Below are 57,671 nucleotides of genomic sequence, written 5' to 3'. Positions count from 1 at the left end.
CATACACAGCAGGGAACTCATTAATGGGTTGTCCAAACTGCTGACGCTCCTTGGCGTATGCCACAGCTTCGTTATATGCTTCTTGCGCCACACCAACAGACTGCGCCGCAATGCCCAAACGAGCACCATTCATCAACGCCATGACGTACTTGATAAGCCCTAACCTTGTAGAACCACACAGTTCGGCTTTGGCATTCTTGTACACCAACTCGCAAGTTGGCGAGCCATGTATTCCCAATTTGTTTTCAATATGGCGCACATCTACGCCTCCGTCTCGCTTATCATAGATGAACATTGACAAGCCACGACCGTCTTTTGTTCCCTCTTCCGAGCGTGCCAACACGAGATGAATATCCGAGTCACCATTGGTAATAAAGCGTTTTACACCATTGAGCCTCCAACAATCATTCTTCTCATCGAACGTCGCTTTCAACATCACCCGCTGAAGATCCGAACCAGCATCGGGTTCTGTTAAGTCCATTGACATAGTTGCGCCCTCACAGACACGAGGAATGAATCGTTCTCTTTGCTCATCTGTTCCAAACTCATACAAGGTATCAATACACGACTGTAAGGACCAGACTGTTTGAAAACCGCCATCAGCTGCGGCTATCATTTCCGACAACATTGAAAAGGTGATATTAGGCAAGTTCAATCCACCATATCTACGTGGCATTGACAAACCCCACAGTCCTGCCTGACGAGTAGCTTTTATATTCTCTATCGTCTTACTGGCATACTTCATGCGCCCATTCTCCAAGTGTGGTCCTTCCAAGTCGACCGCTTCCGAGTTGGGTTCTATGATATTAGCAGCCACATCGCCTGTGATTTCTAAGATGCGTTTGTAGTTCTCAATGGCATCTTCATAATTTACTGGAGCATCTTCAAAATGCTCTTGATCTTCATAGTTGCGCTCTTTGAGCTCAACAATGCGCTTCATCAACGGATGTTCTAAATGAAACGCTATCTCCGGATGGTCGGTATAGTAATTTGACATAGTTTGATAATCAGCCTCTCCCCTTACCCCTCCCCAAAAGGGAGGGTGTGAGGGAGAGGCTGTTCTTAATTATTTGCTGTTTTCTTTATAATATTTCATCATCTTGGGTACTACTTCCTCCACAGAACCCGTGATCACATAGTCGGCTATCTTATTGATAGGCGCGTCTGGATCGGTGTTGATAGAGATAATGATTCCTGCATCTTGCATACCTGAGATATGCTGAATTTGCCCTGAGATGCCACAAGCAATATAAACTTTGGGATGCACCGTAACACCAGTTTGTCCCACCTGTCTGTCTGTATCTATCCAGCCAGCATCCACAGCAGCACGACTCGCTCCAACCTCGGCATGCAACACGTCTGCCAATTCAAACAAGAGATTGAATCCCTCTTTGCTTCCTACGCCATATCCTCCTGCTACTACGATGGGAGCACCCTTGAGGTTATGCTTCGGTTCTTCGACATGTCGCTCGATTACTCGTACAGCATAAGCGGCAGGAGACACATATTCTGTCACCACGGGGTAAACCACTTCACCTCTCGCCTTACCATCATAGAGTGCTTTTTGCATTACCCCCGAACGAACAGTAGCCATTTGTGGCCGATGATCTGGGTTGACAATCGTTGCTACGATGTTTCCTCCAAAAGCGGGGCGAATTTGATACAGCAAGTTTTTATATACTCGTTTGGCTTTGCGGTCTTCGTAATCACCAATCTCAAGTTCTGTACAGTCGGCTGTCAATCCACTGGTCAACGAGGAGGATACGCGTGGTCCAAGGTCTCGACCTATCACGGTAGCGCCCATTAAACAAATCTGTGGTTGCTCGTTTTCAAACAGTTTTACCATGATATCGGTATGAGGTGCTGAGGTATAAGGTGATAATCCTTCGCCCTCAAACACAAATAATTTATCGACACCGTAAGGCAAAATTTGCGATTCTACATTACCTTTAATTCCAGTACCTATCGCCATGGCATGCAACTCTACACCTAACTGAGTAGCCAGCTTGCGCCCCTTGGTGAGCAATTCTTGAGATACTTCGGCAACAGTTGTACCTTCTATCTCACAATATACAAATACGTTGTTCATATACATTTAAGTTTATAAGTTTTTGAGTTTATGAGTTTTTAAGTTCTCTAAGTACAAAAAACCTTAGCAAGAGGCAATTTTGTTTTTTAACTTAAAAACTAAAAAACTGACAAACTAAAAACTTATCCAATAATCTTTTCGTCAATCAACTCTTTCATCAACGCTTCTACATCCTTATCTGCTGCCGTAAGCGTCTTGCTCTCCTTTGCCTGAAACACAATATTTTGTACTGCTTTCACCTTCGTAGGCGAACCAGAGAGACCGCATTGTGCTGGGTCACCGTCCACATCTGCCACAGACCATTGGGTAAGCGTTAAATAGGGACGCTTTTCATACAGCGCACTCCATGCTTCATCGCCTTTACGCTCTAACGGACAAGTGGCGTACTTGTACTTCATGACCAGTTTTGCATGACAAGGACGACAAGGAGCCGCACTGCCATTCACCGTCACTACGACAGGTAAAGGGGCCTCAACCGTTTCTACCCCACCATCTATTTGGCGTCGAATGGTAGCCACTCCGTCCTCCACTTTAATGATTTCTTCTGCGTAAGTAACCTGATGAAGCCCTAACTTTTGTGCCACCTGCGGCCCTACTTGCGCCGTGTCGCCATCAATCGCTTGTCGACCTCCAATCACTAAGTCTACATCACCTATTTTCTTAATGGCAGTGGCAAGCGCATAAGAAGTGGCTAATGTGTCAGCACCTGCAAACAAACGGTCGGTCAACAACCAACCCGTATCTGCACCACGGTACAATCCCTGACGTATAATTTCACCTGCTCGAGGAGGTCCCATCGTCAGCACACCCACCGTAGAGCCTGGATTTTGTTCTTTTAGGCGCAGTGCCTGTTCCAAGGCATTCAGATCTTCGGGGTTAAAAATGGCTGGCAGAGCGGCACGATTTACTGTTCCTGCTTCTGTCATAGCATCCTTTCCCACGTTTCTTGTGTCTGGTACTTGCTTGGCAAGTACGACAATTTTCAACTTCATAGATATTATTTTATGTGATAAATTTTATTGATAAATACACCCTCGAAAAGGTAATAGCTCGTCACAAAAATACGAACTTTTTAAGTGTCCGCAAAATAAATGATTACTTAATTGCACAAATAAGAAAGAAATGCGCATTTCTTCACAAAGATAAGCCAAAAGAATAGTCGCTACAACTCATCCCAACAACACACTAAAACAGTCTATTTTGTAGTGGAGAACAGCCTGTTTTCCTCATCAAAACAGTTTGTTTTGGTGTCCTAATGATATGAGTTCCTTGCTCAATGACATACCTATAAACAACACGTTACTGCCACCAAGCGCATGCCATCAAATACATTTTTACCTCTACCCCACGAAAAGAGCAAACGAAAAATGTTTTATCACGCATTTTTTCCATTATTACTTTTTTATATATATCTTTGCAGTAAATGTGCATTAACGCAACAAGCGCAGCAAACATACCAAAGATTTGTCGCAGCGTTTTTGCATCAAATTTAGACACGATTCCGTCTCTAAAGAACCTAAGGAATTATTTGAAAGCGACACTTTATTAATGATATGATAGACAGAGTTACGGTTGAACGAATTAAGGATGCTGCAAATATTGTAGATGTTGTTGGCGAATTTGTCACTCTCCGCAAGAGTGGTGCCAACTACAAAGGTCTATGCCCATTCCATAACGAAAAGACACCTTCGTTTTTCGTATCGCCAGCCCGTGGCACCTGTCACTGTTTTGGTTGTGGAAAAGGAGGAAATTCTGTTAGTTTCATCATGGAACACGAACAGATGACTTATCCCGAAGCCTTGCGGTGGTTAGCTCGTAAATATCATATCGAGATACAAGAACGTGAAATGAGCGATGAAGAGCGGCGAGAACAAAGCGAACGCGAATCCATGTTCATTGTCAACGAATGGGCTGCCAGCTATTTCAGTGACTTGTTGCATCATCATCCTGACGGTCAAGCCATCGGGATGCAATATTTTAGAAATCGTGGCTTCAGAGATGACATCATTCAAAAGTTTCAGTTGGGTTACGACCTACCCAACCGACTTGCTTTGGCGCAAGCTGCTCTTGGCAAGGGATATCAAAAAGAATTCTTGATAAAGACAGGAATTTGCTATCAAAACGATCGTGGCGATCTTATCGATAGGTACGCTGGTCGGGTTATCTTTCCTTGGATAGGACTCAATGGAAAAGTAGTGGGCTTTGGTGGTCGTGTGCTTGATGCACGCACCAAAGGGGTAAACCAGAAATACGTCAACTCTCCAGCTTCAGAGATTTACCAGAAAGACCGTGAGCTGTACGGAATCTATCAAGCCAAAAAAGCCATTGCCAAAGAAGACTGGGTGTACATGGTAGAGGGATATACTGATGTTATCTCCATGCACCAATGCGGCATTGAGAACGTGGTAGCCAACTCGGGAACAGCACTCAGCCTGCATCAAATACACATCTTGCATCGCTTCACATCGAATATCACCCTGCTCTACGACGGTGATGCTGCAGGTATCCATGCCGCCTTTCGAGGAATGGACATGCTGCTGAGCGAAGGAATGAACATCAAAATACTGTTGCTGCCCGATGGAGAAGACCCTGATGGCTTTGCTCGGAAACATACAGCAGAAGACTTGAAGACTTATATCGAACAACACCAAACAGACTTTATACAGTTTAAGACCGATTTATTGGTGAAAAATGAGACCGATCCCTATAAGCGATCGGAAGGAATCAACTCTATTATTAAAAGCATTGCAGTGGTTCCCAATCAGGTTTTAAGAGATACCTATGCGCAAGACTGTGCCAGACGCATTGGTATGAAAGAAGAGACGCTGATTAATACCATGAACCGATACATCAGAAATTACAGGGAAGAAATGTCCAAAGAGGAAAGGCGACAAATAGAAGCACTCAACACTTCCACGCCAACGCCTCAACTACCAACGGCTCAGCCCATGGAGCAAGCATCACAAGTGGAAAAAATGTTGGTACAACTCATCATCAGAAAAGGCGAGCAATTGGTTTTGGAGCAAGTAGAAGATGAGAATCATCAACTCTTCGACCTAACGGTTGCCCAATTCATTGACTACTCTCTGCGGGAAGATAATTTGCATTTTGACCACGAAATTTCAAATCGAATATTGACCGAAGCTGTAGAACATAGCGGTGAGGAGGGTTTTGTAGCCGAATCGTATTTCATTCATCATGAAGATATTGAAGTCAGCAAACTGGCTACAGAAATGAGTACAGACCGCTATCAGCTGATAGCAGAAGAGAAACCAACATCTGATATGAAGTACATGGACGAGGCACAATTGGCAACAGAAGCCCAAGAGGCGCTACGCAACCATACGATACATCTGCTAATGGACTTCCGCATGGATTATGTGGAACAGCATCTGAAAGACTTGATGCAACAGATTGGACAGGTCTCCAATGACCCGGAACGACTACAAGAATTAGTAGCAGAATACAAGGACATGCAACAAATTCGTAATGCGCTGGCAAAGAAATTAGGTAGCCACATCATTGTGTAAGCGATGTATGTATTATAAGCAACCTTGTTGTGGGGCATCTTTCAATTTTGGAAAAAGGATAAATACTCCAATACCAATTTAGAAATATCACTAAAATAATGAACTTAAGACCTATCAATCTATTTTATCTTCAAATGAACAAATCATGATTTACGTTCATTGGATTATCCTTGCCATTTATATTGTCATCGTGTTGGGAACTATCATCACGATTTTATTAGACAATAGACAACCATCCAAAACAATGGCATGGTTGTTAGTCTTGATATTTGTCCCCATTGTTGGCATTATTTTATATTTCTTCTTTGGTCAAAACACACGAAAAGAACGTTCCATGAGCCAGCGCAGCATGGATGAACTAACCAAACGTTCGATGTTGGAGTTTGTCGTTCAGAAAGATTTGAAACTTCCTACACACTACCAACCACTGATACAGCTCTTCACAAATCAAAACACAGCCCTCCCTTTCAAAGACAATGAGGTGGATATCTTTGTCGAAGGAGCCGACTTTTTCTTAGCTTTGCTTAAAGCTATTGGGCAGGCAAAAGACCATATCCACATCGAATCCTATATCATTGAAGACGACGCATTGACAAATCTCATTGCAGATGCACTGATAGACAAAGCCGCAGAGGGCGTGGAAGTGCGCATGATTTATGACTATGTGGGCTGTTGGAAAGTACCGTCACGATATTTTGAACGCCTTCGGGCTGGTGGAGTTGACGTTCGATCGTTTATGCCCGTTCACTTTCCTGCTTTCACTGGGAAGGTAAACTATCGCAACCACCGTAAGTTAGCGGTGATTGACGGTAAGATAGGATTTATTGGAGGAATGAACATTGCGATGCGATATATGCGTGGCAGTAAATCTCAACCTTGGCGAGACACCCACCTTCGTATTCGAGGAGGGGCTGTTTATGGCATTCAGCGGGCTTTCTTGGTAGACTGGTATTTTGTTAATCGCACCCTTATTAGTAGTCAGAAGTATTATCCCCCACTGGACACTTCTATCTCCAACAACTGTATCGCACAAGTAGTTACCAGCAGTCCTATCTCTCCTTGGCCCGAAATTATGCAAGGTTATGTACGCATTTTGCTACAAGCCCAACACTACGTGTATATGGAAACGCCTTATTTCTTGCCCACGGAGCCAGTGCTTTTTGCCCTAAGAACAGCAGCTGTGGCTGGTGTTGACGTGCGGCTCATGCTTCCCAAGCACAGTGATGTAAAGATTGTGGAATGGGCAAGTAGGTCGTATATTTCCACTATGATAGAAGCAGGAGTAAAAGTGTACCTGTACACCGAAGGCTTCAATCACTCCAAGTTGTTAGTGGCAGATGACAATTTGTGTACTTGTGGGTCGACAAACATCGATTTTCGTAGTTTCGAAAACAATCTTGAAGCAAATATTTTCTTTTATGATCAGTCATTAGCTTTACGCATGAAGGAGGTATTTTTCAAGGATCAGGAGGCTTGCGTACTGATAGAAAAGCTGAGTGATCTTACCCATCGTCCCTTCATCAACCGCCTGTGGGAATCGATAGTACGCCTGTTATCACCACTACTATAAAGCAAAGGGCTTCATGAGGTAGCCACATCGCCCAACTTTTTCTTTTGGACGGTTCAGCCTGTCCGTTTTGTTTTTATATCAATGAAAGGCTATCTGCCATTTACAGTTGATAGTTTTGAAAATCAGCAATAGGCATCAACTGGTATGAAAAGCTGGAACAGCCCTACCCTGTGTGGCATGAACGGATGTCAAGCGGCTTTAACTTTCCTGCTATTTTTTCCCATTCAGCCCGTGATAGTTTCCTACCTCTCAACGTTCTTACGGTGGGAAAGTCAGAAAAATACGAATCGGACGATGTGTACCAACAGTATTTCTTGACAGCAGGTATTCGACTTAGACTTTGAGCAAGAGTTCCAAAATAATGAGGATGCACTACAGACAAGTAACAACCACGACTATCTACCTCCGTAAAAAGTATTAGATACGACCGTTTCTTGTTTGTTTTGGCAGCAGGAATCATCGCTTTACATCTGGAACTCACATGTATCTCCCATCCATATGTCTGATTCAGTTTGTGCATTATCTGACAGAAAACCTTACCATGGGGTGACGTATCGCAAATTCCTTTGTAGGAGATATAATAATGTATCATCTCGTGCAGAAGCACATTCTGATATTGTCGTTCTGTTTGGACGTAATAATTGCTGACTCTAATCACGTAATCATAGGTCGTGATGCCACGCCAAGTGAGCTTTCGCTTACACGACATACTCCCCAACTGCGTTCGAGATGAAGACACCTGCAAACGTGGTAGCGGTAATATATCTTCAAAATAAGAATGATTGAAGGTGTGAAACCATTTCTCTAACCAAAGCTCATCTATCATTGTTACTTACAATTTATAAAAACATCAACATATCTATTAAACGTTGTTTTCAAAGGTTTGAGACTTTGGCCAATTCACCAAGTACAACTTTTCTGTAGCCCTTGTAAAGGCAGTGTAGAGCCAATGCAAATAATCTGGCGACAACATCTCATCCGTCATATATCCTTGATCCACGTAAACATGAGCCCATTGTCCGCCTTGTGCCTTATGGCAGGTAATGGCATAAGCGTACTTTACTTGAACGGCATTAAGAAAAATATCTTCACGAAGCTTCTTGAGACGGTCTTGTTTTCGAGGTATATCCGCATAGTCTGTCAGCACTTCATTAAACAAACGTTCATTTTGTTCGCGTGACAAGGCAGGGGCTTCCGTATGAAGACTATCCAAGATAATGGTTGCCTCAAGCTCATAGTCATTATAGTCAGGAAACTGTAACCACACATCTGCAAATCGGAAACCATACAACTCACGAATGTTTCGCACACGTTGCACCATAGCACGGTCTCCATTAGCCAAAAAGGTCATGCTTGTCGTGTCCTGTTCTTCATTGTTTGCTGGTGGCTGCACCCAATGATAGTTATTACGCACAATCATCAACATGTCGCCTGTTGACAATTCTTCCTCACTCCCCAAGATGGTTTGGCGTATTCCTTGATTGTAAATGTGCGCCCGCTTGTTACTCCGTGTAATAACCATAGTCTCATCAACGCCTACTTCCGAATAACTTGAGTTGAGCGTTTCGATGATCTCGTTGCCGGGAACAACCACAATATCAGCAAACGTATTGAAATGAATTTGGGGTAATTGTGTTAATTCATCTCGCATGATATGGGTTCTAATAAGCGTAGCGTTGTACAATATCCCACTTTCTTCGCTTTGACGGAGCACATTATCTAAATGGCACTCGTACACTTTTAGTCCATATCCTTCCATAAAATTGGACGATAGCGCAGGCGATTGTTCTTCCCCAATGGGTGATAATTGGGCAGCATCTCCCATTAAAATCATTCGACAATTGCGTCCGCTGTACACGAATTGCACCAAATCATCGAGCAAACAACCACTTCCAAACGATGATTCCATTTGACCTTGGTTTGCAATCATCGAACTTTCGTCTACCATAAACAACGTATCACTGTACCGATTAAAATTGAGATTGAACACACCACCATCACTGTCGAAAGATTTCTGTCTGTAGATTTGCCGATGAATGGTATAAGCAGGTTGACCGCTATGAACAGAGAAAACTTTGGCAGCACGTCCAGTAGGAGCCAACAGCATTACTTTTTGCTCTAATTTCACCATGGTTCGAGCGATAGCACTTGCTAAAGAAGTCTTTCCAGTACCAGCACTTCCACAAAAAATCATTACCACATGCGGGTCTTCATCCATCATAAAATGAGCAAATTGTGTCAACACATGTGTTTGTTCAGTGGTGGGCTGAAGTTCAAATTGTTGGATTATCTGGAAAATGAGTTCGTCTATAAGCATGATTTCAAACAGTGAAAATATGAGAATTTAACCGATTTATCTCTTTATTGGAAAGTATTTTGTACTTTTGCAAGGATGAACACCACATGTGATGTAAAAAAGATGCAGGCAATGTAACTTACAACTCACGCTGTTTGAATTGAGAGGCATCGCAGCTTCTGCAAAGATACAACAAAAGGCTGACCTATGAAAGTCAAAATTAAGCATAATTATTTACTGACCTGCTGTGTAGGAGTCCTTGCTCTTATCTGTGTCTTGAGCATTTACAGTCCTATTGCTTTCAGCAACCAACAGACTGAAAGAGAAACCAGCGTAAAGCACTATTTAGTGCAAATAAGACTGGCAGAAGAAAAGTACCGTGCGAAGACAGGCAGTTATACCGCTTCATTCGACTCTCTGATACAGTACGGATATTTGGCAGACTCACTACAATTTATTCCATTTACAAATCGTCAAAAGTTTGAATTGGAAACATCGATGCAGCTCTCTCCATCAGGGAAACAAATACCACTGATGGAATGTAGAGCCAAATATACAGACTTTTTACAAGGTCTCAACAAGTCATTTGTTCAGGAACTAATAGAGAATGAACTTTCTGCTGGACGTTATCCAGGATTAAAGATAGGCGACCTTCAAACACCAAATAACAATGCAGGAAACTGGGAATAACACACTTATATCAAAAGCACGATTGGTTTTCAGAATCAGTCCACAATCGCTAAGTTTTTCAGTCGTTGACAATGCTGAAGAAAGTCAGTTGGCATTCGAGCCATACGTCATTAGAAGTGGAATATCATTGGCAGCTAATTTGCGTGAAGCCTTCATTGAGAGTGACCTTCTTAACCGAGGTTATCAACGAGCACAAGTGATGATTGATGCGCCAGTGATGCTTGTTCCCACCGAAGAGTTTCGTCAAGAAGAGATGGAATGTATGTACCAACACACTTTTACAGGTCGTGAAGACGAGGCTGTGTTGCACGCCGTACTACCCAATCTCAATGCTGTAGCTGTTTTCTCCGTGAACAAAGACTTGAAAATGGTCATGACCGATCATTTCAATGATGTGAGATTTTTTCCCGTGTCCCAACCCGTTTGGAGTTATCTTCACAAGCGTAGCTTCACAGGTTCGCATCAAAAACTTTATGCATACTTTCACGATAAGAAGGTTGACATCTTTTGTTTCAAGCAAAATAGAATTAAGTTTTACAACACGTTCCATGTTCCGAATGCCAATGACTCCATCTATTTCATTTTATATACATGGAAGATATTAGCGTTGGACTGCGAGAAAGATGAACTACATCTTGTTGGGGATATTCCCGAACGAGAGAAGTTGAGCGAATCCTTACGACGATATCTACAAAAAGTGTATTACGTGAACCCCGTTGCTGAATTTAATCGTGCGCCAATCACCATGATTAAAGGGATTTCATTTGACTTAATCACCCTATTTCTAAAAGGATAATAATGCGTATCATCACAGGAAAATATAAAGGAAGACACTTTGAGATTCCTCGCACTTTCAAAGCTCGTCCAACCACAGACTTTGCTAAAGAGAGTATTTTTAACGTGCTAAATCGGTACATTGACTTAGAGGGAAAAACAGCACTTGACCTGTTTGCTGGTACTGGCAGCATCTCTTTGGAATTACTCTCTCGTGGTTGCACACAAGTTGTGAGTGTAGAAGCTGACCGTGACCATGCAAAATTTATTCAACAGTGTATGGAGAAATTGGGTACACAACAAGACGTTTTGATTAGAACCGATGTCTTTCGCTTCATCAAGAGCTGTCACCAGACATTCGATTTCATTTTTGCGGACCCACCTTATGCACTGCCTGAGCTTAAAGAAATACCAAAACTGGTTTTACAACATGGACTGTTAAAAGAAAATGGCGTCTTCGTTTTCGAACATGGGAAAAAGGATGAGTTTACCAATTTGCCAGAGTTTGTAGAACATCGTCATTATGGCAGCGTCAATTTTTCTATCTTTCAATGCGTGCAAAATGTTGAAGGAAAAGAAAATAATCATGAGATTCAACCATGATAACCGCTCCATTCTCCCAGTATCATGACCGTTGTCAATTACTTAAAGTACATTAATCTTATGATGAGTTGGCATTTTACTGCACAAACCAAGCAATGTTTGGCGCTCTTTGTCTTGATGTTCTTCTTTGTAGATGTATCTGCAAATCAGATAGATACTTTGCAAGAAAAGAGCAAAGTCATTCATCGCATAGAATTAGACGTTGTCCCTTCCACCATACTTCACACCAACGCCTATTTGAAAGGGGATAATATAGAAAAGCGAACCATGAACCACGCTTTCACCACCCGATTGAAGTATGCGTTTCAGCCTCCAACAACAAGTCAGCAAGCACAGATGTACAAAGGTGTGTACCAAGGTATCGGGGTGGCTTATCATAATTTCAATCCGCAATTAGGAAATCCACTTTCTGTTTTTATTTTTCAGGGTGCTAAAGTTAAACAACTGACAAACGCCTTATCGTTAAACTATGAATGGAACTTTGGTCTCACGACTGGCTGGCATCCTTACCATGAAACAGACAATCCTGAAAATCGAGTCATTGGCTCAAAAATTACCGCCTATCTGAACGCAGATCTTTATTTGAAATGGCAATTATCTAAACAATTCGACCTTAATGCAGGACTCTCTTTGAGTCACTTCTCGAATGGAAACACCACCATACCTAACGGTGGCTTAAATATTGCAGGCGGTAGAATCAGTTTAGCCTATTATATTCACCGCCCAACTGAAGAGACAGCCATCCTCTTACCACGCCCTACCTTCCAAAGACATATCTCCTATGACTTCATGTTGTACGGAGCATGGCGCAAAAAAGGGTTGATGCTGGGAGATAAAGCGGTTGCTCTTCCCAAAACATATCAAGTGGGAGGCTTCTCTTTCACACCACTATATCATCTAAATCCATGGTTGAATGTAGGAATTTCGCTCGATGGGGTGTATGACAGCAGTGCAAATTTATATATAGAAGATTATATCGTTGAGGCTGGTCAGCCAGCTAATGATTTTGAACACTTGGCGCAACCAACATTTACAAAGCAAATCGCTTTAGGACTTTCAGGGAGAGCCGAATTTGTAATGCCGTATTTCACCATTCAAGCAGGTATCGGTAGAAATATTATCAATGCGAAAGGCGAACTAAATGGATGGTATCAAGTTCTTGCCCTCAAGACTAACATCACGAACAGACTGTTTCTAAACATCGGGTACAGTCTTTACAACTTCCAAACTCCTAATCATTTAATGCTCGGTCTTGGCTATCACTTCCAGAAAAAGAAAAGATAACATTGATTTTTGAAGTATCCATCAACACAGAACTCAAACAACTACAAGCAAAATCTTCTATTAAGAAGGCAATTCACAAGAAGAGTTAGACTAAGCCATTCATCGTACCAATAAAAATGAGGTGTGTTCTTTTCTGGAACACACCTCATTTTTATCATATCAACTTTAATGGTTACAAACCTCTTGCCTTGAGCAATGCTTTTGCGTCTGGAGCTTTCAGTCCTGTAAAGTCACTAAACATCTGCAACAAGTCGCCAGTGTTACCTCTGCTCAACACCTTGTCACGGAAAGCTTGACCTACTTCTGGCTTCAACGCCCCATGCGACTCAAAGTAATCTGCAATATTAGCTGCTAAGACTTCAGACCACAGATAACTATAGTAGCCAGCTGCATAGCCGCCACCCCATACATGGTTGAAGTAGGACGTTGAATAACGAGGAGGTATCTGCGGATTCAACAAACCTATATCAGTTAAAGCCTTTGTTTCAAACGCCAAAGCCTTGTCGGCAGTTGGAATCTGATTGGAAGCTAACTGATGCCATGCCAAATCCAAACTGGTTGCTGCTAAGTTTTCTCCTAATGCGTATGCCGAATGGAAAGTAATAGAGTTGAGCATCTTCTCTTTCAGCTCTTTTGGCATAGGCTGTTGAGTTTTATAATGTTTTGCGTAGTTGGCAAAAACCTCTGGAACCACCGCAAAAAACTCATTAAATTGTGAAGGCATCTCCACAAAGTCACGTGTCACAGCAGTACCACTCAGCGTGTTATACTCACAGTTGGATAACATTCCATGTAAGGCATGTCCAAACTCATGGAACATTGTCGTTACTTCGTCCCAGCTAAGCAAGGTTGGTTTCCCTTCGGGAGCTTTAGCAAAATTACACACATTATATATAATAGGTAACTGATTTCTCAATTTACTCTGTTTTGCAAATGAACTCATCCATGCTCCTCCTCGCTTGGTTGGACGGCGGAAGTAGTCAACATAGAAAAGGGCAAGTTGCTTTCCATCTTTGTCAAGCACATCAAAAACCTTCATGTCCTTGTGATAGGTAGGCAAATCTGTACGCTCTTTGAAAGAGATGCCGTAGACGCGATGAGCGGCATAGAACACCCCATTTACTAATACGCTATCGATGTTAAAGTAAGGTTTCACCTCATCTTCCGAGAAGTTAAACTTCTCTTTCTTCATCTTAGCAGAGTAAAAGAATCTATCGTAAGGCTGCAATTGAAAATCGGTACCTTGTGTCTTGCGCGCATATTCCTCTATCGCTTTCGTCTCTTCATCTGCCTTTGGCGTATAAGCACTAATCAGTTGTTTTAAGAACGCATCTACTTGAGCCGTATTCTTCGCCATGGTATTGTCTAAAGAATAGGCTGCATAGTTCTTATAACCCATTAGTTCAGCCTTCTCAGCACGCAACTTTGCAATTTCGACAACTAACGGCAGCGTATTAAAGTCGTTCGTACCGTCCGCACGATGGATAGATGCGTTATACACCTTTTCGCGTAATGCGCGATTTTCAAGATTGGTCAAGATAGGCTGTTGCGTAGTGTTGGTGATCACAATACAATAAGGAGATTTCTTATCACGACTTTCTGCATCTTTTTTGCACTGTGCAATGTCGGCTTCACTCAATCCTGCTAAGTCTTCCTTCTTATCTACCCAGACTGCTGCCTCATTGGTAGACTTGGGCAACATATTTCCAAAATCTTGCTGAAGTTTTGCGATACGGTTGTTGATTTCCTCCATTCGCTTCTTCTTATCTGCTGGCAGGAGAGCTCCCGAACGTACAAAACCTTTGTAGGTTTCTTCTAAAAGCTTTTTATCTTCACCCTTCAGCTGGTTGTATTCGTGATCGTACACATATTTAACGCGCTCAAAGAAGGGCTGGTTGAATGAGACTTCATTTTCAAAAGCTGTCAACAATGGGATTGCTTCGTCTTCCGCTTTTTCTATTTCGGGCGTTTTGTCAGCACTTGTCAAAGCGAAGAAGATACTCGTCACACGATCTAAAAGAACACCGCTCTTTTCGTATGCCAAGATAGTGTTCTCAAATGTGGCACTGTCCTTATTCTCCACAATGCTTTTAATTGCTTTGCGCTGCTCTTCAATACCAGCCTTCATGGCAGGTAAGTAGTGTTCTGCCTTAATCTTACTAAAGTCTGGAGCACCAAAAGGTAGTGTGCTCTCAGTCATCAATGGGTTGTTTTCCAAATCGGCTCCTTTCTTGTCGTTACAGCTCATCAACGTGCCAACGCACACAGCTGCACATAACATTCCAATTCTTAATATTGATTTCTTAAAATGGTGATGCATAATTGATATTATTAGTTGTAAAAAAATGCTTGTAAATGTCTCGAAAAATCATGAGCATAGCATGACTCGTCTGCAAGTCTTATGAATGGTAAATATACGTATAATATTCGAAAATAAATCTTTCTTTTTTATATTTTTCAAACTATTAAGTACTTTTTACAGGAAAAGTTGTAAAAGTAATCACCAAAAACATGATACAACGGCTCATCAATGAAATTAGGTTTGCCATTTCAGCCCTTATACTAACATATTTTTTGGATGCCCACACCATTTACGCATCATCTGATTTTTGCACCTATTACATATCCTCCCTATCATTGAGAGAGAAAAGACCACCAGCAAAGCAAGTAGTCCATGACAACGAGGCTAATGATGAAACATCCAGACAGCATTGTTTCATAAGAAAAAACTATCAACGTTATCACGAAAAAACAGAAGAAAAAAAATTCGAAAAATACGGACAAATGCCCTTTCAAAACTCAAATATTTTCCACGACAACGTCCATCGCCTCCAAATACGCGAGAAATGAGCAAGGAAAGCAAACATCTGAATATCAGAAACTTATAGAAATCCTACTTAAAAATCGCACGAAGAAAGACACTAAAAGCATTACTTAGTCGTATTAAGTCATGGAGATAAGCCGCTTGTTACATTAACTTTGCCACACTAACTGTTTGTTTCAAGCCGATTAAGTCAATGGATCAAGCCACTTATAGCATGATAGTAACGCAGAAAAGGACTATTTTTCGTCAAATTCACCCGTTGAAGTGCCTTTTCAAAGGACTAAAATTTTCTATTTCAAAGATTTTGAGAAGGCGTTTTTTATGATATTATATTTACATTTTCTTAAATTCATCGAGCCTTTTTATGCCATAAAAAGTAACTGTCGAACATTACAATTAGCAAGTTGTTTTGAGCAGGTTAAAAGTACGCCATAGGCACAAAATTAGGGAAAAGTACAAACTGAACAAATAAAATGAGTGCAAGCAGCCCAAGTGTCCGTGGCAAGAAGAGAAGATGAGTGTAGAAAAAATAAAGGTGTTCACAACATTGTTGCAACACCTCTGACGATAAATTTTATGACTTGGTAGCGGGAACCGGGATTGAACCGGTGACCTCATGATTATGAATCATGCGCTCTAACCAGCTGAGCTATCCCGCCATGTCTTTTCAATTCGGCTGCAAAGATAATACAATCTTTTTAATCTCACAAAAAAAATAAGTTTTTATTTTATCCCAAATTATTTTAGTATATTTGTACCAAGTGAACTTTTTATCTATAAAGCAACGAAAAATGTCAAAACAACAAGTCCTAATTGAGAGAGAACTGCAGTCCAATTCAAAAGACAGAATATGGAGCATCATCAGTGATACCGACAAGCTGTCACGCTGGATAGCCGATGAGATACAGGAAGAAGGCAAAAAGCTACACTTCATTTGGGGAGACTTACAGAGCAGCCATGATAGCAGGATGGCGACTATTGCCAAGAAAGTGAAATATCACTATATCCGTTTGAAGTGGACAGACGAAGAAGATCCCAATGCTTTCTTGGAACTTCGCATGGAGAAAAGTAGCATTTCCGACAATTATGTCTTGTTCATTACCGACTTTGCGGAGCCTGACGACATTGATACCATGGAAGACTTATGGGCTGATAATCTGGACAGATTACATCAATTCAGTGGGCTTTAGGGCGCAGAGGTCTTGCACAAGCCCTCATGGAGATTTACTTTCTAACACCTCATAGACAAGGGAGATGAAAGAAATGAAGGGCGATTACGGAATATAAAAAATTACAAATAGAGCCTTTTCTTGTTTTTTTGTACTAATTTTGCATTTTGTATGTACACTCGTACAAAATGAGAAGTCTACATGTTTCGAATTAAGAAATTAGATATATTTACAGCCAAGCAGTTTGGATTATTGTTCGCTGGCACATTTTTCATCTGTCAATTTGTGCTGATGATGCAATTCCTATGGCGTTACGTCGATGATCTGATCGGCAAAGGATTGTCCATGGAAATCATGGCACAATTCTTTTGGTACATGGGACTCTTCCTTGTTCCTCAAGCCTTACCGCTTGCCGTACTATTATCCTCACTCATCACCTTTGGAAACTTAGGAGAGAACAGCGAATTGACAGCCATCAAATCGTCGGGCATCTCGATGTTCAGAACATTTCAGCCACTCATCTTTCTTACTATCTTTATCAGTTTCAGTTCCTTCTACTTTCAGAATTATATAGGACCTAAAGCCAATATGAAGCTCGCCCAACTCATACTATCTATGAAACAGAAGAGTCCGGAGTTGGAAATTCCAGAAGGTATCTTTTACGATGGCATTCCTAACAGCAACCTGTACGTACAAAAGAAAGATGTAGAAACAGGCAAGCTCTACGGCATCATGATTTATAGAATGACAGGAAGCTATGAGGACCAAGCCATTATACTGGCAGATTCTGGCATGCTCCAATCTACAGCCGACAAGAAACATTTGCTATTAAGCCTTTGGAGTGGCGAATGGTTCGAAAACATGCAATCGCAAGAATTAGGAGGCAGTGCTGCCATACCTTACCGCAGAGAGACTTTTGCCAGCAAAAAGATTGTTCTTGACTACGACGGAGGGTTCAATTTGACGGATGTTGCCGCTCTCTCTGGAGATGCACGCTCGAAAAGTCTTACGCAACTCGTTGCTGGTATCGATTCTCTGAACGGCGTTTACGACAGTGTTGGGCGGAGCATTTATAAAGAAACTCAACGCATGTTTTACTACATTCCTTCTATTGATAAACGAGACTCCGTAAAAGCAGTTCGAGCAGGATTAGCGAAAACATTTGTATTCGACACCATATATAATAAGCTTTCTAACGACCAAAAGATTAGTGTAATGAATATGGCACTGAGTAATATTCAGTCCGAAATCAGCGAGTTGAACTTCCAAAGCATGATTACCAGTGACGGAGATAAGATGCTGCGAGAACATCGCATAGAAATGATTGGTAAGTTTACGTTGGCACTAACGTGTCTCATCTTCTTCTTCATCGGTGCTCCCTTGGGTGCTATTATCAGAAAAGGAGGATTAGGTTTTCCTATCATCATCTCCGTGTTGGTCTTTATCATATATTATATTTTTGAAAACACAGGATATCGAATGGCTCGAAGTGGTATATGGACTGTGAATTTTGGCAAAGGATTGGCACCAGCGGTACTCATTCCTTTAGCAGCCTTCGTTACCTACAAAGCGAACAACGACTCCATGGCACTGAATATTGATACATGGAAGAGTGTGCTAAGGAAAGCCTTCGGAATTAAAACCAAACGTCACATCACCGGTAAGGAAGTAATTATTCATGACCCCGACTATACAGCAGCAAGGAATCAACTGCAAATGATGACTCAGGCTATTGAAAACTATGTGAACCAACACAAGCTGCGAACAGCGCCAAATGTGCAAAAGGTGTTCTTTAAGTATGAACCCGATCATGAGATTGAACACTTGAGCGAATTGTTGGAGAACATTATAGAGGATTTGAGTAATACCCGAGACAAGTATATACTGAATGAACTGAACAACTATCCCATATTGATGACAAGAGCTCACACACGTCCCTTTGACCATCAATGGCTCAATGTCATGTCAGCAGTAATCGTACCATTGGGATTGTTCTTCTATCTAAGAATGTGGCGATTCAGACTTACCCTCATGCGAGACTTAAAACAGATAGTACAAACAAACAATCGCATGATAGACAGCATTGACAGAATGTTAGAAAAGAAATAATTTATCATAATATATACGCGATATGGAAAACTTCAAATTAGCTACGATAGAAGAAGCTATCAAAGATTTTAAGGAAGGCAAATTCGTCATAGTTGTTGACGATGAAGATAGAGAAAACGAAGGTGATCTCATTATGGCAGCAGAGATGATTACTCCAGAGAAGGTGAACTTCATGCTGAAGAATGCCAGAGGCGTGCTATGTGCGCCCATTACGCTCTCCCGCTGTGAAGAGTTAGACCTGCCGAGACAAGTTGTTAACAACACTTCTGTGCTGGGCACCCCATTTACTGTTACCATTGACAAACTGGAAGGATGCACAACAGGAGTGTCGGCACATGATAGAGCTGCCACCATTAAAGCACTGGCAGACCCGAAATCAACTCCACAAACTTTTGGACGTCCTGGACATATCAACCCTCTCTATGCACAAGACAACGGTGTACTGAGACGAAGTGGACATACCGAAGCAACCGTAGACCTGTGCAGGTTGGCCGGACTTTACCCCGCCGGGGCCCTGATGGAAATCATGAACGAAGATGGCTCCATGGCACGCATGCCCGAATTGCAGAAGTTGGGCACGGAGTGGGGAGTGAAAATCATCACCATCGCTGAGCTCATCGCCTACAGACTGGAAAAGGAATCAATCATCGAAGTGGGCGTCGAAGTAGACATGCCCACCCGATACGGACATTTTCACCTCATACCTTTCAGGCAACAAAGCAACGGTTTGGAGCACATGGCCTTGGTGAAAGGCAAGTGGGAACGGGACGAACCAGTGCTGGTTCGCGTGCATTCGTCTTGTGCAACGGGCGACATCCTGGGAAGTTTGCGTTGTGACTGCGGACAGCAGCTGCACAAGTCGATGGAACTGGTTGAGAAAGAGGGGAAAGGTGTTGTTATCTACATGCAGCAAGAAGGCAGAGGCATCGGCCTTATGAATAAGATGGCAGCCTATAAGTTGCAAGAAGAGGGCTACGATACCGTGGATGCCAACATACATTTGGGTTTCAAACCCGATGAGAGGGACTATGGCTGCGGCGCACAAATGCTGCGTCATTTGGGCGTACGCAAGATGCGACTGCTGACCAACAATCCCGTAAAGCGAGTAGGACTGGAAGCCTACGGACTGGAAATTACAGAAATTGTACCTATCGAAACTACACCTAATAAATATAATGAACACTATCTGAAAACAAAACAAGACAGGATGGGACACAAATTGCACATTAAATAGTGTGAAAATATTACAATTGTAAAACAATAAATGAAATAATGTCACTTTTATTTCAGATAAAAGAATAAAAATATTACTTTTGCATACATCAACTTAATAAAAAGCAAAATAATATGGCAAAGTTATCAGAACGTCTCAACCGTTTAGCACCATCCGCAACACTCGCAATGTCACAAAAGAGTAGTGAGATGAAAGCGCAAGGGATTGACGTGATTAACCTGAGTGTTGGAGAACCAGACTTCAACACGCCCGACCATATTAAAACAGCTGCCAAAGAAGCAATTGACGAAAACTATTCGAAATACTCACCTGTTCCCGGATACCCAGATTTACGCAAGGCTATTGTAGACAAGTTACATCGGGAGAATCAACTGGACTATGAAGTTGCTGAGATATTGGTGTCCAACGGTGCCAAGCAGAGTGTATGCAATACGTTTATGGCACTTGTTGACGAGGGAGATGAAGTAATTATACCTGCACCCTACTGGGTAAGCTATCCACAGATGGTCAAATTAGCGGGAGGAAATCCTATCATTGTGAATACTGGTTTTGCCCAAGAGTTTAAAATCTCGCCCACACAATTAGAGGCAGCAATCACTCCTAAGACGAAGGTGATAATCCTTTGCTCTCCCTGTAATCCAACAGGAAGTGTCTATTCTCAATCTGAACTCGAAGGTTTGGCACATGTAATTCTAAAGCATGAAGATTTGTATGTGATTGCTGACGAAATATATGAGCATATTAATTATGTGGGAAAACATGAGAGTATTGCGCAATTCCCAGGAATGAAAGAGCGCACCATCATTGTCAATGGAATTTCGAAAGCTTACGCTATGACTGGGTGGAGGATTGGATATATTGCAGCACCTGAATGGATTGTCAAGGGATGTAATAAATTGCAAGGCCAATACACCAGTGGACCCTGTTCCATTAGTCAAAGAGCAGCAATCGCTGCTTATACACAGAGTCAAGCTTGTGTAGAAGAAATGCGACAAGCCTTTCAACGAAGAAGAGACCTCATTGTAAAATTAGCAAAGGATATTCATGGATTGGAAGTCATCGAACCAAAGGGAGCTTTCTATCTCTTCCCCAAATGCAACTATTTCTTTGGCAAATCTACAGATGGCTATTACATCAAAAATTCAACAGATTTATCGATGTACCTATTAGAAAAAGCGCATGTTGCAACCGTAGGTGGAGATGCGTTTGGAGAGCCCAACTGCTTGAGAATGAGCTATGCAACAAGCGACGAGAATATTCAAGAAGCTTTTCGAAGAATAAAAAATGCGCTTGAGCAGCTACAATAAAACGACAAAGCTCTGCATTAAAAAGCGCTATCATCAAAAAAGAATACTCGTTAAAACTTCTTAATTCATCAAGAATTTATATATAATTTATATATCTTTGCGTTGTTGATTAAGAACAAAGTCCACAAGAAAATTCAAATCATCATGGACTTCCAGAAAAACAAAAGAACTATAACAACTTAAATTATTAATAACCAAAAATTAAAATTTCAAATTATGGCAACAACAAAAGCAGCCCCTCAGAAGAAGTCACAAGGATTTCAGGGCGTTAGACATGCGTTTATTATCATCATTTTAGCCTTCATTGTAGGATGGGGTTTCTACAACTTTATCCTTGGTGACCCTGCCAACTTCGCTAACGGTGACCGTGAAGGACACCCATTGAACATGTTGGGTACAGTTTACAAAGGAGGATGGGTTGTGCCTATTATCTTTGGTCTATTGTGTACCGTTATCGCAATGTCTGTTGAGCGTTTACTTGCTATCAGTGCTTGCTCTGGTAAAGGAAGTGTTACTAAATTTACAGAAAACGTAAAAGCAGCTCTTAGAAACGGTGACATCGCTAAAGCAGAAGAACTTTGCCACAAGCAAAAAGGTTCAGTAGCTAATGTAGTATTGGCAGACTTGAAATCTTACAGAGAGATGGAAAACTCTTCTATCAAACTAAAAGAGAAAATCAATACTATCCAGAACTCACACGATGAGGCAACAGCATTGGAAATGCCAACCATGACAATGAACTTGCCTATCATTGCAACTGTCGTAACATTAGGTACTTTGACTGCTTTGTTCGGAACTGTGCTTGGTATGATTCGTTCGTTCGCAGCCTTGGCTGCTGGTGGTGGTGCTGACTCTATGGCGCTTTCTACTGGTATTTCAGAGGCATTGGTAAATACAGCATCTGGTATTGCTACATCTTGGGTATCTGTTGTTTCTTACAACTACTTTACCAACAAGATTGATAAGTTAACATTTGCAATGGACGAGATTGGTTATACAATAGCTCACACATTCGAAGAAAAGCATCCAGAAGCTTAATTTTTGCTAACCCTTTAAAAATTATTCAGTTATGGGTAAGTTAAAAGTTAAGAAACATGACGTCTGGATTGACATGACTCCTATGTCAGACGTGATGGTACTCTTGCTGACGTTCTTTATGTTGACTTCAACATTCGTTAAGAACGAGCCAGTGAAAGTAAATCAGCCATCGTCTGTCTCTGAGATCAAGGTTCCAGAAAACGACGTGCTAAACATCGTTGTCGATAAAGCTGGCAAAGTGTTTATGAGTATGGATAATCAGAACGACCTGTTGAGTCTTATTCAAGGAATGAACGAGACGAGTAGTATCGGACTGACAAATCAAGAAATGATGAAGTTCCAAGCAGACCCTATGTGGGGTGTGCCATTGAATAGCTTAAAAGGCTACTTAGGTCTTCCTAATGAGAAGATGACCGAAGTAATCACGGGTGCTGAAGCTGGTGTTCCTCTTGATTCTATTGATGGAGGTAAGAGTGAATTCCAACTTTGGGTAACCGAAGCCCTGAATGTGAATGAGGATATCAAAATTGCAATTAAGGCAGATGCCGATACTCCTTATGCCAAAATAAAGAAGCTAATGTCAGAACTTCAAGACATGAACCAGAATCGTTATTATCTCATCACTTCATTAAAGACTGGGGAGGATAAATAAGTATGGCAAAATCAAAAGATACAAGTAAACAGAAGAAGATTAATGTCCGCGTAGACTTCACACCTATGGTGGACATGATGATGCTTCTTATTACGTTCTTCATGCTCTGTACTTCTTTGGCCAAACCACAAACCATGGAGCTGAGTATGCCAAGTAACGATAAGAACATGACAGAGCAAGACAAGTCGGTTACCAAGGCTTCTTACACTATCACTATCTATGTAGCTGGAAACGACAAAATCTACTACGTGGCAGGGTTACCGAAATACGACGATCCATCAACTCTTAAAGAAACAACATGGGGTAAAGATGGTATTCGTAAAGTATTGATACAGCACACGACAGAAGATAATACGCAACCAGTTTTGGATGTGATGAAAGCAAAGGCTGAACTTGACTTGAAGAAAGATCAAATGCCCGATTCTGTATATAGCAAAGAATTATCTCAGATAAAAAGAGGTGAAATCAATGGTCAGAAAATTCAGACCATGACAATCATCATTAAAGCAACAGATAAAGCAAGTTATAAGAATGTAGTAGATGCGCTCGACGAGATGCAGATTTGCAGCATTGGTAAGTATGTCCTCGATAAGATTTCAAAAGACGACGAAAAGTTGTTGAAAGCGAAAGGTGTCGAATAAGAGGATATCGTATTAACCATTAAAAAAGAGTAACAATGTCAAAAATAGATTTGATTTCTGGTGATTGGACCGACATCGTTTTTGCCGGACGCAACCAGTCTTACGGTGCCTATCAGCTAAGAAAAGGCACAGGTAAGAGAAATGTTATCTCTATCATTGCTGTAGTCGTATTAGTTTTGCTTTGCCAAGTTGGACTTACCATTAAAAAGGCCGCAGACGCAGAAGCAAGAAGGAGAGCTGCAATGACAGAGGTTGTAGAACTTTCTAAGCTTGACCAGCCAAAGAAAAAGGCTGAAGTAAAGCAAACCAAGAAAGTTGAAGTAGAACCTGAAAAGGTTGTTGAGCGAGTAAAAAGTTCTATCAAGTTTACTGCACCTGTTATCAAGAAAGATAACGAAGTAAAACCTGAAGAAGAATTGAAAACTCAAGACGATTTGATGAATACCAAAACTGCCATCGGTGCCATTGATGTAAAAGGTAACGATGACAAGGGCGGTGAAGTATTGAAACTGAAAGAAGCAGTGGCTCAACCAGAGCCTAAACCAGAAGTAGAAAATAAGGTCTTCGATGTAGTAGAACAGATGCCATCATTCCCTGGTGGTCCATCTGCACTGATGAAGTACTTGAGCGAAAACGTTAAATACCCTGTAGTAGCACAAGAGAATGGTGTTCAGGGACGTGTCGTTGTGTCTTTCGTTGTAGAGAGAGACGGACATATCACAGACGTGAAAGTAGTTCGTTCTGTAGACCCCTCATTGGATAAAGAGGCTGCTCGTGTAGTAAGAAGCATGCCTGCTTGGATTCCTGGTAAGCAAAATGGTTCAGCTGTACGCGTGAAATATAACGTACCTGTTTCGTTCAAATTACAATAACATGAAGAGAAATATATCTTACATACTTGTAGGATTAACACTAATCACCTGTCTTTTGGCTTCTTGTAAAAATAAGAAGCCAAAAGATGGGAGAACAGATACTTATTCGTCAGGAGCAATCACTTTTGCTTCTGACGAAAGTTTTAGTCCAGTAATAGAAGAGGAACGCGAGCTCTTTGAATATACTTACCCAGATGCCAAGCTGACTCCCATCTATACAAATGAGTCAGAAGCCATCAACAAACTACTGAAAGGAGAGGTTTGGATGGCGATTACCTCGCGTGATTTTAAGAAAGAGGAACTTGAAAGTCTAAAAGCAAGAAAACAATTTCCTCGCTCAGTTAGGTTCGCATACGACGGACTTGCATTAATTCAGAACATCAGCAACACTGATTCTTGTATCAGTGTTGACAACATAAAGGATATCCTTAACGGAAAAATTACACGTTGGAATCAAATCTATCCGAAATCCAAAATAGGAGAAATCACTGTAGTATTTGATAATCCAAACTCTTCAGCAGTCCACTTCGTAGAAGATTCAATTCTGGGAGGAAAACCAATTCTAAACAAGAATGTTGCAGCAGTAAAGAAGACAACTGAAGTAATTAAGTATGTAGAAGAAAACAAAGGTGCTATCGGAATTATTGGAAGCAATTGGTTAAACGACAAACGTGACACTACCAATTTGACATTCAAGAAAGAAATCCGACCAATGGCGGTGTCTTCTGTTCCAATCGCAAACGTACAGAACAGTTGGAAACCATACCAATATTATATATTCAATGGGAGTTACCCTTTGGCACGAACTTTGTATATATTACTTAACGACACCCACATGGGATTACCCACAGGTTTTTCTAACTTCATTATATCACAAGACAAAGGACAAAAGATTATTTTAAAAACAGGCTTGTTGCCTGCGTACGGAAATTTGACCGTAAGAAATGTTCGTGTATCCAATGAATGATTACAACAGATTTCTGAGAATTAAAAAACAAATCCATAAAGAAAAAGAGTATGAAGAGAATTAAATATTTATTGGCAGGAGCTCTACTCATGAGTATGTCGGCTCCAGTGATAGCACAAAGTGAAGACCAAGTTGCCATTAAACAAGCAACGGAGATTATCAAATCAACAAAGAACGATGTTGAAAAGGCATTAAAACCTATCTATAAGGCAAACAAAAAGAATCCTGCTGTGCTTGTTGGAATAGGAAGGGCATTCTTAGAACAGAAGAATACTGAAATGGCTATGAAATATGCCAACCTTGCTATGGAACGTGATAAGAAATATGCACCAGCTTACATCTTGGCAGGTGACGTTGAAGTAATGAAAGATGATGGCGGAGCTGCAGCAGGTTGGTACCAACAGGCTAAATACTTTGATCCAAAAAATCCAGATGCATATTTCAAATATGCAAATATTCTCCGAGGTAGGAGTCCAGAGGAAGCAGTATCGAATTTGAATGATTTGCGCACTCAACGACCTGACATTGCTGTTGATGCATTGGCTGCAAGAATTTACTACAATTCAAATATGCTGGATAAGAGCATGCAATATTACGAAAAAGTAGATAAGTCAAAACTCGAAAATGTAGACATTACAAATTATGCCATGGCAGGCTATCTCTCTCAAAAACGTCAGAAGAGTTTGGATATGGCTTTATATGGACTGAGTAAAAATCCTCGTTACGCTGCATGGAACAGAATTGCATTCTACAATTACACGGACGAAGGTCAAATTCAAGATGCACTTAAATATGCCGACCGACTATTCAATGCTTCTGATAGTGCGGTAATCTCTGGATATGATTACACCTACTATGGTCAAGCATACTTGGGTGATAAGCAATACGAGAACGCTATTAAGATGTTCGAGAAGGCATTAATTGCAAATAAAGAGAATGCCGAACTTGTAAATAATAACAAGAAAGGGCTCTCTGATGCTTACCTTGGTAAAGGCGACTTTGCTAATGCCATCAAATATTATGAAGATTATTTAGTGAATGTCCAGAAGCCTTCTGCTACTGACTTAGCTGGGTTAGGTTCTATCTATACGACCATGGCAGCCAGCCAAAAAGGAGAAGAACAAAAAGCTACTTATCTCAAAGCTGATGAGGTGTATAAACAATTAGGTGAAAAATTTCCTGCAAACATCGATTTTGCTAACTTCATGCGTGCACGTGTTAACTCCAACTTGGACCCTGAAACAAAACAAGGATTAGCCAAGCCTTTCTATGAGGCATTAGCCAAGTCGTTAAGTGAGAAGGCAAGTCGTGATGATGTGGATAACACTAGATTGATTGAAGCTTATAGATATTTAGGATATTACTATCTGTTACAAGGAAATAAAGCTACAGCTGACTCATATTGGAAAAAGGTTCTTGAACTTGATCCTAACAATGAGGTCGCAAAACAAGCTTTAGGAATGAAGTAAAAGAGAAATAACAAACCAAATAACGAGGGTGTGTCAAATATAAACGGACACACCCTCGTTATTTTTTTATACGTATGTGCCAACCTGGCAGAATATTGCGTATGTATCAAGATAAACTTATGATTGAACAACGAGCTATGGTATTCTCCGTTCTGAATTTATCAACAGTGACCAACATAAAACGAGACACTCAATCATTTCAAAGTGTCTCGTTACAAATCATTCTGTTATTGTTAGGATATCATATCGAAATGAACCTCCTAACACCAGACGTTTACCGTTCTTATAAATGCTGTTCTTTACTCAGGTAGAGAGATTGCCTCATTTGGGCAAACTTCTGCACATGTACCACACTCGGTGCAAGTGTCAGGATTGATAGAATAAATTTCACCTTCAGAGATTGCTCCTACTGGGCATTCATCAATACATGTACCGCATGCAATGCAGTCATTTCCAATTACGTAAGCCATAATGTTGTTTTTTTGTAAATTAATGTTTTTGTATAAAATAGTACTTATCGAAATAACAGCAATTCCTCGCCGTGACTCGATTTTCTTATCATCAAATTATATACGTTGTAGTTTTCTACATTTGAATAATGCAAAGGTACAGTAATTATTTCAAATACTTATCAATTACTATTATTTTTTATCATTTATCTTTTATTCCCCATCAACGAATTTCTCGTGTAAGTACAAAGTTTTTCACATAGTAAGGTCTTTGACGATGACCGTTGAAGCTGTTGAAAGGATGTCTCAAAATAGGCACATCCTCTTACCTCAATGCACATAATGTTTACAGAGGAGATAAACTAAAAAAACATGTTGCACAACGAAAGATACAAAATGCTTGCGATACAGAATCTTCTACTTCCTATTTTTGTCAATATAGATGACAATAAAACCGCAATTGAAAAGTTGCGAAATAGAAAAAGACAAGAATGAAAAAAGCAGTCAAAACGGCATTTTTGGACGAAAAAAGTGCTGTTGGCTCGCTGAAGCATTGAGTTAAGGCAACTATTACATGTGAATAACACCCTTACTAAGTTACTATTGAGGCACTAAAGTATTGTTTCAACACCATTTTTTGATGGTTTTTGGAGACTAAAAAGGGGAAAAAACGAGGTTTTGTGCGTACGATTACGCATAATCACTTAACAAACAACGAGTTGTAAAACTATCGCATAACTCGCGTATTTGCGACCGAAAGTAAAGTTGGTTGCAAATATTCGAATTATGAGCGTGTACTTGTTAAATATTTTGACAATAATTACACCCCCATTTCATTGAAGTTATTACCACAAAGAGCGTGGTATAGATAGAAACCGCAAGGCTCATTCATTAAACAAAAGGTCGCTTGTTGCCAAAAACAAGGATGCTCTTTTGTTTCAACTACAAATTGAACAAAAACAGCAAATCCGATGGTTGGAAGCTATAAACGCAGGCGTTCACCAAATAAAGCTAATTTGTCAAGAACACACAATGCGTTGATGTCGGCTGGTTTGTTTCACGCGTAGAGCGTTGGCGTTCGTTGTCTTGTTGAATTCATTTGCATCACTCAATTTGTTTATTGTTCAACAACATTGCCCATAAATGAAAGAGCCGTGTCCACTAAAGAACTTGTGCCAATTAGCAATATCACGGTAGATTTTACGTTATTCCAACATGAAGAAGACAGTGCTTTGTACAATTCTATTTTTTGCCTCATGGGTTCAGTGCCTTGCACAGATAGACCGTGTCGTTCAAAATCGTCCCTACGCAGATTTACGCCCACTGCACTTTGGCGTATTATTGGGTACTCATGTACAAGATGTTGAATTAAATAATGTAGGTATTCAACAACTCACACACGAAGACGGGAGTGTGTCAGAACGTCTCATTACCGTTGACCAAGATAGATGGGATGCAGGACTCACGGTGGGAGTACTCGCAGAAATGAGGCTCAGTAAGCACTTCCAGTTTCGCATTGCTCCTGCCATGTACTTCGGAAATCGGCACTTAACTTTCCGCGACTATGGCATGTTGGATAAAGAAGGAAAGCCAACGGAGCAGCGACAAGACATGAAAACCGCTTACATCTCCTCCGCTTTGGATGTTATCTTCGCTGCGCCGAGATTTAATAACCATCGACCTTATTTAATTACAGGGGTGAACCCTATGATTAACCTCAATGGGAAAAACGACCAGTTTGTAGCCTTGAAACGTTACGATGTATTTGCAGAGATAGGCGTGGGGTGTGATTTCTATCTTCAATACTTTAAGTTAAGACCAGAACTTAAATTTATGTTTGGACTCACCAACAGCTATGACAAGAACCATGTCAAAGGTATTAAAGATAAGAACATGATACCTTACACCAACGCTACCAATGAAGCACGCTCCAAGATGATAGTCTTGACGTTCTATTTTGAATAAAGATGAACACACCAACAAATAGGGTGAGTTCCATAAATTAGTCTCGTCAAGCCCTAAAACGTATGCTACGATGGTAATTTATAAAACTCACCCAGAGTGAAAGTTCTTTAGGCTGGTTCTATAAATTACCACCGCACATAGTCATCAAATGTTTATGAAATACGTTTTGTTATCTTTTGGCTTCTTTTTGGTTCAAAATGTAAGCTCGTTCAGTCGTGTAGCTCGCTACACTCCTTCACTCTCTTGCATTTTGATCGCAAAAATAAGCTCAAAATCTAACAAAGCTAATTTATAGAGCCAGCCTTTATTTCTATGCCAAATGTTTTGTCATTTTTTCTTGAATTGCAATAGCAACTTTCCTACATAAATGGCATGTTTCCCATTTTGATCAACAGGTATCTCTTTTCCATCCAAATTCTTAACATATCTTAGAGATTGGAAATATGTATGAGAGTGTCCACCTAACAGCAGGTCAATGCCCCGAGTATGTGCAATTATACGTTGTTCGCTCATCCCCTTTTTCAACCAACCCATGTGCGATAAACAAATCACTAAATCACACTTATATTTATTTTTTAAGAGAGAAGCCATTTGCTGCCCTACTTTGATAGGGTCTAAATACTTCACTCCCTCACATTTCTTCAAATCTACAAGTCCTTCCATCTCTGGCGAGAGTCCAAACACACCTATCTTAATCCCTTTGCGCTTCAGTATAACATACGGCTTTACCAAACCTTCACAAACAGTTCCCGTAAAATCATAATTGCTACATACGACAGGATAATTTAATTGTTTGATAAGACGAGCCAGGTTGTCCATTCCAAAATCAAACTCATGATTGCCAAGCACACCTGCATCATACCCCATTTCATTCATCAACTTTACCTCGACCTCTCCTTGATATAAGGTATAATAAGGCGAGCCCTGACTGAAATCGCCACTATCGAAAAGTAACAGCTGAGGGTCTTTCTTCCTTTCCTCTTTCAGCATCCCAATTCTTCGAATAAATCCCCCTCGCCCTGCAAGCATGGTATCTGCTAAGTTCGGGTTTAATGGATATATACAACTGTGGGTGTCGTTTGTGTGGAGAATAGTAAGACTCTTATTTTGAGCCACAAGTGTTGTCCCTAAACATAAGAGTACACTAACTAATATATAACGATAATTCTTCATTTCTAACTTTGGTAATTCTGGTTCAACTTACTCAACAACAATTCTTCCTTCAATAGCAGCATCAACCTCAAGCCCCTGTGCGTTGGCTTGTTGAAAATAATCCATAATTATAAATCGCACATTGTTTTGCTTATCTTGAGGCGACAACACCTGCGTTTTCTTCTTAAAGGCAACAAGTTTGTCATTTCCCTGCGCCAAGTAATCAAGAGTTGCTATACGGTACAAACGCTGTGGTTCAATGGGTTTTCCGTGAACTAAAGCCGACTTCAACTGTCCGTCTTTCGTAATTCTTAGTTCTACTCCATGACTCACACCTTCGCCACCAACCGAGGCAATTTGCTTAAAAAGCTCAAGCACTTGTTCTCCTGTCAGCGTTAAGAAGCAAAGTTTGTTCTCAAAGGGTGCCACATCGACCACATCACCCTTCGTCACATCCCCTTTCACCAACGCTGCACGGATACCTCCCATATTATATACAGCGAAATCAGGAGTCTCATGAAATGCTCTTCCGCCCCAAACCAAGATGTCCGACAGCAGATTAGAAAGCGTACTTTCAGGTCTACCCACAGACATGTCACGCTTAACTCGCCCAACAACAGGACTCATCAAACTATCTACCTCGTGTTTGTAGGGCCGCATCAAGGCGTCTACTTTCTCATTACGAATGCCATCATACCGATGATCTACGAGTATTCGAGTTCGCTGAACGTTCGTCAACTGATAGTGCGATGCACACGATGTTGCCATCAACGATATGAAAGCAAGCTCAAACAGCAATTTTGTTTTTCTCATTTCAATTCTTATTTACCAATATTTATAACCCACAAATGCACAAGACTCATTACTCTTAGTCGTTTTTATCTCGCCACTACTGAGTAGTTACCAAGCACATCATTACATCTGAGGCTGAAAACGATTTAATGATAATGCAAAGATAGATTTTTTTGTAAGATTTCAAAAATAGTTTGAAGACAATATTCTCTATGTGAAAGCGATTTCTTCTCATCAAGGTAATTTTATAGGTTCCTCTTTACACCGTTCTTAAGTCTAAGGGTAATTGTACTACAACAATTCCGTTGCGAACGACATCTCAGATGATGAACAAAGCTTGGAGGCTTTGTCCCAATTACGAATCCACAGCTGTAATGTATTTAACTACGTTGTGTGCGTTTGCAAAATCGCGTCATTCGACAGATTTGCTGTTGAAACAAAAGAAAAAAGAATAAACTTATATTATTTCAAAAAAATGTTGTAACTTTGCACCGCTTTTCGGCATAACCTCTGGAAGTAGAAGAGTTGCTGTCCATGTTGTGTTGGAACGACAAACAATATTTAATGACCAAATTAAAAATGGATTTAATTAAAGTTGCTGAAGAAGCATTTGCAACCGACAAAAAGTTCCCTGAATTCAAAGCAGGTGATACTATTACTGTCGCTTACAAAATCGTCGAGGGTACCAAAGAGCGTATCCAGCTCTATCGCGGTGTCGTAATAAAGATTTCAGGACATGGTGATAAGAAGCGCTTTACTGTACGCAAAATGTCTGGAACAGTAGGTGTAGAGCGTATTTTCCCTATTGAGTCGCCCAGCATTGACTCGATAGAAGTGAACAAGCGTGGTAAAGTACGTCGCGCTAAGTTGTACTACTTACGTGGTCTTACTGGTAAGAAAGCACGTATCCAGGAAAGAAGAACTGTCTCCAACAAATAAGATTCAGGTCAAAAGTATTTTTAAGATAAAAGAGGTCGCAATAGTTGTTGCGACCTTTTTTATTTCACTTCGTCATCATCGTCGTAGTTGAGGTCTGCACTATTCTCACCATGCAAAGCGGCTTTTAAATCTTTCCAATTTTGAAAGCCCGCAAGGAGAGCTAATTTATCCAAAGTAGCTACAGACAGTTTCTCTTTTCTTTGTAGACAATCCCACAGTTTCTGAACACCACTCAAATTTGCACACAAACCATGTTTCGCCAATACATGTACGATTTTCTCATCTTCTGTCAACAGATTACCTGCTGTTTCTCCGACCTTTGCCTCCATTTCTTCTAACAGACGCTTTATATCTTGCAACATTTTGTGAATCAATTAATTCATAACAACCATGTATATTAACCTCATCCATAAGTTCATTGGAAGACAGAAACTTGAGCTTTCTACCTTTCTCGTCTATCGAACAATGAGCAAGCAAAATTACTAAAAAGATTGAACAAACAACCCTTTCTTAAGGAAAAACAATGAGCGTCATTTCTTTTCAATATAACGAATGCGAATCTTACAATGTACTCTTGATGTCGTCATCCAGCAATGGATGCGCTTAAAACGATAAGAATAAATCTCGAACCGAAAGTCTCTGAAACTTTTTAAGAAAGCTAAAAATCAGCAAGTAACGTAACAGAACAGTTTATTTTTTTATATCTTTGTAAACCATTAGAACATTTTCCGATATGAAAGAATTAGCATTAAAGTACGGTTGCAATCCCAATCAGAAGCCTTCACGCATTTATATGGAAGAGGAGGAATTACCAATAGAAGTATTAAATGGCCGCCCAGGCTATATCAACTTTCTTGACGCACTCAATAGTTGGCAATTAGTAAAAGAGCTGAAGGCTGCAACAAGTCTTCCTGCTGCTGCCTCATTCAAGCACGTCTCACCAGCTGGGGCTGCCATTGGACTACCACTAAGCGACACCTTAAAAAAGATTTATTTTGTCGACGATGTAGACTTTGAACTCTCACCCCTTGCCTGTGCTTATGCAAGAGCCCGAGGAGCAGACCGCATGTGTTCGTATGGCGATTTTGTTGCATTAAGCGACACCTGCGATGCAGCAACGGCATTGCTTATCAAACGTGAAGTGAGCGATGGCGTCATTGCACCTGATTTTACACCTGAAGCATTGGAGATTTTGAGAGAAAAGCGCAAGGGGACTTACAATGTCATTAAGATAGACCCAAACTATCAGCCGAATCCTATTGAACACAAACAGGTTTTTGGCATTACCTTTGAACAAGGGCGCAATGAAGTTAAACTTAATGACGATCGATTATTTGAAAACATCCCCACAGAACAGCAATCCTTGCCAGAAAATGCCAAGCGAGATCTTACCATAGCACTTATCACTCTCAAATATACCCAGAGCAACAGTGTTTGTTATGTCAAAGATGGACAGGCAATTGGAATAGGAGCTGGACAACAGAGTAGAATTCATTGCACCCGCTTGGCAGGTGACAAAGCAGACACGTGGTGGCTTCGCCAATGTCCCAAGGTCATGAACTTGCCATTCAAGGAGCATATCCGTCGTGCAGATAGAGACAACGCCATTGACTTATACATTGGCAACGAGGCGGATGACCTCTTGAAAGACGGAGCATGGGAAGCTATCTTTACGAAAAAACCAGAGCCCTTGACCCAAGAGGAAAAGAAAGAATGGCTTTGCCAAAACACACAAGTGGCATTAGGAAGTGATGCATTCTTCCCCTTTGGAGATAATATTGAACGAGCTCACAAAAGTGGTGTACAATACATAGCACAAGCTGGAGGTTCTGTGAGAGACGACCATGTTATTGAGACTTGCAACAAATATGGCATCACAATGGCATTTACAGGGGTGAGATTATTCCACCATTAATTCATCAAACACAGTGGCATAAGTATCTTCGTATGAAGAACATCTAACAAGAAAGCAAGTACCACTGTCATCAATTTACATGTGTATGGACGATTTTGACGATATATTAGAAAACGGGATAGTCTTTCGCAAGCCTCCTAAAGAGAAAAAAGAGGACGGAAAGATTAAGACCAAAGCCAAGAAAAAGAAGTATATTACAGGAGCACATGGCAGTGGCTCTGCTCGCCAAAAAGCGAAATACCGCACACAGCGAGCCAATAGACATAAAGGGAAAGCGTGATATAAGGATATCGCACTTACTTCGGAGCGTAAGTCTTATTACGCTTCGAAGTAATTTTTCCTAATTTAGTCAAGGTCAAGGTTACATCTTGTAAACTTCGCTTTGCATGGTCGAACAGTATATTTGGATTGTAACGCCGCCCTCTGTATTTTACTTCAAAATGCAAATGTGCAGTTGTTGCACGTCCTGTTCGCCCTGTCAATCCAATCACATCCCCAGCCTTCACTTTCTGACCCACCTTTACAAAGTTTTTAGATTGATGACTGTAAAGGGTTTCAAAGCCATATTTATGTTTTATTTTGATACAGTTTCCATACCCATAATGTGGCCCTGACAGCGTTACTACTCCATCAAAGGCTGCCACTATCTTATCTTTCGGCTTTGTCTTCAAATCTACTCCGCCATGTCCTCGTCTGCCTCCGTAAGGACTTATCACCTTTGCACCAGGAAGAGGATAAGCCCATTGACCTGTTTTCCTCACTTCAGACAAGTTCAGTTGAAAAGAATTACTGTTTTTAAAAGGATTTTCTGGGTCAACTCCTGCACGCTGTTGCTCCTCCGTCACCACTTTCACATCAATGTGATGCCCCACTTTCTTAAACTGTAGCAATTGTGAATATAATTGATGACTCGCAGGACTGAGAATAATCGTTGGGTTGATACGGGCACCATTCACCATGATTGAAAAGCGCAAAAACGAGCGTCCTGCACGCTCTCCAATAATTGCAATGGTCTGTCCTGCACGCACATGTTCACCCACTTTCACCAAATTCTGCACTTGATGACTATAAACGGTTTCCAATCCATTCTTATGTCGAATCACTAATACGGGTATTTGAGCTGCATTTCGCTTGGACAAGCGCACAGCACCATCAAACATCGCCTTCACCGCATCTCCCTTCGAGGTTCTGATTTCCAGTTCTTGCTGCGGCAAAAGGATACTCTTTCCCACAGGAAGTGGAAAACAATAATCTGTTGAAGACAACTTTTTAAAATCAATATAGAATTGATCAGATTTGTCAAAGAGATGAGGTGTAGCAATACTCACCTGCTGTCGTTCTGCAGGAGTGAACTGTTCTGTATCGGAAGCAAAAGCCGACAAGCTCATGACTGAAGCTACACTCAATATTAATTTTCGTAAAGGAAATTTCATTTCATTACCGTTTTGGAGAGACATAGACAGATGTTATCGTATTTCGGAATCACCTTTCTTTATGCTCATTCATTTAACAGAATACCATTGTAAATTCGCCCAGACGCCACTCCCAGCCGTCTTGCAGAAAAATATTGGTCTATCTGGTCGTACGTACAAATGTCTGTCTGCAAAATATGGTGCGCCTTTACCCCCTCCTCTATGAGTTGCAGACGATTGCATTCAGGCAAATCGAGGTGCCACTTCGTCTTCTTCACACTGATAGACGAAAGGGGAAAACCTGCTTTTGCAAATCTTTCAAACACTTCATCACCAACCTCAAAATTCTTTAAGGATATTCCGGGTCCTATACAAGCATACACATCAGCTGCCGAGGTGTCATAAACCTGCCGCATCATGGAAAAAGTGTGCTGCACAATTCGCTGCACGGTGCCTCGCCAACCAGCATGAATGGCAGCAATAGCATGTTGCTTCGTATCATATAAAAGCACAGGAATGCAATCGGCAGTAGACACACCAATGCAAACTTGTGGTACAGAAGTGATGAGCGCATCCACACCTTCTAACAATAAATGCTGCGTAGATGGTGACAAAGAAAAGAAATCCTTTTCGATAACCCTTGTCTTGACACCGTGAACTTGATGTGGCAACAAAAGACGGTCGGCACTTAACTGGAGTTCGGCACAAAGAGCTGCTCGATTAGACTGTATGGCTTTCGGTTCATCTCCACTATAAGGATTGATGTTAAACGAACTGTAACAACCCTTACTGACGCCTCCGCTCCGTGTGGTAGAAAAAACTTTAACTTGCTTATGCAATGGAAAATAAGAGAGCTGAGGTGTGGGCAAATCTGTTTGCTGCGCATCAGACATCTTCGTACTCATAATCTTCCAAGTCTTCGATGTCTTGATTGTCATTGTCGTCTATTGGAGTTATTTCCTCCACCTCACCTTCGGCAATGAGTTCCGAAGCCATTTTATCCATCTCTTTGTCCCGATGAATCAAATTGTCTTCTGCAATAATTCCCTGCAGTTTATTACTCTCGCTATTAAGTTCTTTCCACAAAACATCCTTCAGTTCATCCAATCCCTGACCTGTCACAGCAGAAATAAACACAACGGGCAAATCAGTAGGAAGAGTGTCGTGCAGCATTTCGATCAGTTCTTGGTCTAACAAGTCACATTTTGTCACTGCTAAGACACGGTGTTTGTCCATCATATCAGGGTTGAAGGTACGCAGTTCATTGAGCAATATTTCATACTCCTTCTTAATATCATCAGTATCACCAGGTACCATAAACAGTAACAAGGAGTTGCGCTCAATATGTCTCAAAAAACGCAAGCCTAATCCCTTCCCCTCACTCGCACCTTCTATGATGCCTGGAATATCTGCCATGACAAACGAATGATGATCACGATATTCCACAATGCCCAAAGATGGTTCAAGGGTAGTAAACGGATAATTGGCTATCTTAGGCCGTGCACTCGACAAAGAGGAAACCAAGGTAGACTTACCTGCATTGGGAAAACCAACCAATCCCACATCTGCCAGCAATTTAAGTTCTAAGATAACGGTCATCTCTTGCATGGGCTCGCCAGGCTGTGCATAGCGTGGAGCCTGATTGGTGGCTGTCCTAAACTGGAAATTTCCAAGTCCTCCTCGCCCACCTTTCAACAATAATACCTCCTGTCCATGCTCGGTCACATCGCAAATAAACTTACCATTTTCGGCATTATACACCACCGTACCACAAGGGACATCAATATATATATCCTTTCCATCAGTACCATGACACTTGTCTTTACCTCCATTTCCACCATGTTCAGCAAAGATATGTCGGTCGTACCGTAGATGTAGAAGCGTCCAGTAATTGTGGTTACCACGAAGATAGATACTTCCTCCCTTACCTCCGTCACCACCATCGGGGCCGCCATTGTAGTTGTATTTGACATGACGAAGGTGCATAGACCCTCTACCGCCTTTTCCCGAACGACAATAAATCTTTACGTAATCAACAAAATTAGACTCCATGAAAACATGATTAAGGGTAAGACAACAAAACATGAAATATGACTATCCTTCAAATTCCTCAGTTCTTTGAACTTGAATGATAGTCATATTAAAAGTTAATTATAAAGCTTCAACGACAGCACAAATATCTGCTGTGATTCTATCCAACTCGCCCAAGCCGTCAATGTGGTGATGTATCGCTTCTTGCTTGTACCATTCTATGAGCGGAGCTGTTTGTGCATGATAAACGCCTAAACGCTTTTTAATCGTTTCTTCATTATCATCACTGCGACCACTCTGTTGCCCACGCAACAATAATCGCTTCATCAATTCATCTTCTGGCACATCCAGTTCTATCATAGCAGCTACATGATGCCCACGTTTTGCCAACATTTCTTTCAATGCCTCAGCTTGTGGAATCGTTCGGGGAAATCCATCGAAGATAACTCCCTTATGATTTTTACCAAAGCTATCATAAACGCTGGCGAGGATATCAATCATCAATTCATCAGGAATCAGCTGGCCCTTGTCAATAAATCCCTTGGCTGTATTTCCCAAATCCGTACCATTCTTGATTTCGCTACGCAACACATCTCCAGTAGAAATATGTTCCAAACCAAATTTTTCAATGAGCTTATCGCTCTGTGTGCCCTTTCCTGAACCAGGAGCACCAAAGATTACTATATTTTTCATTCTTCTACTATTGTATAAATATCTCGTAAATTTCTTCCTAACTGGTCATAGTCCAAACCATACCCCACAATAAAATCATTAGGTATCTCCATAGCTACGTACTTAATATTAAGTGGTACTTTGAGTTTACCTGGCTTCAACAACAAAGTTCAAATATCTAACGAGGCAGGACTACGTGTACCCAATTTTTCTATCATACGCTTCATCGTAGCACCAGTGTCTACAATATCCTCCACAATAATGACTGCACGATTTGTAATATCTTCATTAAGACCTATCACCTCTTTGATTTCACCCGTGGAAGCAATACCTTGGTAAGAAGCCAGCTTCACAAAAGAAATCTCACATGGTATGGTGATATAGCGCATCAAATCGGCTGCAAAGATGAAAGATCCATTTAACACCGCCAGCAAAAGCGGATTTTTTCCTTCAAAATCGCGGCTAATTTGGTTGGCAACCTCTTTTACACGGCGTAACAAGTCGGCCTCTGGAATGAACGTCTTAAACGTCTTATCTTTAATCGTAACTTCACTCATGGATGGTATGATTTATATTTAGAAAGCACAAAGTTACTAAAAATATCATGAAGTTGCGAAGCTCATAGGCATTAATTAGTATAATTTAAAATCTATCTATAGTCTACAAAATATTGATTTCCATACCCTTTTGACACACTCAAAATCTTTTGTCAAACAGCAAGCATAGAGAGAGATTCGATCTTCCTATCTACCCCCTCTTCAGTAAGAATAGCCATCAACATTTTTAACCCAAAGAATTACCCGCTTGAAATAATGGATGAAGGGACTTATCTTTTTGCCATTAATGCTTTTAACCAATAGGATAGAGAAACAGAGACCCTTTTTCTTGTTTACCCTCTATTGCAAACGGTGTAAATGTTGTGCTGGGTTTCCCAATATGAGGATTTCCATAACAAGAAAAATGATAAAGGGCATTTTTTGTAGAAATTAACTAAAAATAGGAAATACCAAGTACACCTATTTATATTAATTTTGTATTTTTGCAGTAATGAAGATATTAACAAGTGCTCAAATTCAAGAGCTTGACGATTATACCATTGCGCACGAGTCCATTAAAAGCATTGATTTGATGGAGCGTTCGGCACAGGCATTGAGCCGCGCCATCATGAATAGCTGGACGACAACATCGCCCATGGTAGTCTTTGCTGGTCCTGGAAACAATGGGGGTGACGCATTGGCTGTAGCTCGGATATTGGCAGAGAACGGATATTCCATTGATGTTTATTTGTTTAATATTAGTAACAAACTATCCGAGAATTGTGCTATCAACAGGGATCGATTGAAAAATCACCCAAAAATTACCCATTTCACGGAAGTTACGCTCAATTTTGAACCTCCTGCTTTGGAAGCCGATACCGTTGTCATTGACGGATTGTTTGGAGCAGGACTTAACAAACCACTCACAGGAGGCTTTGCATCACTGGTAAAATATATCAACCAATCGCCTTGCAAGGTGGTAAGCATTGACATGCCTTCAGGACTCTTACCCGAAAACAATGCTTTTAATGTTCGGACAAATATCGTGAAAGCGGATGTAACGTTCACACTTCAGCACAAAAAGTTGTCCATGATGATGGCGGACATGCAACCCTATATTGGACAAGTAAAAGTGTTGGACATCCAACTTTCAGAAGCTTTTACCCAGCAAATAGATGCCAAATACAACATTGTGGAAGAACATGAAGTGGTTGAAAAGTTGCTAACACGTTCTGAATTTGTACACAAAGGCGACATGGGGCATGCACTATTAGTGGCTGGCAGTTACGGTATGGCAGGTGCTGCAACACTCGCCACTCAAGCTTGTCTGCGAGTAGGCATTGGAAAAGTGACCACTCACATTCCTAAGCATCTTCTTAATATCCTCCAAATTTCAGTTCCAGAAGCCATTGTGAGTGTAGACCCTGAAAAAGAATACTTCACCGAACCCGTAGACACAGACCCTTTTGATGCCTTAGGTATAGGTTCTGGATTGGGACAACACGAGAACTCCGCCATCGCCATGATTGCACAAGTAAGGCGTGCACAGTGTCCTATTGTTGTTGATGCCGATGCTCTGAACATGTTAGGTACGCATCGAGCATGGATGCAGCAATTGCCCAAGAACATTATTCTTACCCCTCATCCCAAAGAGTTTGACCGACTGATTGGAAATACAAGTGCTGACAGTTACGAAAGACTCGCAAAAGCCTGCGAATTGGCAGGACGGTTGCACGGATTCGTGCTGCTAAAAGGGCATTATACCGCACTGTGCCAGCCTAATGGGAAAGTGTTCTTTAACTCAACTGGCAATGGAGGCATGGCAACTGCTGGCTGTGGAGATGTCTTAACGGGCATTATCACAGGACTATTGGCACGCGGATACCGTCATGCTGACGCATGCATCGTAGGTATGTATCTTCACGGATTAGCGGGCGATTTGGCAGCACAAGAAATGGGAAAAGAGAGTATGATTGCGGGCGATATTATTCGCTGGTTACCACAGGCATTCAAGAAATTACAGGCATTGCATTGAGGTTTGACACACATCCCTCATGAAACATGATTTGAAATATGAAAAAAACATTTTTATCCACCTTATTTTTAGCATTGAATATCATTGCGCTTTGGGCACAAATTCCTACAGAAGGCGTAACCTACTTCCTACCCAAAACAGCTTTGCGTTTTTCCGTTCTGGTAGAGAAAACAACATTTACACCTGGAAAGTACGCACGCTTTTCAGAAAGATACCTCAAAACACCTGTGAAAGATACGCCCACCACGACCTACAGAATTGTTGGTACTAAAATGAATACCTATGCCGTACCCGACTCTTCGAAGCAGTTTACTGCAACGATTGATAAGAAGCATAGCATCATCAGCGTGAGCAGAGACCAAAATGGAGTCATCATGGCGGTGAACAGTGAGCCAATGCCTGTGGAGAAAGTCACATCTTTTCAGTCAGCACCCAAACCAGTAGCTATTGACCCAGCTAAATACATGACCGCTGAAATATTGGCTGCTGGCAGCAATGCCAAGACGGCAGAACTCATTGCACAAGAGATATACGATATCAGAGACAGCAAAAATCAACTCTCAAGGGGCGAGGCAGACTTCATGCCCAAAGATGGCGAACAACTAAGAATCATGCTGGACAACCTCAATACGCAAGAAAAAGCCATGTTGCAGTTTTTCCAAGGCACCACAATTACCGACACTCTCGAAACTATTGTGGACTATGTCCCTGTCAAAGGAACCGAACACGACTTGCTGTTCCGCTTTTCCAAGCATTTGGGAATGGTGGACAAAGACGATTTGGGAGGTACACCTTATTATTTAAGTATCAAAGATGAAGAAATCATCCCCGTACTTTCGCTGCCCGATGAAAATGCAAAAAAAGACAAGAACAATGTGGGTATCAATGTGAACTTGCCAGGAAAAATCAATATCACACTGTCGAAAGAGGAACAGCCCTTGTCATCTTTCGACACCTACGCTGCACAATTCGGTCGCATAGAGAACATTAGCGGAAGACTATGGGGGAAGAAATTCACCACACATTTGGTTCTAAACCCAGTAACTGGCAATGTAGAAAATATCAAAATAGAAGCCTTAGACTAAATCAACAGTGAAAGACGAGTTAAACATTAAAAAATGTTGTATCACTTGGGTATAACAAATTAAAATGTTAACTTTGCAATAACTATCAAAGGTATTAGTAAACCAACTTTATAAAAATAAAAAAATATGGTAGATTACAAATCATTAGGCCTCGTAAACACACGCGAGATGTTTAAGAGAGCCATCAATGGCGGTTACGCTATTCCAGCTTTCAACTTTAATAACATGGAACAGTTGCAAGCTATTATCAAGGCTTCTTCTGACCAAAAGTCTCCTGTTATCTTACAGGTATCTAAGGGCGCACGTCAATATGCCAACCAAACATTGCTTCGCTACATGGCACAAGGTGCTGTAGAGTACGCCAAAGAATTAGGTTGCAAACATCCTGAAATCGCCCTCCACTTGGATCACGGTGATTCTTTCGAGACCTGCAAAAGCTGCGTTGACTATGGTTTCTCTTCTGTGATGATTGATGGTTCATCACTTCCTTACGAGGAGAACATTGCATTGACCAAGAAAGTCGTAGAATACGCTCATCAGTTTGATGTCACCGTAGAAGGCGAACTTGGCGTTTTGGCAGGTGTAGAAGATGACGTAGTAGCAGAAGAATCTCATTACACCAAGCCTGAAGAGGTTATCGACTTTGTTAGTCGTACAGGCGTTGACTCGCTGGCTATCTCTATTGGTACCTCACACGGTGCATACAAGTTTAAGCCAGAGCAGTGTACACGTGACACGAAGACAGGCTTGTTGGTACCACCTCCTTTGGCTTTCGACGTATTGGACGAAATTATGGAGAAACTTCCTGGATTCCCAATCGTACTTCACGGTTCTTCTTCTGTACCACAGGAGTATGTGAAGATTATCAACGAAAATGGCGGAAAACTGCCTGATGCCGTTGGTATCCCAGAGGAGCAGTTGCGCAAAGCTGCGAAGAGTGCCGTTTGCAAGATTAACATTGACTCAGACTCTCGTCTTGCTTTCACCGCTGCCGTACGTAAGGTACTTAACGAAAAGCCAGGAGAATTTGATCCACGCAAATACTGTGGACCAGCTCGCGACTTGATGACAGAGCTTTACACACACAAGATTGTGAATGTTTTAGGCTCTAATAACAAGTTAGCTCAACTCGACTAATTGTCATTAGAGATGAAAGGATGACCTTCCATTGTGAGCATTGTCAAGCATGGAATCGTCTTTTCATTAGGTAGTACGATAGCACTTACCTCTATTGAGTTAAATACATCGTACAGCATTAGATAAAAGCGGGATCAACTTTGTTTGATACCCGCTTTCTTTTCAAATCCATGTAAGCACTCTACTATAAAAGAGGAAATATATTACCATAATACGAATGATGATTTGATAGTATTCTAAATATGGTACGTCTTATTTTTCTATCCGATTTTACAGAAGCCTACGCCCACCATTTACTGCAGGGAATTCTAACCTATGCCAAACAAAAAGACCAAGAAGCATGGGTTGTTTGTCGCATGCCCCCCTCGTATAAAGAAACCTATGGCATCAAAGGCGTTGTTGAATGGGCAAAGAAATGGGAAGCAAATGCTATTATCGGACGCTTCAACCATGATGACGACATCGATTTGTTCCCCAGAAATGGAATCATTGCTATAGCTCAAGACTTTAAGCGAAGATTTAATAACATTCCAAATATCACCAGCAACTATCACGATACAGGAAAGTTGGCTGCCCAGTTTTTTATAGAAAAAGGCTACAAGCATTTTGCATTTTACGGTTACAAAGATACAGTATGGTCTGACGAACGATGTGAAGGATTCTACGAAGGCATTAAAGAAGCTGGATACAGCAAAAACTTTTATACGTATACCAATCAACAATTAGAAACGCTTTGGTATTACGACACTACCCCATTATTAAATTGGTTAAACCAACTCCCACAACAAACAGCTGTCTTTTGCTGTGACGACAACCAGGGAAATAAAATCACTGAAATTTGTAAAAGCAACAGCATCCAAATTCCAGAACATCTTGCCGTATTAGGAGTAGACAATGATACGACCCTTTGCGAACTGTCCGACCCTCCCCTCTCAAGTATTCATTTAGATATTGAAGCTGGTGGTTATGAAACTGCAGAACTCATCATGAATCTCATAAAACAAAAGGATTTCCAGCCACAGGATGTAATCATCAAGGCTATCTCCATCATCAATAGAGCATCAACCAACAGCTTTGCAACCAATGACATGTACATCAATGAAGCGTTGGAATTTATTCACAGCAACTTAGATAAAGCCCTGAATGTAACCGACTTGGTTAAAAAGCTGCCGCTATCAAGAAGATTGCTCGAGATGAGATTTAAGAAGGTGACAGGAAGATCGGTTTATAATTATATCATCTATAACAGAATAGAAGAGTTTGCGCGAAAAATTCATGAAACAGACAAACCCATCAATGAAATCGCCACAGAGATGGAGTTTTACAACTACAGTAACTTGGTACAACAATTTAAGCAAATCAAAGGTTGTACACCTACTGAATTTCGCAAAAGAAACAAAGCATACGACTTGTAACAAGTTACATTTCATTGCATAAACACTCATGACGGACTATTATTTGCACAACTATTGCACAACGAACAACACAAAAAAAAGACAAAAACATAGTTTGTTCAGAGGTGTAGGATTGTTGTACTTTCAGTAAAGACATACACAACACTTTGTCCTTTTATTTTACCAAAAAACGGTCATTGAAAATCTTCAAAATAGAAAATTTTAATAGGCAAATCATGAACAAAAGTACGCTGATTTGAACAAAAAAAACGTTTTTTCAAGTTAAAACATTGACCTTACGCTCTTGGAAACACTCTTTAAGGGTGTTATTCACATGCTTCAGCAATATTAAAGCATGCAAATTGGAGGCTTATCTCAATGCTTTAGTCGCAAAGAAAAGGTAAAAATGGGAATGAAAAGAGGTGTCGCAAGCATAATATCCTTAACATCAACGAATTATGAACCTCGCTCATTTTTCGCGTATTTGCGACCAACTTTGACGTTGGTTGTTTTCACGCGAGTTATGAGAGGCACTTTGTAAAGAAAATTCAGCATCTATTACCCTCCTTTACAGCGTGCCACCAATGTTACATATACTGCCTTTTGGAGGCTTTTCATTGTAAAAATATCATCCTTCAATGAATGAATCGTACGCTATTTGACGTATTTGCGCATTTTCAATATTAAAATACGCAAATACGTATCTATGCTCAATAAAAAAGTATTAAATTTGTAATATTGAACCAAAGGTCTTAAAATCTAATAAGAAGTTTTCAATAATAAAAGAGAAATACAAGCAACTCATTTATTACGAATAGATTACAAAACTATGAAAAGAACAAGAACCGTATCTATTTTTACCCACTTATGCTAAAAATATAAGCTACGCTAATTATCTTTGCATGGCAAAAAGAGAAATCTAAATCAATTATACTATCACTATTAATTTCAACTGCATGAAGAAGTTTATTTTTTCAGTAGGCAACAAAAACAAGCTGTTCAAAGTCACCGCTTTAACAGCCTTGACATTGTGTGTGCCTGCAATGGCATCTGCATATAATGCAAATGCAAACAAGGTAGAGATGAGTCAGCAGAAAGCTGACCACATTACAGGTACCGTAACCGATACTAATGGAGAACCAGTTATTGGTGCTACCATTAAAATTGTAGGTAGTAGCAACGGTACTGTCACAGACGTAAATGGTAAATTTACACTCAGCGTTGCAAGAAATGCTGAACTGCAGATTTCATCTATTGGGTATGTTACTAAAAAAGTAACAGTAGTTAGCAATAACTTAAATGTTGTTTTGGCAGAAGATCGTGCCTCCCTTGATGAGGTGGTTGTATTAGGCTACGGTGCTGGTCAACGCAAACAAGACCTTTCTGCCTCTGTAGGTGTGATTAATAATGCGGATAAACTATCCGTTCGTCCAGTCAGCTCTACGGAGGGTATGCTGCAAGGTCAGTTAGCAGGTGTTACTATTACAGCCAATGGAGGTGACCCTACTTCTGCACCAAACATTGTCATTCGCGGACAAGGCTCCATGAATGGCGACAATGTGCTGTGGGTTGTAGACGGCATCCCAGGCGCTCCTATTCCTTCTATGAATGACATAGAGTCAATTGTTGTACTGAAAGATGCTGCATCAGCAGCCATCTATGGTGCACAATCGGGAGCTGGAGGCTGTGTGTTGGTAACAACCAAGAAAGCCAAAGAAGGAAAAGTGAGCTTGAGTTATGACGGTTTATATGGTTTCAGACAAGCTACCAACCTGCCCAAAGCACTCACTGCAGAAGAGCAAATCAAGCTGGCTAATATCTCGTATAAGGCAGCAGGACTGGATACTCCTATTGGCTGGGATACAAAAGTGAATCCTTATATCGCCACCAATCGTACAGACTGGATGGACGAAGTATTTAGAAATGCTTTCTACCAAAGACACAACGTGGTTATCAACACAGGTACCTCCTCGGCAAGAAGTCGGTTGAGTTATGCCTATGACGGTGATGACGGTGTATTGATTGGCACATTCAACAAGAGACACACCATACATTATAACGGTCAGTTCGACATTAACAAATGGATAACCATTACAGAGGATTTCACTTGGCGCAACTCGCAAATGCGCGGAGCCAACACTGCAAACCCAGAAGGTGGTGTCATTATGAACGCATTACACATGCCTTCGAGTGCCAGTGTTTACAATCCAGACGGAACCTATGGCGGCGTTTCAGAGCCTGGTAACGGTTACACCGACATCCATGGTGATGCCATCAACCCAGTGCGCATACTATGTGCCAGCAATGCTTATGACAAAACGAGTGATATGTGGTCAACCACCTCACTACAGCTCCATGACATTGTTCCAGGATTGAAGTTTACCAGTAGATTTTCATTCAACATTGAAAACAACTTCCACAAGGAGTTCAACCCTATGCGTCCTGAATCTGGAAAGCCACAACTCTTTAACGAGATGAACGAATCGGCTTACAGATATAAAAAATGGATGACAGAAAATACACTGACTTACGATAATTCCTTTGGGAAACACAACCTGGGGCTTTTGTTATCTACAACAGCTAACAAGTTGGTACAACGAGGTGTTAGTGTGTATGCACGTGGTTTCTCGGACGAAACTCCTGCTCTTCAATATTTGGCATACGCTGGAACAACTACACCAGACGACTATCTCATTGGTCCAGATGCCAACGTAGCTTGCATTGCACGTGCTTCTTACTCATACGACGATCGCTATTTCCTAACGGCATCATGGCGTAGAGACTACGCAGGTCGTCTGCCTAAGGATAATAACTATGGCGACTTCCCTGCTTTTACAGGTGCATGGAAAATCTCAAATGAAAGCTGGTTCGCTAAAAATAAAAATCTAAACTTACTGAAACTTCGTGCTTCTTGGGGACGTGTTGGTAATCTTGGCTCCATTGGCTATGGTTACAAAGCTGCCCAACTGTCATCATCCGTATGGTCAGAAGGTGCACAGTATGGCGTTACAAGTAACACCTTATGGGGAACCCTCATATATAATGGTACAGCATTGAATCCATCGTTGACTTGGGAAACATCCGAGCAGTGGGATTTAGGTTTGGATGCAACCATGTTCAATAACAGACTATCTTTAGGATTTGACTATTTCAACAAGCGCACCTACAATCTTATACAACAACAATCTGTAGGTTGGCCCTCGACAATTGGACTTGATGCCATGCTTGTTAACTTAGGAGAAGTTAAGAACGAAGGTGTGGAAGTGCAAGCTGCATGGAACGATCAAGTGAATAAAGATTTCTCTTATTATATCAATGGTAACTTTGCATGGCTGAAAAACCGTGTTACCGACACTGGTACTTATGATGAGAAAGGTAATCCAGGCATCTGGGTAGGTGACGTTTACGGACATAATGACTTCAAAAACCTGACGAATCTTTTCCAGACAACACAAGGACGAGCTCTTAACTCGTTCCACCTCATTAAGACAGACGGTATTTTCCAAAGTGATGAAGAAGCTGCAGCATACGTTGACAAAGATGGTAAACGGATACAACCCAATGCTAAGGCTGGTGATTTGAAGTTTGTTGATGCCAACAACGATGGAAAGATCGACGACAAAGACCGGCAATATTGTGGTAGTTCTATGCCAAAGACGACCTATGCACTCACAGCAGGATTTAATTGGAAAGGACTATCTGTAAGTGCTATGTTCCAAGGTGTGTCTGGCGCTCAGGCGCTCTTTGTAGGAAAGCACCTTACACTGAGCGACACAGAGGGTAACTTCAACCGCTGGAACAAGATATTGGATGCGTGGTCTCCTGAAAACAGGGGAAGCGATATTCCACGTATTTCGAAGAACGATCCTAACGGTAACTTCACTACTTCTTCAGACTGGTACTTGGAAGATGCATCCTACTTGCGCTTAAAGAACCTAACCATAGGATACGACTTTACAGACTTTATCCAGAAATGGGGACACCTGAACGATCGTAAAAGCTCGCTCTACGTATATTTCAGCGCAGAGAATGTCTTCACCATCACCAAGTATTCGGGCATGGACCCAGAGGTGGGTGGCTTTGACACGATGAAATATCCTCTGTCAAGAGTACTTTCATTAGGTGTAAAGATTACTTATTAAAACCAAACAGCTAAGAATTTATCATTATGAAAAAATATATTTCAATTATCACTGTTGTAGCTGCTGTGACTTTTACATCGTGCAGCGACTTTCTTGACGTACAGCCAGAGGGAAAGCCAACAACAGAAAACTATTTTGCCAATGACCAACAAGCCATTGATGCCATTGACATGTTGTACGGAAGGTTGCACCAAGAGAATGTTTTTGGTCGTGAATTCTTCTGGGAACAAGGCGGTGGTCAGGATGTTGTATGGGGACGCACACGAGGCTATGGCACGTTAGCAACCTTGAAATACAGCGGTGACGAAAGTCCATTAAGAGACACTTTCGAGCAATTTTATAACCAAATGGCAAGAGCCAACTGGGTCATTGTAAAGTTACTAAACAAGGAAAAACAAACCAAATTGACTCCAGTAGAGAGCCGCTCGTTAGGTGAAGCTTTGTTTGTACGTGGAATGTGCCACTTCTATATCGCATACCGCTATGGTACTGATAAACAGGGTGTGCCATTTGTACGCTACGAAAATTTTGAAAAAGGCTATGACAACAGCATTCCAAAGCAGAGTGCAACGGTCATGGACGATTACAAGATGATTATTGAAGACATGGACAAAGCCATTCAATATCTTCCTACCGTTGATCAATACGATGACAACAATAAGGGTCGTGCACACCAAGCTGCTTGTGTAGCATACAAGGCAAAAACGTACGCATATTGGGCTTGCTGGGACAAGTCACAGTGGAAACATGTTGTTGCTTGTGTAGATGAACTGGAAAATAAATATGGACGCGGTCTTGCTTCTACCTATGATGAGGTGTTTACCTCTGACATGAGCAGATTCTATGGGAAAGAATATCTATGGGGTGTGCCTGGCTATGGCGGTCAAACACCTGGTGGAATTGAATTTACAGGCGTTGTTTTGGAAAACAAAGCATGGGGTGTCTATAACGGATGGGGACAAAACAAGCCCTCATACGAGATCTACGAAGAGCTGATGAAAGACGGCAAAGACAACATACGCTTGAAACGTACTCTGTTAGAGTACAACCAAGAGTTCAAATTCTTTGGAGAAACCAGAAAATTCTTTTCTGCATCTGACGTAGAATCAGGCTTCATGTGCAACAAGTACATGCAAGCATTCGAACCAGAAGACTGTGTAGAGAAAGGAATGGTTAGTGGCAACGGTAACTGGCCCACTACTCGCATCATGTTCCCGTTAATTCGTATGGCAGAAATGTATCTGTTCCGTGCAGAAGCCAACATCATGATGGGCAACGCAGCTGCTGCCGCCAAGGATATTAATAAGGTGCGCAATCGCTCAAACCTCGCTTCACTCGACCACAATCCTACAATGATGGATATCTATCACGAACGAAGATGCGAACTTACCTTCGAGTTTTACGATGCTCTCTATGACTTAAAACGCTGGCACAAGAGCTGTCCAGAGCTCAAAGACGTTACAGCCAAAGCATTGACAAGTCAACCTCGTGTTCGTAAGTACAAGGATCGTTCTAATCCTGAATCATCCTTTGAGATTGTACCTTATGCAGATAATCAGGATAGGATTACTACTTACGACGACCACCTCATTGTGTTCCCATATCCAAGTAAGGCGATCACTGAATCGAATGGGCAATTAAAGCAAAATGAGGGATACAACTAATTCTATCCATCGTTAATATAGAAGATAGTCTATCCTTTCCACAAAAAAGGATAGACTATTTTTATAAATATTTTGTACTTTTGTAATTCTAAGAATTTATATTTAATGAAACGTCAAATTCTGCTATTAGTAGCACTATTAGTAAACACTTACTCGGGCTTGTTTGCACAAAATACCAACATGCAAACATACACCATGGGGCACCTATACAAGGTAGAAAAGCTCAAGGCTCCCAAAGGTAAGAAAGTAAAAAATGTTATCTTAATGATAGGCGACGGCATGTCGCTGATGGATGTCTATGCCGCTTGGGTGTGCAATCGAGGACGTTTATGGCTCGATAATGCACAATACATTGGACTGTCGGCTACTCATTGCACCGATAAGCTCATCACCGACTCGGGCGCAGGTGGCACAGCATTGGCAACAGGACACAAAACAAAATACCATGCCGTAGGGGTTGACCCAGAAGGGAAACCGCTTACAACAATCATAGATCTTGCAAAACGAAAAGGCAAAAATGCGGGAATTGCAGTGACATGCCGCTTGTGGGATGCCACGCCTGCCGACTTCTGCTGCCATAACATCAACAGGGACAACGAACAAGAAATCGTAGCCGACTATCCAACCAGTGGTGTTGACTTTGCTTTTGGTGGTGGAGCCAAGTATTTCACGAACAGGAAAGACGGTCGCAACATCTTCGAAGAGCTGAAAAATCAAGGCTACTACATTGCCAAGACGTGGGAGGAATTAGAAAAATGGGAAAGCGGAAAGGTATTCTGCGTGCCTTACGAGGTGGATACTCCCCTGCCTGATGAGCGTGGCGACTTGCTTGCTCGCGCTACCATGAAAGGCATCAGCTTGATGAATCAAAACAAGAACGGATTTTTCATGATGGTTGAAGGGTCACAATTAGACGACTATGGACATTTTAATCAACTGGATATGCTCATGAAAGAACTACACGACTTTGACCGTACCATCGGGGAAGTCATGAAATGGGCTGCCAAAGATGGTGAAACGTTAGTTGTCGTAACTGCTGACCATGAAACGGGAGGTCTTACTTTGCACGGGGGTGACTTAGCAACTGGACGCATTGAAGCAAAATTTGCCAGCACCGGTCACACTGGCGTTATGGTTCCCGTATACGCTTTCGGCCCCGGTGCGGAAGAATTTACTGGATTCATGGACAATACGGAAATCTTCTGGAAGATTAAAAAACTGATGCGACTATAATTGTAGCTTGCTCTATTCGTCTCAAAAGTCGGTCAATACTCGAAATTACACTTACCAGTCACACAAGATACAAGTAAAAACGACTGGTATGAACTATAAAGAAATCCTATCGCAAGATAACTTATCAAAGCTTACATCATCAATTATGCTGAAAAAACTTAATCAACTTCTTCTCTTCCTCAGTATCATGTTGCCACTGAACATGATGGCACAAAACCTAATATCGTCGGGGTCACCTCTGTACAAACTTCCTTACAAGAACACCTACATCATGGAAACGTTGGTAGCAGAGAACAGTTTTCGTACGGCTAAGGTTGAGAAGACCCAACCGGGAACCTTTGCACAAGCCAAAAAAGTGTTGCCATCTCCCTATTGGGAAGGGCACAACAAGGAAATAGAGATGTACTGGAAGGCTTGGGAGATAGGGATTAAAAACATCTGTCAGCCGTTAGATGACTCTGGATTTGTAACCAGTTATATCGCTCCAGCCTACAACGGAAACATCTTTATGTGGGACAATGCCTTTATCACAATGTTCTGTCGATATGGTAAAAACTTCTTCCCATTTCAGAAAAGCTTAGATAACTTTTATGCCAAGCAACATCCCGACGGCTTTATTTGTAGAGAGATACGTGCCGATGGTAGCGATTGTTTCGGCCGATACGACCCTACCAGCACGGGTCCCAATATTTTGCCATGGTCCGAATGGCTGTATTATACGCAGTTTGGCGATGACAATAGGCTCAACAAGGTCTTCCCTGTATTGGCGGCATACTACAAATGGTTAAAGCTAAACCGTACTTGGCGCAATGGTACTTATTGGTCGAGTGGCTGGGGAACGGGCATGGATAATATGCCACGAGTACAAGACGGATACAACACCATCTACAGTCATGGGCACATGATATGGTTAGATGCCTGCTTGCAACAAATTATGGTGGCTAAGATTTTGTTGAAAATGGGCTTCTACTTGGAACGTTGGCAAGAGATAGAAACCTTCGAAGATGACATAAAGCACCTTTCACAATACATTAACGACAACATGTGGAGCGACAAAGATGGCTTTCTCTATGACCAATACGCATACAACAGCCTTAGCACTACACAAGGTATCTATGCCTATTGGGCGCTACATACCGACGTGTTGTCCAAAGATCGGTTGGACAAGCTGGTTGCTCACTTGACCGATACCACGAAGTTTAACCGTCCGCATCGCATCCCTTCCCTCTCACGTAGTCATCCTAAATACAAAGCTAATGGGCGTTATTGGGTTGGAGGCGTATGGCCAGGCACCAATTACATGATTATCTCCGGGCTCGTAGACAAAGGATACCGGCAGTTGGCATGGGATATTACCATGAATCATTATAACAACGTACTGGAGGTGTACAAGAAGACGGGTACTTTCTTTGAGTATTATGCACCTGAAAGTAATAATCCTGGCTTCATGGCTCGCAAGGACTTTGTGGGTTGGACGGGGCTTCCTCCCATTGCCGAACTCATCGAATACATCTTTGGCATTCGAGCTAATCATGAACAAAACACCATTACCCTGGATGTTAACCTGTTAGATGCTTATGGCATTGATAAGTATCCCTATGGTCAGGATGGACTTATTTCCTTCAAAGTAGAAAAACGCAACTCCAAAGAGGAAAAGCCTAAGGTCACGATTCAAACAAACGTTCCCTTTAAAGTCATCTTACTTTGGAGTGACAAAAAAATAGAACAACAGGTTGGTATTGGTAAACATTCCCTTTAACACTTTTATTGATATAAAAACCAAGCATGTATCAAACAATGAAAACACGTATAGCCATCGACCTTGGTGGCACCAATCTTAGAGCTGCGAGAGTGAGAAATGGGCAAATTGAAGCCTCCTTGCAAGAGCCATGCCTTGCCAACGGAACTCAAAATGAAGTGTTAGAGCAAATCGCACAAATGATAACACGGCTCAATCAGTCATCAGTTGAACGCATAGGCATAGCAGTACCCTCCATTGTAGATTACAAGAAAGGCATTGTTTACCACGTACAAAACATACCTTCGTGGACAGAGGTACATCTAAAGGATATTCTTGAACAACGCTTTAACATGGAAACAAGGGTAGACAATGACGTGAATTGCTTTGTTGCTGCTGAGAATGTGCTGGGAGAGGGGCAACCTTTCAGAGATTTTGTAGGCATCACTCTTGGAACAGGTATCGGTGCTGGCATCGTTATCAACAATGAGGTGTACCGAGGAGTTCATACAGGCGCTGGCGAAATCGGCTGTATTCCTTATTTGGATAGCATCTACGAAGACTACACCAGCAGTCAGTTGTTCAACAAATGGCACACAACGGGGCAGCAAGAAGCCTTGAAAGCTGCACAAGGAGACCAAGCAGCACTCGAAAAATGGCAAGAATTAGGCTTCCATTTAGGAAAGTTATTGCAAGTAATTCTGTACGCATACAACCCTGAAGCCATCATCATCGGAGGCGGAATCTCTTTGTCACACCCTCTCTTTGAGCAATCAATGTATGAGTCAATGCACGAAAAATTCTTTTTCCCGAAAGAAGCCGAAGGCGTTCAAATCATCTTTTCTAAGCTCAAAGACAGTAATATTTTAGGCGCTGCCCAATTATAAAATTTATTCATTTATCCATTCTTACAAATAATGAAAAAGTCACTTTTCTTGTCATTGCTACTGACATTCCTAACCACCTTTAACGCATGGAGTCAACACTCATTCCGTTTCCATGACGGAAAGTTTAGGATAGCTCAATTTACAGACATTCACTGGGATGCGAAATCTGCTAATTGCAAGCAAACTTCAGCAATCATTCAGAAGGTCATACAAACTGAAAAGCCCGACATCGCCATTCTTACAGGCGACATTGTAACCGAACAACCTGCCGCAGAAGGTTGGAAATCAATCATCCAAATCTTTGAATATTCACATCTGCCCTTTGTAGTTGTAATGGGAAATCATGATGCCGAGGTGATGAGTAAAAAAGAAATATACCAACAGCTTACAGCCTCTCCCTATTACGCAGGATGTATCGGGGCAGCCAACATCACGGGGTATGGCAACTGTTCTATTCCTATTTATTCTTCAAATAAGAGCAGCGACCAACCAGCAGCCTTGATTTATTGCATTGACTCCAACGACTATCAGCCAATCAAAGAGTATGGTGCATACGATTGGATACACTTTGACCAGATACAATGGTATCGGACAGAAAGTAAGAAATATACCCAAGCCAACAGTAATAAGCCACTCCCAGCACTTGCTTTCTTCCATATACCGCTGGTAGAGTTCAAGCATGTAGTGGCTCGCAACGACTACTTGGGGGGCTATGGCGACGGTGAGGTCTGTTCATCCAATATCAATTCGGGCATGTTTGCTTCCTTCATTGACATGAAAGATGTAATGGGCGTGTTTTGTGGACACGACCACGACAACGATTTCATCGGCATGGAATACGACATTGCCTTAGGTTATGGTCGTGTGAGTGGTCTTGATGCGTATGGAAAAGTAGACCGTGGTGGTAGAATCATCGAGCTATACGAAGGTCAGCGCAAATTTGACACATGGGTACGGACAGCCAACAAGAAAGAGGACACTTTCTACTATCCGTCTGCACTTACTTCGAAAGATGAACGAACTATGAATTATCTGCCAGCAAAACCAGTCAAGCCATCTAAGCAGGGGGTAGCATACACGTATTTTGAAGGTAAGATTAAGCACACCAAAGACATTCACACTTTGAAAAAGGTAGAGAGTGGAACAATGAAAAACTTCTCTATCAGCAACGCAAAGCAAAACGATCACTTTGCTTATATCTTCCGAGCATACATCCAAATAAAAAAACGTGGCGTATATCGCTTCTACACCTATTCGGACGACGGTAGCAAGTTATTGATTGACAACCAATTGGTTGTAGACAATGATGGTGGACACAGTGCACGAAGAGCTGAAGGAAAAGTGGCGCTCGAGCCAGGCTTTCATGAAATTGAGGTTCGATACTTTGAAGACTATATGGGACAAACTTTAGACGTAGGCTATTCAGCAAAAAACGTTACAGAACAAAGCATACCGAGCGAACTCTTATATTTGCCACAGTAACTGGAAAAACTGAGCGATGAGAAAACCATCCAAGCCATTCAGGAGAACCCCTACATGCAGTACCTGCTTGGGCTTGAGAAGTTTACGGAAAAGCCGGTATTCGTTCCAGAGTTGTTCGTCCTTGTCCGCAAGCGACTCGATCATGACTTCTTCAACATGCTGACCCTGATGCTGGCGGAAACGGACGGGAGCAAGCCGAAGAAGGAACACACCGACGAGGACGGCAACGATCACGGCGGTACGATGAAGATTGACGCCACATGCTGCGACGTCGAGGTACGCTATCCAACGGATTCCAACCTGTTGGAGGACGGCAGCAGGCTGATAGACCGCCTGCTTGACAAGTTCTGCGCACGCCACAAGGTGAAGAAGCCCCGGACCCACCGCACGGAAGCCCGCCAGGCCTTCATCGGACTGATTAAGAAGAAACGCAAGGGGAAGAAACTCATTGACAAGACAAAACTAATCCAGATACGATGCCTGCAGGCAGACTTTCAGCTGTTTCTTGATTTCCCGGGCAAACAGTCAAGTACACTTCTTGCTTGATTCAGCCGCCATGACTACAGGTGTCTTCAGGCAACTTTCAAGATGTATGAACAGCAAAAATGATGTTCGAGCAGAATGTCCGCAAATGTGCGACCGCATCATCAGCATCTACCAACCTCATCTCCGTCCCATTGTCAGGGGCAAGGCGAAGACCACGGTTGAGTTCGAGGCGAATATCGGTGCCAGCATCGTGAGCGGTTACACCTATGTGGGTCATGTCAGCTGAGATGCCTATAACGAATCATCCGACCTCGGCATGCAGCTGGAACTCTACAAAAAGCGTTTTGGCATGCTGCCTAAGGAGATACAGGCCGACAAGCTCTATCTGGGGAAAGAGAATAGGAAGCACATCAAGTCCTGCCATTTCAATTGCTACAACCGTCCACTGGGCAGACCTCCAAAGGAAGAGAACGACACACACGCAGAGGATAAGAAGAGAGCCATCGGCGAGCGAAATGAGATAGAAGGCACGTTTGGAACAACCAAGAGAGTTTACCGAGCCGACGACATCCGAGCGAAACTTGACCAAACGGCTGACACTTGGACAGGAGCTTGCTTCTTCGCTAAGAACATCATGAAGTTTCTAAGGGGACTTCTTTGTCTCATTTTCGAAAAATCGGGCTTGAAGACCTTCCAAAAGAGAATTATGAGCATTTTTGACAGCATGGAGGCTGTATTACCCACACCACAAGGCTGTATGAAAGAAATAAATTAGCAGACCCTAATTAGGAAACAAACAAAAGAAATAGAATATTGGCTGCAAAAAAATCTTGAACTCAAGCCTGGTTTTGTTTATGAACTCAGGCCTATAGAACCTGGATATTATAAGAATTTTCATGGCAGTCCGGTATACATGGCACCTGATGACGTGTGGAAATATGGAGAGACAACAGTCGGAGAACAAAGGTATTCAGATGAATTTTATAAGAGAGAGAAATTAAAAATGTTTCCTATCTTCTACGGGAATACAATAGAAATTAAAATTCAGGAGAAGATTATGATATATGGCTATGTTTTCAGATATGGCCACCTCCCTCCTGGAAATAAAATTTTCAGATAAATAATAATAACATTATGGAAGTGACATTAGCACAAACATTCTCTGTTGAATTTGACAAGACGACAAAAGATAGAGAATTTACAGAATTAGATCACAAAATGATTGACTATTTTAAAAATAGGAATTATGGAGATGACGTTTGTACGTATCTGATCGGAATCACCTGTGTACATCCTAAGTATGATGCCTTCTTTCCTTTGAAAAGACCTTTGTATGTACAAGATAGAATGATATGTTTAGATTCCGCATTGGGCAAAACGCATATATATAAAACACTTACATTTAAG

48 protein-coding genes, 1 tRNA gene and 1 pseudogene (1 of these 50 only partly in view) are annotated in these 57,671 nt (G+C 41.4%); 34 read left to right on the top strand and 16 right to left on the bottom strand.

Going from position 1 to position 57,671, the window contains the following annotated elements:
• The 3 genes from BN35_RS03065 to BN35_RS03055 all read right to left on the bottom strand — a co-directional run.
• Positions 1–997: the 5' portion of an acyl-CoA dehydrogenase family protein gene (locus BN35_RS03065; protein ID WP_025071967.1), read on the bottom strand. The gene continues 731 nt to the left of window position 1, outside the view; 997 of the gene's 1,728 nt are visible here — the first part of the coding sequence; the start codon lies at positions 995–997; its stop codon lies beyond the left edge, outside the window.
• A gap of 69 nt (positions 998–1,066) precedes the next feature.
• The gene (locus BN35_RS03060) at positions 1,067–2,089 is read right to left on the bottom strand and encodes an electron transfer flavoprotein subunit alpha/FixB family protein (RefSeq protein ID WP_025071966.1); all 1,023 of its coding nucleotides are present in this window, start codon (positions 2,087–2,089) and stop codon (positions 1,067–1,069) included.
• A gap of 122 nt (positions 2,090–2,211) precedes the next feature.
• Positions 2,212–3,081, bottom strand: coding sequence for an electron transfer flavoprotein subunit beta/FixA family protein (locus BN35_RS03055; protein ID WP_008122874.1), 870 nt, complete (start codon positions 3,079–3,081; stop codon positions 2,212–2,214).
• A gap of 561 nt (positions 3,082–3,642) precedes the next feature.
• On the opposite strand from BN35_RS03055, the gene dnaG reads away from it, so the two are divergent.
• On the top strand, positions 3,643–5,619 hold the full coding sequence (dnaG, locus tag BN35_RS03050) for a DNA primase (protein WP_025071965.1): 1,977 nt from the start codon (positions 3,643–3,645) through the stop codon (positions 5,617–5,619).
• Positions 5,620–5,764: 145 nt separating this feature from the next.
• Positions 5,765–7,189, top strand: a complete 1,425-nt coding sequence (gene cls / locus BN35_RS03045; RefSeq protein ID WP_025071964.1) for a cardiolipin synthase — start codon at positions 5,765–5,767, stop codon at positions 7,187–7,189.
• Between the two features lie 163 nt (positions 7,190–7,352).
• Here the strand turns inward: cls and BN35_RS03040 are convergent, their stop codons facing one another.
• Complete coding sequence (locus tag BN35_RS03040) at positions 7,353–8,015, bottom strand: SprT-like domain-containing protein (RefSeq protein ID WP_028900949.1); 663 nt, start codon at positions 8,013–8,015, stop codon at positions 7,353–7,355.
• A 36-nt stretch (positions 8,016–8,051) separates the two neighbouring features.
• Positions 8,052–9,506: an ATP-dependent DNA helicase gene (locus BN35_RS03035; protein ID WP_028900948.1), complete on the bottom strand. Its 1,455-nt coding sequence runs from the start codon at positions 9,504–9,506 to the stop codon at positions 8,052–8,054.
• Positions 9,507–9,692: 186 nt separating this feature from the next.
• Here BN35_RS03035 and BN35_RS03030 point away from each other — a divergent pair, with 186 nt between their 5' ends.
• The 4 genes from BN35_RS03030 to BN35_RS03015 are packed head-to-tail and all read left to right on the top strand — an operon-like array spanning position 9,693 to position 12,836.
• Positions 9,693–10,175, top strand: coding sequence for a hypothetical protein (locus BN35_RS03030; RefSeq protein ID WP_025071963.1), 483 nt, complete (start codon positions 9,693–9,695; stop codon positions 10,173–10,175).
• The gene (locus BN35_RS03025) at positions 10,156–10,971 is read left to right on the top strand and encodes a DUF3822 family protein (protein ID WP_028900947.1); all 816 of its coding nucleotides are present in this window, start codon (positions 10,156–10,158) and stop codon (positions 10,969–10,971) included. The genes BN35_RS03030 and BN35_RS03025 overlap by 20 nt, the downstream gene beginning before the upstream one ends.
• A 2-nt stretch (positions 10,972–10,973) precedes the next feature.
• Positions 10,974–11,552 (top strand): 16S rRNA (guanine(966)-N(2))-methyltransferase RsmD, encoded by a 579-nt coding sequence (rsmD, locus tag BN35_RS03020; RefSeq protein WP_025071962.1) that lies wholly within the window; start codon positions 10,974–10,976, stop codon positions 11,550–11,552.
• A gap of 60 nt (positions 11,553–11,612) precedes the next feature.
• Entirely contained in the window at positions 11,613–12,836 is a 1,224-nt protein-coding gene (locus BN35_RS03015; RefSeq protein WP_025071961.1) for an acyloxyacyl hydrolase, read from the top strand.
• Between the two features lie 172 nt (positions 12,837–13,008).
• On the opposite strand, the gene BN35_RS03010 is transcribed toward BN35_RS03015, so the two are convergent.
• Positions 13,009–15,156, bottom strand: coding sequence for a M3 family metallopeptidase (locus BN35_RS03010; RefSeq protein WP_025071960.1), 2,148 nt, complete (start codon positions 15,154–15,156; stop codon positions 13,009–13,011).
• 1,086 nt (positions 15,157–16,242) lie between these two features.
• A tRNA-Met gene (locus BN35_RS03000) sits at positions 16,243–16,319 on the bottom strand.
• Between the two features lie 132 nt (positions 16,320–16,451).
• Here BN35_RS03000 and BN35_RS02995 point away from each other — a divergent pair.
• The 10 genes from BN35_RS02995 to BN35_RS02950 all read left to right on the top strand — a co-directional run bounded on the left by BN35_RS02995 (position 16,452) and on the right by BN35_RS02950 (position 27,118).
• A complete protein-coding gene (locus tag BN35_RS02995) occupies positions 16,452–16,850 on the top strand; it encodes an START-like domain-containing protein (RefSeq protein WP_028900946.1) in 399 nt (132 codons plus the stop codon).
• Positions 16,851–17,030: 180 nt separating this feature from the next.
• Positions 17,031–18,938, top strand: coding sequence for an LptF/LptG family permease (locus BN35_RS02990; RefSeq protein ID WP_025071958.1), 1,908 nt, complete (start codon positions 17,031–17,033; stop codon positions 18,936–18,938).
• Between the two features lie 22 nt (positions 18,939–18,960).
• Complete coding sequence (locus BN35_RS02985) at positions 18,961–20,172, top strand: bifunctional 3,4-dihydroxy-2-butanone-4-phosphate synthase/GTP cyclohydrolase II (protein WP_025071957.1); 1,212 nt, start codon at positions 18,961–18,963, stop codon at positions 20,170–20,172.
• A 113-nt stretch (positions 20,173–20,285) separates the two neighbouring features.
• Positions 20,286–21,479 carry a pyridoxal phosphate-dependent aminotransferase gene (locus BN35_RS02980; protein WP_025071956.1) on the top strand — a complete coding sequence of 398 codons (1,194 nt, stop codon included), beginning with the start codon at positions 20,286–20,288 and terminating at the stop codon, positions 21,477–21,479.
• 216 nt (positions 21,480–21,695) lie between these two features.
• On the top strand, positions 21,696–22,517 hold the full coding sequence (locus BN35_RS02975; protein ID WP_025071955.1) for a MotA/TolQ/ExbB proton channel family protein: 822 nt from the start codon (positions 21,696–21,698) through the stop codon (positions 22,515–22,517).
• Between the two features lie 31 nt (positions 22,518–22,548).
• Positions 22,549–23,169, top strand: a complete 621-nt coding sequence (locus BN35_RS02970) for an ExbD/TolR family protein (RefSeq protein WP_008122901.1) — start codon at positions 22,549–22,551, stop codon at positions 23,167–23,169.
• A gap of 2 nt (positions 23,170–23,171) precedes the next feature.
• Entirely contained in the window at positions 23,172–23,810 is a 639-nt protein-coding gene (locus tag BN35_RS02965) for an ExbD/TolR family protein (RefSeq protein ID WP_025071954.1), read from the top strand.
• A 35-nt stretch (positions 23,811–23,845) separates the two neighbouring features.
• Positions 23,846–24,682 carry an energy transducer TonB gene (locus BN35_RS02960; RefSeq protein WP_025071953.1) on the top strand — a complete coding sequence of 279 codons (837 nt, stop codon included), beginning with the start codon at positions 23,846–23,848 and terminating at the stop codon, positions 24,680–24,682.
• Between the two features lies 1 nt (position 24,683).
• Positions 24,684–25,649: a PstS family phosphate ABC transporter substrate-binding protein gene (locus BN35_RS02955; protein ID WP_025071952.1), complete on the top strand. Its 966-nt coding sequence runs from the start codon at positions 24,684–24,686 to the stop codon at positions 25,647–25,649.
• Positions 25,650–25,699: 50 nt separating this feature from the next.
• Positions 25,700–27,118, top strand: a complete 1,419-nt coding sequence (locus BN35_RS02950) for a tetratricopeptide repeat protein (RefSeq protein WP_025071951.1) — start codon at positions 25,700–25,702, stop codon at positions 27,116–27,118.
• A 299-nt stretch (positions 27,119–27,417) separates the two neighbouring features.
• On the opposite strand, the gene BN35_RS13000 is transcribed toward BN35_RS02950, so the two are convergent.
• Complete coding sequence (locus BN35_RS13000) at positions 27,418–27,588, bottom strand: DUF362 domain-containing protein (RefSeq protein ID WP_081411426.1); 171 nt, start codon at positions 27,586–27,588, stop codon at positions 27,418–27,420.
• A 1,194-nt stretch (positions 27,589–28,782) separates the two neighbouring features.
• Between BN35_RS13000 and porT the strand changes: the two genes are divergently transcribed.
• Positions 28,783–29,532 (top strand): type IX secretion/gliding motility protein PorT/SprT, encoded by a 750-nt coding sequence (gene porT / locus BN35_RS02945; protein ID WP_028900945.1) that lies wholly within the window; start codon positions 28,783–28,785, stop codon positions 29,530–29,532.
• 327 nt (positions 29,533–29,859) lie between these two features.
• Here porT and BN35_RS02940 read toward each other — a convergent pair whose 3' ends face one another.
• Entirely contained in the window at positions 29,860–30,705 is an 846-nt protein-coding gene (locus tag BN35_RS02940) for a bifunctional metallophosphatase/5'-nucleotidase (RefSeq protein ID WP_025071950.1), read from the bottom strand.
• Between the two features lie 27 nt (positions 30,706–30,732).
• Positions 30,733–31,497, bottom strand: coding sequence for a 5'-nucleotidase C-terminal domain-containing protein (locus tag BN35_RS02935; protein WP_025071949.1), 765 nt, complete (start codon positions 31,495–31,497; stop codon positions 30,733–30,735).
• Between the two features lie 513 nt (positions 31,498–32,010).
• On the opposite strand from BN35_RS02935, the gene rplS reads away from it, so the two are divergent.
• Positions 32,011–32,415 carry a 50S ribosomal protein L19 gene (gene rplS, locus BN35_RS02930; protein ID WP_081411425.1) on the top strand — a complete coding sequence of 135 codons (405 nt, stop codon included), beginning with the start codon at positions 32,011–32,013 and terminating at the stop codon, positions 32,413–32,415.
• A gap of 59 nt (positions 32,416–32,474) precedes the next feature.
• Here rplS and BN35_RS02925 read toward each other — a convergent pair whose 3' ends face one another.
• Positions 32,475–32,777: a hypothetical protein gene (locus BN35_RS02925; RefSeq protein ID WP_025071947.1), complete on the bottom strand. Its 303-nt coding sequence runs from the start codon at positions 32,775–32,777 to the stop codon at positions 32,475–32,477.
• A gap of 371 nt (positions 32,778–33,148) precedes the next feature.
• On the opposite strand from BN35_RS02925, the gene BN35_RS02920 reads away from it, so the two are divergent.
• Entirely contained in the window at positions 33,149–34,330 is a 1,182-nt protein-coding gene (locus BN35_RS02920; protein ID WP_025071946.1) for a phosphoribosylaminoimidazolecarboxamide formyltransferase, read from the top strand.
• A gap of 85 nt (positions 34,331–34,415) precedes the next feature.
• On the top strand, positions 34,416–34,610 hold the full coding sequence (locus tag BN35_RS02915) for a hypothetical protein (protein ID WP_008122929.1): 195 nt from the start codon (positions 34,416–34,418) through the stop codon (positions 34,608–34,610).
• A 16-nt stretch (positions 34,611–34,626) separates the two neighbouring features.
• Here the strand turns inward: BN35_RS02915 and BN35_RS02910 are convergent, their stop codons facing one another.
• The 5 genes and pseudogenes from BN35_RS02910 to hpt form a co-directional block, all read right to left on the bottom strand.
• On the bottom strand, positions 34,627–35,763 hold the full coding sequence (locus tag BN35_RS02910; protein WP_025071945.1) for a M23 family metallopeptidase: 1,137 nt from the start codon (positions 35,761–35,763) through the stop codon (positions 34,627–34,629).
• Positions 35,764–35,828: 65 nt separating this feature from the next.
• Complete coding sequence (gene pgeF / locus BN35_RS02905) at positions 35,829–36,647, bottom strand: peptidoglycan editing factor PgeF (protein WP_234396671.1); 819 nt, start codon at positions 36,645–36,647, stop codon at positions 35,829–35,831.
• Positions 36,628–37,794, bottom strand: coding sequence for a GTPase ObgE (gene obgE / locus BN35_RS02900; protein ID WP_025071943.1), 1,167 nt, complete (start codon positions 37,792–37,794; stop codon positions 36,628–36,630). The genes pgeF and obgE overlap by 20 nt, the downstream gene beginning before the upstream one ends.
• A gap of 99 nt (positions 37,795–37,893) precedes the next feature.
• Positions 37,894–38,466 carry an adenylate kinase gene (locus tag BN35_RS02895; protein ID WP_025071942.1) on the bottom strand — a complete coding sequence of 191 codons (573 nt, stop codon included), beginning with the start codon at positions 38,464–38,466 and terminating at the stop codon, positions 37,894–37,896.
• A pseudogene (gene hpt, locus BN35_RS02890) lies at positions 38,463–39,002 on the bottom strand (hypoxanthine phosphoribosyltransferase). Before hpt ends, BN35_RS02895 begins: the two are co-directional and overlap by 4 nt.
• Positions 39,003–39,492: 490 nt before the next feature.
• On the opposite strand from hpt, the gene BN35_RS02885 reads away from it, so the two are divergent.
• From BN35_RS02885 to BN35_RS13915, 14 genes are all read left to right on the top strand, one after another.
• Positions 39,493–41,016, top strand: coding sequence for a bifunctional ADP-dependent NAD(P)H-hydrate dehydratase/NAD(P)H-hydrate epimerase (locus BN35_RS02885; RefSeq protein ID WP_025071941.1), 1,524 nt, complete (start codon positions 39,493–39,495; stop codon positions 41,014–41,016).
• A gap of 38 nt (positions 41,017–41,054) precedes the next feature.
• Positions 41,055–42,101 carry a DUF4831 family protein gene (locus tag BN35_RS02880; protein WP_025071940.1) on the top strand — a complete coding sequence of 349 codons (1,047 nt, stop codon included), beginning with the start codon at positions 41,055–41,057 and terminating at the stop codon, positions 42,099–42,101.
• 126 nt (positions 42,102–42,227) lie between these two features.
• Positions 42,228–43,238: a class II fructose-bisphosphate aldolase gene (locus BN35_RS02875; RefSeq protein WP_025071939.1), complete on the top strand. Its 1,011-nt coding sequence runs from the start codon at positions 42,228–42,230 to the stop codon at positions 43,236–43,238.
• A gap of 242 nt (positions 43,239–43,480) precedes the next feature.
• A complete protein-coding gene (locus BN35_RS02870; RefSeq protein WP_025071938.1) occupies positions 43,481–44,653 on the top strand; it encodes a DNA-binding transcriptional regulator in 1,173 nt (390 codons plus the stop codon).
• Between the two features lie 935 nt (positions 44,654–45,588).
• Positions 45,589–48,774 carry a SusC/RagA family TonB-linked outer membrane protein gene (locus BN35_RS02865; RefSeq protein WP_028900944.1) on the top strand — a complete coding sequence of 1,062 codons (3,186 nt, stop codon included), beginning with the start codon at positions 45,589–45,591 and terminating at the stop codon, positions 48,772–48,774.
• A 26-nt stretch (positions 48,775–48,800) separates the two neighbouring features.
• On the top strand, positions 48,801–50,438 hold the full coding sequence (locus tag BN35_RS02860) for a RagB/SusD family nutrient uptake outer membrane protein (protein WP_025071937.1): 1,638 nt from the start codon (positions 48,801–48,803) through the stop codon (positions 50,436–50,438).
• Positions 50,439–50,543: 105 nt separating this feature from the next.
• Positions 50,544–51,671 carry an alkaline phosphatase gene (locus tag BN35_RS02855; RefSeq protein WP_025071936.1) on the top strand — a complete coding sequence of 376 codons (1,128 nt, stop codon included), beginning with the start codon at positions 50,544–50,546 and terminating at the stop codon, positions 51,669–51,671.
• A gap of 145 nt (positions 51,672–51,816) precedes the next feature.
• Positions 51,817–53,430 carry an MGH1-like glycoside hydrolase domain-containing protein gene (locus tag BN35_RS02850; protein ID WP_036893275.1) on the top strand — a complete coding sequence of 538 codons (1,614 nt, stop codon included), beginning with the start codon at positions 51,817–51,819 and terminating at the stop codon, positions 53,428–53,430.
• Positions 53,431–53,468: 38 nt separating this feature from the next.
• Positions 53,469–54,296 (top strand): ROK family protein, encoded by an 828-nt coding sequence (locus BN35_RS02845; protein ID WP_234396670.1) that lies wholly within the window; start codon positions 53,469–53,471, stop codon positions 54,294–54,296.
• A 30-nt stretch (positions 54,297–54,326) separates the two neighbouring features.
• On the top strand, positions 54,327–55,778 hold the full coding sequence (locus tag BN35_RS02840; RefSeq protein WP_028900943.1) for a metallophosphoesterase: 1,452 nt from the start codon (positions 54,327–54,329) through the stop codon (positions 55,776–55,778).
• Positions 55,779–56,324: a transposase gene (locus BN35_RS12745; protein WP_081411424.1), complete on the top strand. Its 546-nt coding sequence runs from the start codon at positions 55,779–55,781 to the stop codon at positions 56,322–56,324.
• A gap of 46 nt (positions 56,325–56,370) precedes the next feature.
• A complete protein-coding gene (locus tag BN35_RS12740) occupies positions 56,371–56,550 on the top strand; it encodes a hypothetical protein (protein ID WP_145992919.1) in 180 nt (59 codons plus the stop codon).
• A 30-nt stretch (positions 56,551–56,580) separates the two neighbouring features.
• Positions 56,581–57,039: a transposase gene (locus tag BN35_RS12735; protein ID WP_025071932.1), complete on the top strand. Its 459-nt coding sequence runs from the start codon at positions 56,581–56,583 to the stop codon at positions 57,037–57,039.
• A gap of 359 nt (positions 57,040–57,398) precedes the next feature.
• A partial coding sequence (locus BN35_RS13915; RefSeq protein ID WP_036909051.1) for a hypothetical protein occupies positions 57,399–57,671 on the top strand: 273 nt, incomplete at its 3' end.

This window comes from Hoylesella timonensis 4401737 = DSM 22865 = JCM 15640, assembly GCF_000455445.1.
In the GTDB taxonomy this organism is placed as follows: domain Bacteria; phylum Bacteroidota; class Bacteroidia; order Bacteroidales; family Bacteroidaceae; genus Prevotella; species Prevotella timonensis.
Note: the sequence above shows the minus strand (reverse complement) of the source record. Positions and strands in the feature narration are given on the sequence as shown.

Coding starts and splice junctions, on each gene's coding strand:
- cls (WP_025071964.1), top strand. CDS start 5,765: ATGATTTACGTTCATTGGATTATCCTTGCCATTTATATTGTCATCGTG.
- BN35_RS02920 (WP_025071946.1), top strand. CDS start 33,149: ATGAAAGAATTAGCATTAAAGTACGGTTGCAATCCCAATCAGAAGCCT.
- BN35_RS02955 (WP_025071952.1), top strand. CDS start 24,684: ATGAAGAGAAATATATCTTACATACTTGTAGGATTAACACTAATCACC.
- BN35_RS02875 (WP_025071939.1), top strand. CDS start 42,228: ATGGTAGATTACAAATCATTAGGCCTCGTAAACACACGCGAGATGTTT.
- BN35_RS02985 (WP_025071957.1), top strand. CDS start 18,961: ATGGAAAACTTCAAATTAGCTACGATAGAAGAAGCTATCAAAGATTTT.
- BN35_RS03030 (WP_025071963.1), top strand. CDS start 9,693: ATGAAAGTCAAAATTAAGCATAATTATTTACTGACCTGCTGTGTAGGA.
- obgE (WP_025071943.1), bottom strand. CDS start 37,794: ATGGAGTCTAATTTTGTTGATTACGTAAAGATTTATTGTCGTTCGGGA.
- BN35_RS02880 (WP_025071940.1), top strand. CDS start 41,055: ATGAAAAAAACATTTTTATCCACCTTATTTTTAGCATTGAATATCATT.
- BN35_RS03015 (WP_025071961.1), top strand. CDS start 11,613: ATGATGAGTTGGCATTTTACTGCACAAACCAAGCAATGTTTGGCGCTC.
- BN35_RS02980 (WP_025071956.1), top strand. CDS start 20,286: ATGGCAAAGTTATCAGAACGTCTCAACCGTTTAGCACCATCCGCAACA.
- BN35_RS02915 (WP_008122929.1), top strand. CDS start 34,416: ATGGACGATTTTGACGATATATTAGAAAACGGGATAGTCTTTCGCAAG.
- BN35_RS02885 (WP_025071941.1), top strand. CDS start 39,493: ATGAAGATATTAACAAGTGCTCAAATTCAAGAGCTTGACGATTATACC.
- BN35_RS02855 (WP_025071936.1), top strand. CDS start 50,544: ATGAAACGTCAAATTCTGCTATTAGTAGCACTATTAGTAAACACTTAC.
- BN35_RS02965 (WP_025071954.1), top strand. CDS start 23,172: ATGGCAAAATCAAAAGATACAAGTAAACAGAAGAAGATTAATGTCCGC.
- BN35_RS03040 (WP_028900949.1), bottom strand. CDS start 8,015: ATGATAGATGAGCTTTGGTTAGAGAAATGGTTTCACACCTTCAATCAT.
- rsmD (WP_025071962.1), top strand. CDS start 10,974: ATGCGTATCATCACAGGAAAATATAAAGGAAGACACTTTGAGATTCCT.
- BN35_RS02860 (WP_025071937.1), top strand. CDS start 48,801: ATGAAAAAATATATTTCAATTATCACTGTTGTAGCTGCTGTGACTTTT.
- BN35_RS02840 (WP_028900943.1), top strand. CDS start 54,327: ATGAAAAAGTCACTTTTCTTGTCATTGCTACTGACATTCCTAACCACC.
- BN35_RS02865 (WP_028900944.1), top strand. CDS start 45,589: ATGAAGAAGTTTATTTTTTCAGTAGGCAACAAAAACAAGCTGTTCAAA.
- BN35_RS03035 (WP_028900948.1), bottom strand. CDS start 9,506: ATGCTTATAGACGAACTCATTTTCCAGATAATCCAACAATTTGAACTT.
- BN35_RS13000 (WP_081411426.1), bottom strand. CDS start 27,588: ATGGCTTACGTAATTGGAAATGACTGCATTGCATGCGGTACATGTATT.
- BN35_RS12740 (WP_145992919.1), top strand. CDS start 56,371: ATGAACAGCAAAAATGATGTTCGAGCAGAATGTCCGCAAATGTGCGAC.
- BN35_RS02970 (WP_008122901.1), top strand. CDS start 22,549: ATGGGTAAGTTAAAAGTTAAGAAACATGACGTCTGGATTGACATGACT.
- BN35_RS02990 (WP_025071958.1), top strand. CDS start 17,031: ATGTTTCGAATTAAGAAATTAGATATATTTACAGCCAAGCAGTTTGGA.
- BN35_RS02845 (WP_234396670.1), top strand. CDS start 53,469: ATGAAAACACGTATAGCCATCGACCTTGGTGGCACCAATCTTAGAGCT.
- BN35_RS02870 (WP_025071938.1), top strand. CDS start 43,481: ATGGTACGTCTTATTTTTCTATCCGATTTTACAGAAGCCTACGCCCAC.
- BN35_RS02975 (WP_025071955.1), top strand. CDS start 21,696: ATGGCAACAACAAAAGCAGCCCCTCAGAAGAAGTCACAAGGATTTCAG.
- BN35_RS02995 (WP_028900946.1), top strand. CDS start 16,452: ATGTCAAAACAACAAGTCCTAATTGAGAGAGAACTGCAGTCCAATTCA.
- BN35_RS02910 (WP_025071945.1), bottom strand. CDS start 35,763: ATGAAATTTCCTTTACGAAAATTAATATTGAGTGTAGCTTCAGTCATG.
- BN35_RS03055 (WP_008122874.1), bottom strand. CDS start 3,081: ATGAAGTTGAAAATTGTCGTACTTGCCAAGCAAGTACCAGACACAAGA.
- porT (WP_028900945.1), top strand. CDS start 28,783: ATGAAGAAGACAGTGCTTTGTACAATTCTATTTTTTGCCTCATGGGTT.
- BN35_RS02940 (WP_025071950.1), bottom strand. CDS start 30,705: ATGAAGAATTATCGTTATATATTAGTTAGTGTACTCTTATGTTTAGGG.
- BN35_RS03025 (WP_028900947.1), top strand. CDS start 10,156: ATGCAGGAAACTGGGAATAACACACTTATATCAAAAGCACGATTGGTT.
- rplS (WP_081411425.1), top strand. CDS start 32,011: ATGTTGTGTTGGAACGACAAACAATATTTAATGACCAAATTAAAAATG.
- BN35_RS03060 (WP_025071966.1), bottom strand. CDS start 2,089: ATGAACAACGTATTTGTATATTGTGAGATAGAAGGTACAACTGTTGCC.
- BN35_RS02895 (WP_025071942.1), bottom strand. CDS start 38,466: ATGAAAAATATAGTAATCTTTGGTGCTCCTGGTTCAGGAAAGGGCACA.
- dnaG (WP_025071965.1), top strand. CDS start 3,643: ATGATAGACAGAGTTACGGTTGAACGAATTAAGGATGCTGCAAATATT.
- BN35_RS12735 (WP_025071932.1), top strand. CDS start 56,581: ATGCAGCTGGAACTCTACAAAAAGCGTTTTGGCATGCTGCCTAAGGAG.
- pgeF (WP_234396671.1), bottom strand. CDS start 36,647: ATGAGTACGAAGATGTCTGATGCGCAGCAAACAGATTTGCCCACACCT.
- BN35_RS02950 (WP_025071951.1), top strand. CDS start 25,700: ATGAAGAGAATTAAATATTTATTGGCAGGAGCTCTACTCATGAGTATG.
- BN35_RS03010 (WP_025071960.1), bottom strand. CDS start 15,156: ATGCATCACCATTTTAAGAAATCAATATTAAGAATTGGAATGTTATGT.
- BN35_RS02925 (WP_025071947.1), bottom strand. CDS start 32,777: ATGTTGCAAGATATAAAGCGTCTGTTAGAAGAAATGGAGGCAAAGGTC.
- BN35_RS02960 (WP_025071953.1), top strand. CDS start 23,846: ATGTCAAAAATAGATTTGATTTCTGGTGATTGGACCGACATCGTTTTT.
- BN35_RS02935 (WP_025071949.1), bottom strand. CDS start 31,497: ATGAGAAAAACAAAATTGCTGTTTGAGCTTGCTTTCATATCGTTGATG.
- BN35_RS02850 (WP_036893275.1), top strand. CDS start 51,817: ATGCTGAAAAAACTTAATCAACTTCTTCTCTTCCTCAGTATCATGTTG.